Below are 57671 nucleotides of genomic sequence, written 5' to 3'. Positions count from 1 at the left end.
ACCACCGACGTGCACGTGCGCGAACGGCAGGTCGGCTTCGTGTTCCAGCACTACGCGCTGTTCCGCCACATGACGGTGTTCGAGAACGTCGCCTTCGGCCTGCGCGTGAAGCCGCGCAAGGAGCGCCCGAGCGACGCGCAGATCAGGCAGAAGGTGACCGATCTGCTCAAGCTGGTGCAGCTCGACTGGCTGGCCGACCGCTATCCTTCGCAGCTCTCGGGCGGCCAGCGGCAGCGCATCGCGTTGGCGCGTGCGCTGGCGGTGGAGCCCAAGGTGCTGCTGCTCGACGAGCCCTTCGGCGCGCTCGACGCGAAGGTGCGCAAGGAGTTGCGCCGCTGGCTGCGCCGGCTGCATGACGAACTGCACGTCACCTCCATCTTCGTCACGCACGACCAGGAAGAGGCGCTCGAGGTGGCCGACCGCGTGGTGGTCATCAACAAGGGCCGCATCGAACAGGTCGGCTCCCCGCAGGAGGTGTGGGACCAGCCCGCGAGCCCGTTCGTCTACGGCTTCCTGGGCGACGTCAACCTGTTCCATGGCCGGGCCGACAACGGCGCGGTGCAGCTGGACGGCATGCGCCTGGATTCGCCCGAACACAGCGGCGCGCGCGACGCCAAGGCGATGGCCTACGTGCGCCCGCACGACCTTACCGTGGAGCGCTACACCGCCGGCGCCACCGGCATCGTGGCCACCTTGTCGCGCGCCATCGTGGTCGGCCCGATCGCACGGCTGGAACTTGAGCCCACCGAAACGAATCCAGATAATCCGGGCTCCGGAACCATCATCGAGGCGCAACTCCCTGCGCAACAGTTCCGTGAACTGGGCCTGCAGGAGGGCGACACCGTCGTCGCCACCCCGCGCAAGGCCCGGGTGTTCGTAGAAGAAGATTGGGTTTCCCCTTGATCGATTGGTACTTCGGCGCGCCGCGCCGCGCGTATGGGCTGATCTGCCTGGCCTGCGTCCTGATGCTGGCCTTCGGGCTCTACCTGCAGCACGTGGTCGGCCTCGAGCCTTGCCCCATGTGCATCGTGCAGCGCTATGCGCTGGTGCTGGTGGCGCTGTTCACCGGCCTGGCCGGCGTGTTCAGGAGCCGTGGCCTGCAGGCAACGGGCGGTGTTCTGGCGCTGGTGTCGGCCATTGGCGGCGCCTACACGGCGGCCTCGCAAAGCTGGCTCCAGTGGAATCCGCCCGAGGTCGTGACCTGCGGGCGCGACCTCTACGGAATGATCGAGACCTTTCCGCTCAAGCGGGCGTTGCCGATGATCTTTCGCGGCGGCGGTGATTGCTCGAAGGTCGACTGGTCGCTGCTCGGCCTGACGCTGGCCAACTGGTCGTTCATTGCCTTCGTGGTGCTGGCGGTTCTGCTGCTCGTGCTGCTGCTTCGCCGGCCCGCGGCGCGCTACAACGGCAGGGTATCGAAGGCCGCATAGGCGGTCGCCAGCCAGGACTTCACGCGCTGGCGCTCCAGCAGGCCGAGCGCGTGGGCCCCCTCGCGGTCGTTCACGGCCTTCCAGAAACTGGTGTTCTGCGCATCGATCTTGCGCATGCTCGCCTCGTGCAGGCGCGGCAGGGTGATCACGCGGGCGCCGTTCGCGGTGGCCTTGGAGAGCGACTGCGACGCCAGCAGCATGCCGAAGTCGCTGCCGCGGCCGTAGTTCTGCACCACGAAGTAGTTGGGCCGGTTGCCGAAGGTGTCGATCAGCGCGCCGAGCAGGTCGGTGGAGTCCTTGCCGTCATCCAGCACATGCCAGAAGTTGACCGCCACGCCCAGCTCGTCGAACACGTCGAACAGGTCCGACTCCTTGATCCAGCGCGACAGCGGCGCCAGCGTCTGGGCCGCAAGGTCGACGATGACGCTCTGCTTCGGGTTGGTCTCGAAGCCGTTCACCACGGTGTCCAGGCCCTCGAAGCTGTCGACCACGATCGGCGAGGCAAAGCCTTCGTAGAAGCGCGTGAACGAGCTGTGCGAGCGGTCGGTGTCGAATCCCGTGAAGGGCTTGCTGTGGTCGATGAAGTACTGCGCCAGCACGCGCGCCGTGACCGACTTGCCGACACCGCCTTTTTCGCCGCCGATGAAATTGATGGAGCTCATGAATTGCTGCTGCCTCGAATGGGTGGAGGAGTGAAGGGCCGGATCATTCTAGGGGCCGCGTTTTTTCTTTTCTCCTACTTGCCGCGCCTCGCCATGCCTTGCAGCAAGGGATGTGCCTGCAAGCGCTGCTGCAGCCGTTTTTTCCACGCGGCAGGCAGCGCCGATGCATCGATCATCGCGGGCCAGTGGCTGCGCGCGAGCCGCGCCGTGTCCGCGATGGCGCGCCGCACCAGCGGCTCGTGCAGCCCGGCCGAGAAGCAGAAGGCGCGCACGCTGGCGGGCGTGAACAGGGCGGTGCGTCTGGGCGCGGCCTCGCCGGGCGCCGCAGGCAACAGGGGCAGGGCATGGCCGTCGACGCCCTGGAGCGCCGCATAGGCCACGATGTCGTAGGCGGGGGCCAGCCGCGGCGCGATGCCGTCGGGGTACAGCACGCCGAAGTTCTTCAGATGCGCGTCGGGGTTGCCGAGCAGGTCGTTCACCGCGAGGCGCCGCACGAGTTCGAGCACCGCTTCTTCGCCGAGCGACGGAAAGGCTCGCATGGCCAGCGCCATGTCGAGGTAGCTGGCGCTGTACTTGTGCATCGGGTCGACCGCGAGCACCTGCGCGAAATCCTCGAAATGGATGCGGCGCGCGCCTTCGCGGTCGAAGCGCGTCACGGCCAGAAAGTCGGGCTCGTCGGGCAGCGCATAGCTGTGCTCGGCCGCAATGGCCGAGAGCGGCGCGAGTTCGGCATGGCAGACCTCGACGCCGGCCGCGCCCGCCAGCTGAAGCGACAGCATTTCCAGCTGCGGCATGTGGGGGCGCCCGGCCACGGGCAGCTTGGCGATCACGCGCGTGCTCGCGCCGGCACGGGTGCGGGCCACGTAGCGCCCGCCCTGCCGGCGCAGGCCGAGCTTGGGCTGCACGCCCGACACCGAGATGCCTTGCGGCATGGGCAGCTCGACCACCGACATCTCGAGTGCATCCTGGTCCTGGGTGATGAGCCGCTGCAAGGTGCCGCGGTCGACCGCAACCGGCCGGGCGCTCACCGCGCCGGGCAGGTCGCCGCCGCAGGCCGCGAGCAGCTCGAAATGGTCGTTCTCGCGGCAGCCGCGCAGTTGCGCGATATGGCTGCGCAGCACGCCTTCGGGCAGCAGGTTCTGGAAGAAGCGCGGCAGCTGCCCGCCTTGCGCGTTGAAGAGCGGGTTCTTGACGTCGCTCCACAGCGCCGCCTGCGCCGAGGGATCGCTGGCCACCATCGAAAGCGAAAGCACCTCGGGCGGCGGCGCGGCCACCAGTTCCGGCTCCGCCACGAAGCGGCACAGGTCCGCGTACTGGAAGAGCTTGCCGAAGCGGCGTGTGCCGAGCGAGATCTCGAGGATCTTGACGTTCATGGCGAACGCTTCCTGGAGCGGGGCTCTGAAGCCGTTGGCGCCGCCGCATGGCCGACGGCGTTGCCGATGCGCGTGGGCACCGGGCGATAGCCGGGATCGGTGTCCGCGCGTTCGCCGAAGCCCTTGGGCGCGAGCTGCAGTTCGAGGCCCAGGGCATCCACCAGCGCCAGCAGCGAGGACATCTGCGGATTCCCCTTCAAACTGAGCGCATTGCGCACCGAGCGCTCCGTCAGGCCGGAGCGCAGCGCGATCTGCGCATTGGTGAGGCCCCCGGCGTCGCGCCGGGCCGTCAGGGCGGCAATGAGTTCCTGCTTGGTCACGGAAACATATTACCGCAAATAGCCATTTGGGAAATATGTTTCCTAAATCCTGGGCGCCCTGGGCGCCTTCTACTTGGGCACCAAGGTGAAGAAAGGCATCACCACGCCCATGACCCAGTTCTGGCCGAAATCGAGTGCCGCGCGCCGGTATTTCTCGTCGGCCTGGGCGGCCAGCAGGTCGAGCCGCGCCACCACCTTGGAGAGTTCGCGGTCGGCCACCAGGTTGCGCCCGCGCTCGCTGATCTCGGTGGCCAGCAGCAGCGGCTGGCCGTCGGGGCCGGTCTTGGAGGCAATCAGCCAGAGCGATATTTCGAAGTTGCGCGCGGCCCGGTAGCTGTTCTCGGCGTTGACGCCGTCGAGCATGGTCTGGTCCCAGGTGTCGCCATTGGCCTGCTTGAGCATCGTGGCCCAGCCGACCACCAGCGCCGCCACGCGGTCTCCCTCGTAGCCCTGCGGCCCGGTGTCGAAGGCGAGGCGGATGGCATCGATGCCGGTGGCGCCGCGCAGTTCGGGCAGCGCGGGGCCGGTCAGCACCGCATCCCAGGCGCGCTGGGCGGCCGCCTCGATGCTGGCGGCCGACTTGCGCCATTCGCGCGGATTGCGCCGGTAGAGCGTGGTCTGCACGCGCCGGATCGATTGCAGGTTGTCGCGCAGCGAAAGGTTGGCGATGCGGTTGGCGCCGGACTGCAGCCATTCCTGGTTGCCATAAGGTGCGGCGCGCTCGGTGGAACGCACGGCCGCGCAGCCGCCAAGGCCCAGCAGGGCGGCCGCGCCCGACAGCAGGCAAGCGCGGCGCGCGGCAAGGGGTGATGAAACCAGGGAATCGCTCATGCCCTGACGTTATCATCCACGGCTGGGGCGGCGGCCTGTCTCGAACGGCAGGTCCGTGCAATTTTCCTTACAAATCAACACCTTGGCATCGTGCCAAGGCAGGCCGACAAGTCGTGCGTCTCAATTCCATCAAGCTTTCGGGCTTCAAGTCGTTCGCCGAACCCACCAACTTCCTGCTGCCGGGCCAACTGGTCGGCGTCGTCGGGCCCAACGGTTGCGGCAAGTCGAACATCATGGATGCGGTGCGCTGGGTGCTGGGCGAGTCGCGCGCGTCGGAGCTGCGCGGCGAGTCGATGCAGGACGTGATCTTCAACGGCACGACCACGCGCAAGCAGGCCAGCCGTTCGAGCGTGGAACTGGTATTCGACAACGCCGACCACCGCGCAGGCGGCCAGTGGAACCAGTTCGGCGAAATTGCGGTGCGGCGCGTGCTCACGCGCGATGGCACCAGCAGCTACTACATCAACAACCAGCCGGTGCGCCGCCGCGACGTGCAGGACGTGTTCCTGGGCACGGGCCTGGGCCCGCGCGCCTACGCCATCATCGGCCAGGGCACGATCAGCCGTATCATCGAATCCAAGCCCGAGGAACTGCGCCTGTTCCTCGAAGAGGCAGCGGGCGTCTCCAAGTACAAGGAGCGCCGGCGTGAAACCGAGAGCCGCCTGGGCGACACGCGCGAGAACCTCACGCGCGTGGAAGACATCCTGCGCGAGCTCAACGCCAACCTCGAAAAGCTGGAAAAGCAGGCCGAGGTGGCCGCGCGCTACAACACGCTGCAGGGCGAGGCCACGAAGAAGCAGCACCAGCTGTGGTTCCTCAAGCGCAGTGAAAGCGATGCCGACCAGGCCAGGATCAAGGCCGATTCGGAAAAGGCCATCAACGACCTCGAATCGCGTACCGCCGACCTGCGCCGCATCGAGTCCGAACTCGAAACCGTGCGCCAGGCCCACTACGCGGCCGGCGACCAGGTCAACCAGGCCCAGGGCAAGCTCTACGAAGCCAGCGCCGAAGTGGGCCGCCTCGAAGGCGAAATCCGCTTCGTGGTCGAAGGCCGCCAGCGCGTGGAGCAGCGGCTCGTTCAACTGCGTGAGCAGATGGGCCAGTGGGGCCGCCGCCGCGAAGAGGCCGAGGCAGAGATCGAAACGCTGGCCGGCGCTGGTGTGGACGCCGAGGAGCAGGCCATCCTGCTGGCCGCGCAGCTCGAAGAACACGACGCGCGCATGCCCGAGCTCGAGGAAGCCGTGCAGCGCGCCCAGGACGAGGCCAACACGCAGCGCACGGCCGTCTCGCAGGTGCAGCAGCAGATCCAGGTGCTGGCCGCCGACCAGCGCAACATCGAAGAACAGAGCCGCCAGCTCACGCAGCGCAGCGAACGCCTGCGCGCCGACCAGAACGCGCTGGCCGCGCCCGACGAAGCGCGCCTGCAATCCCTGCAGGAAGAGCACGCGGCCGCGCAGGAGGCCGCGAGCGAGGCCGACGCCCGGCTGCACGAGCTGCAGGAATCGGTGCCGCAACTCGACGACGAACGCCGCGCCAAGCAGCAGGCCGTCAACACCGAAGGCGCGCGCCATGCCGAACTCTCGGCGCGGCTCGAGGCGCTGCGCGCGCTGCAGGAAAAGGTCAAGACGGACGGCAAGCTGGCGCCCTGGCTTGCCAAGCACGGGCTCGAAGGCATGCAGGGGTTGTGGAGCCGCATCCACATCGAGCAGGGCTGGGAAAGCGCGCTCGAAGCGGCGCTGCGCGAGCGCCTGGGCGCGCTCGAGGTCAGCCGGCTCGACATGGTGCGTGCCTTCGGCAACGATGCGCCGCCTGCCAAGCTCGCGTTCTACAGCCCGCCCGCGGCCGGGGCACCGCAGGACGGCGGCGCACTGCCGCGCCTGTCGAGCCTGCTGCGCCTGAACGATGCGGGCCTGCAGGCCTTGCTGACCGATTGGCTGCACGGCTGCTACACCGCGCAGAGTTTCGAAGAGGCGCTCGCGCAGCGCGGCACGCTGCAGCCGGGCGAAGTCATCTACGTGCAGAACGGCCACGCCGTGTTCTCGCACAGCGTGAACTTCTACGCGCCCGATTCCGAACAGGCCGGCCTCTTGGCGCGCCAGCAGGAAATGGAAAACCTGGAGCGCCAGCTGCGCGCCCAGGCGCTCATCAGCGAAGAAGCGCGCACGGCGCTGGTCCGCGCCGAGGCCGCCTATGCCGATGCCGCGCAGCGCCTCGTCACGGCGCGCCGCGAAGCCGCGGAAACGCAGTCGCGTGCGCATGAACTGCAGGTCGAGACGCTGCGCATGACGCAGCTCGCCGAGCAGACGCGCGCGCGCAGCGAACAGCTGGCCACCGACCTTGCCGAGGTCGACGCACAGCTGGAGGAGCTGCAGGAAAAGCGCATGGCCGCCGAAGGCCGCTTCGAAGAGCTCGACATGCAGCTGGCCGACAGCCAGGAGCGCCATGCGCAGCTCGACGAACGCGTGATCGACGCCGGCCGCGCGCTGGCCGCGAGCCGCGAGCAGCATCGCAGCCTCGAGCGGCAGGCGCAGGAGGCCACCTTCTCGCAGCGCACGCTCGAAGCCCGCCGCGGCGAGCTGAACCGCGCGATCGAAACCGCATCGCAGCAGGTGCTGTCGCTCACCGATGAAGACGAGCGCGCCCGCGCCGAACTCGGCCGCCTGTCCGATGCAGCGGCCCAGGCCGGCCTGCAGGACGCGCTGGCGCTCAAGCTCGAGCGCGAAGCCGCGCTGGGTGCGGCGCGCAGCCAGTACGACGATCTCACGATGAAGCTGCGTGCCAGCGACGAACGCCGGCTGCAGCTCGAGCGCGAACTCGATCCGCTGCGCCAGCGCATCACCGAATTCCAGCTCAAGGAACAGGCCGCGCGGCTGGGCGTGGAGCAATACCAGCAACTGCTCGACGACGCCGGCGCCGACCTCGAAGCCATTGCCCAGTCGATCGAAACCGACAAGGTCCGCCTCGCCGGCCTGCAAGGCGAAATCGACCGCCTGAACCGCGAAGTGGTGGCGCTGGGGGCGGTCAACCTGGCCGCGCTCGACGAGCTCGCCGTGGCCAGCGAGCGCAAGACCTTCCTCGATGCGCAGTCCGCCGACCTGAACGAAGCCATCGGCACGCTCGAAGATGCCATCCGCAAGATCGACGCCGAAACGCGCGACCTGCTGGGCGGCACCTTCAAGATCGTCAACGAGCACTTCAGCCGCATGTTCCCCGAGCTGTTCGGCGGCGGCAACGCGCGCCTGGTGATGACGGGCGACGAAATCCTCGATGCCGGCGTGCAGGTGCTGGCGCAGCCGCCGGGCAAGAAGAACCAGACCATCCACCTGCTCTCGGGCGGCGAGAAGGCGCTCACGGCCATCGCGCTGGTGTTCGCGATCTTCCAGCTCAACCCGGCGCCTTTCTGCCTGCTCGACGAAGTGGACGCGCCGCTGGACGACGCCAACACCGAACGCTATGCCAAACTCGTGACCGCCATGAGCCGCGAAACCCAGTTCCTCTTCATCAGCCACAACAAGATCGCCATGGAAATGGCCGAGCAGCTGATCGGCGTCACCATGCAGGAGCAGGGCGTCTCGCGCATCGTCGCGGTCGACATGGAAGCGGCCGCATCCATGGTCGAAGCTGCTTGAGCCGGGCAGCGCATGAGCAATCTCACTCTCGCCCTGGCCATCCTCGGCGGCCTCGTTCTCGCGGCCGTCGTTGCCTTCAACACCGTGACCTCGCGCCGCAATGCACCGCGGCAGCCCGACGTTGCGGGCAATGACTTGTCCGAAGCGGATCGGCCATCTTCCTCGTCCGACGGCGTGGAGCCGATGCTGCATGTCGATCCGCACCAGATGCCGGGCCATGAACGCCACGAGCCCCTGTTCGATCCCGACCTGCCCGCGCCCGCGGGCAGCGCGGTGCCAACGGCCGAGCGGCGCGGCGGGCTCGATCCGCTCATCGACGTGATCGCACCGGTGTCGCTGGACGGGCTCGCATCGGGCGATGCCGCCATCGCGGCCATGCCGTCCACGCGCCGCGCGGGCAGCAAGCCCGTGGCCATCGAAGGCTTGAACGAGCACACCGGCCAGTGGGAGCCGCCCGTGCCGGGCCAGCGCTACAGCGCGTTCCAGGTGGGCGTGCAGCTGGCCAATCGCACCGGGGCGCTGAACGAAATCGAGTATTCAGAATTCGTCGTCAAGGCCCAGGCCTTTGCCGATGCCGTCAACGGCGCTCTCGAATTTCCCGAGATGCTCGACGAAGTGGCGCGCGCCCGCGAACTCGACCAGTTCGCCAGCGCGCATGACGCCCAGCTGGGTTTCGTGCTGCGCGCGCTGCATGCGGCGTGGAGTCCTGGCTACGTGCAGCAGAATGCGGCGCGGCTGGGTTTCGTGGCCGGCATCATCCCGGGGCGCATGGTGCTGCCGACCAGCGAGGCGGGGCTGCCTCCGATCCTCGGACTTTCGTTCGACACCCAGGCCGCGCTGGCCGACGATCCGGCGCAATCGGCCATCCGCGAGCTCAGCCTGAGCCTGGACGTGCCGCAGGTCGACCGCGCCGAACAGCCGTTCCGCCGCATGCGCGAAGCCGCCGCCACGCTGGCGCGCGAGATGGACGGCGTGGTCACCGACAGCGACGGACAGCTGCTGCGCGAAGACACCATGGACGTGATCGGCGCCGACCTCGAGCAGCTCTACGACACGCTCGAATCGCGCGACCTGGCCGCCGGCTCGCCGCTGGCGCGCCGTCTTTTCAGCTGATCCGATCGTTCGGGAGACACCCATGACCAAGCGCGACGAAGCGGCACGCGAAGCCGCCGCACTGAGCGAACAGCTTCACAAGCACGCCCATCTCTACTACGTGCTCGACGCGCCCGAACTGCCCGACGCCGAGTACGACAGATTGTTCCAGCGGCTGCAAGCGCTGGAAGCCGAATACCCCGAACTGCGCACCCCCGATTCGCCCACGCAGCGCGTCGGCGGCAAGGTGCTCGAAGGCTTTGTGAAGGTGCGCCACAAGGTGCCGATGCTGTCGATTCGCACCGAGACCGACATCACGCCCGGCGGCGCCAGCGCCTTCGATGCCCGCGTGCGCAAGGAACTGGGCCTGGCCGAAGACGGGCCGCAGGTCGAGTACGTCTGCGAACTCAAGTTCGACGGCCTGGCCATGAACCTGCGCTACGAGAACGGCGTGCTGGTGCAGGCCGCGACGCGCGGCGACGGCGAAGTCGGCGAAGAAGTCACGCAGAACATCCGCACGGTGCGCGAGATTCCGCTGCGGCTCAACGGCAAGGCACCGCCCGTGGTCGAGGTGCGCGGCGAGATCTACATGAAGCGCGCCGACTTCGAGGCGCTCAACGAACGCCAGCGCGAAAAGATCGCGGCCGGGCAGAAGAACGAAAAGGTCTTCGTGAACCCGCGCAACGCCGCGGCCGGCGCGGTGCGCCAGCTCGATCCGGCCATTGCGGCGGCACGGCCGCTGAGCTTTTTTGCCTACGGCCTCGGCGAGGTCACGCCGGCCAGCGAAGGCGGGCCGGACTTCCCGACCCAGTTCGAATGGCTGCAGCAGTTCGATGCCTGGGGATTCCCGGTGGCCAGGCAGACTGCCCGTGCGACCGGCGCCATCGAACTGATCGCCTTCCACGAGAATATCGGGCGCCAGCGCGTTGCCTTGCCCTACGACATCGACGGCGTGGTCTACAAGGTCGACAGCATCGAGCTGCAGCGGCGGCTGGGCTTCGTCTCGCGCGAGCCGCGCTGGGCCGTGGCGCACAAGTACCCGGCGCAGGAGCAGATCACCGAAGTGCTCGGCATCGAGGTGCAGGTGGGACGCACCGGCAAGCTCACGCCGGTGGCCAAGCTCGCGCCCGTGTTCGTCGGCGGCGTGACCGTGACCAACGCCACGCTGCACAACGAGGACGAGGCACGCCGCAAGGACGTGCGCGTGGGCGACAAGGTGATCGTGCGGCGTGCCGGCGACGTGATTCCCGAAGTGGTCGGCGTGGTGCCCGAAAGCCTGGCCCGGCCCGACAGCGAGCGCGGGCCGCTGTTCACCATGCCGCACCAGTGCCCGGTGTGCGGATCGGAGGCGCTGCGCGAAGAAGGCGAAGTCGACTACCGCTGCACCGGCGGCCTGTTCTGCGCGGCCCAGCGCAAGGAGGCCATCCTGCACTTTGCGGCGCGGCGCGCGGTCGACATCGACGGGCTCGGCGACAAGCTGGTCGAGCAACTGGTCGATGCCAACCTGATCCGCACCTTGCCCGACCTCTACAGGCTCGAGTTCACCACCCTGGCGGGCCTGGACCGCATGGCCGACAAGTCGGCCAAGAACCTCGTCGATGCGCTCGAGGCCTCGAAGAAGACCACGCTGCCGCGCTTCCTGTTCGGGCTCGGCATCCGGCATGTGGGCGAGAGCACGGCCAAGGACCTGGCCAAGCATTTCGGCAAGCTCGACGCGATCATGGATGCGAGCGAGGAGCACTTGCTCGAGGTCAACGACGTCGGCCCGGTCGTCGCGCAAAGCCTGCGCACCTTCTTCGACCAGCCGCACAACCGCGAAGTGGTCGAGCAGCTGCGCGCATGCGGGCTCACGTGGGAAGAGGGCGAGCCCGCCGCCCGCGCGCCCAAGCCGTTGGCGGGACTGACCTTCGTGATCACCGGCACCCTTCCTACGCTGAGCCGTGACGAGGCGAAGGACAAACTGGAAGCAGCCGGTGCCAAGGTGGCGGGCTCCGTCAGCAAGAAGACCAGCTACCTGGTGGCCGGCGAGGAAGCCGGCAGCAAGCTCGACAAGGCGCGCGAGATCGGGGTGAACGTGATCGACGAGGCGGGTATGCTGGAGATACTCGCCAACGGCGTGCCGGATTGAAGGGGTGAAGGCCCCCGGCGGTGTTCTTACCGCCGGTTACGTGGCTTCACACCAGCGCAGTCAACAGGGCCTACAAGCTGACACGTTGAAGATAGAAGGCTGACAAGGAGTCCCTCATGCAGAAAATTCGTGTTCTCGGTATCAGTGTCGCCATTGGCGGCTTAGCGCTGCTCGGCGGCTGCGTGGCCGTCCCGGGCGACCCTTACTACAGTGGGGGCTATTCGCAGCCGTACTACTCGGATCCGGTGGTGGTGAACCCGGCGCCGGTCTATATCCAGGGCGGCGGCTACTACGACGGCGGGCGCCGCTATTACGACCGCCCCTACTACAACAACAGGCCCTATTACGGACGGCCGGGCTACCCCGCGGTGCGACCGGTGCCTGTGCCCGTGCCGGTGCCTTCACGTCCCGGCTGGGGCGGCGGCGGCGGCGGACGGCCGCCGGCCAATGCCGGCGTATCGCCGCTGCCGCAGTACCGGTCGCAGCCGCCGCGCGGCTCGGAGCGGCTGTGGACCTCACCGGATTCCAAGGGGCAAACCCCTCCATGACCGCGCGGCGGGGCCGCTCGCGATAATCCCCGCCATGGCCATCCGCGAAATCCTCAAGATGGGCGACCCCCGGCTGTTGCGCATTGCGCAGCCGGTGGCTGCCTTCGACACCGACGAACTGCACCTGCTGGTGCGCGACATGTTCGAGACCATGCTGGCAGTCAATGGCGCCGGCCTGGCCGCGCCGCAGATCGGCGTCGACCAGCAGCTCGTGATCTTCGGCACCGATGTCGTCAATCCCCGCTACCCCGACGCGCCGCCCGTGCCCCGCACCGTGCTGCTGAATCCGGTCATCACGCCGATCGGCGACGAAGAAGAAGAGGGCTGGGAAGGCTGCCTCTCGGTGCCGGGGCTGCGCGGCGTGGTGCCGCGCTTCGCGAACATCCGCTACACCGGCTTCGATCCCTACGGCGATCCGATCGACCGCATCGCAAGCGGCTTTCATGCGCGCGTGGTGCAGCATGAAGTCGACCACTTGCTGGGCAAGCTCTATCCGATGCGGGTGCGCGACTTCTCGCGCTTCGGCTACACCGAGGTCCTGTTTCCAGGTCTCGACGCCAACGATGACGATTGAAAAAAAGCCGGCTCCCGGCCGGCCGTAAGAGGTTCAGTTGTACTTGCCGCCCAAGCCGAAGCGGCCGCCGCCGAACAGGCTGATGGCAAGCGCGGAGAACAGGAACATGCCCTGCAGTTCCAGTGCCCAGCCGCCCTGGCCATTGAGCGCGCCCAGGTCCTTCTGATGCGCCAGCCAGATCGCCACCACCATGTTGATCGCGACGATCAGCGCCGCCGGCCGGGTGAACAGCCCCACGATGAGCAACACGGGCGCGATGATCTCGCCGACATAGGCCAGGTAGGCCAATGCCGCAGGCAAGCCATGGGATGCGAGCATGCCGCCGATCCCGTCGACGCCTTTGCCGACCTTCGCGATGCCGTGCAGCAGGATGAGGATGCCGAGTGCAACGCGCAGAACGAGCTTGCCGGTGTCATCGGATTTGGTCATGTGCAGATTTCCTGGTGAAGTTGTTGGAGGGCCGTATGTTAGTGAATGCAGCGGGCAAGAAAAACCCGCGGCCGGGCGCGGATGCGGCATATGCATTCAACTGTTCGTTCCTTGGCAGGGTGGCACGCAGCCTCGTACACTGCCTTTTGCTTTTTGTTGAGGAGAACACACCAATGAAGAATCGATTCCGTCCCGCGCTGGCCGTGGCCGCAGCCGTTGCCGCATTCGCCACCGCCGCTCCCGCCTTGGCGGGCAAGACGCTCGACGCGGTCAAGCAGCGCGGCACCGTGAAGTGCGGCGTGACCAATGGCGTGGCCGGCTTTTCCGCGCCGGATACGCAGGGCAACTGGTCGGGCCTGGACGTCGACACCTGCCGCGCCATTGCCGCGGCCGTGCTGGGCGATCCGAAGAAGGTCGACTTCGTGCCGCTCAATTCGCAGCAGCGCTTCTCGGCCCTGCAGGCCGGCGAGATCGACATCCTCGCGCGCAACACCACCTGGACGCTCACGCGCGACGCGTCGCTGGGCTTCAGCTTCACCACCATCACCTACTACGACGGCCAGGGCTTCCTGGTGCCCAAGAAGCTCAAGGTGACGAGCGCCAAGCAGCTCAAGAACGCCACCATCTGCACGCAGTCGGGCACCACCAACGAGAAGAACGTGTCGGACTACTTCCGCGCGCAGAACATCCCGGTCAAGACCGTGGTGTTCGAAAGCTTCGAGGCCTCGTTCAAGGCCTTCTTCTCGGGCCGCTGCCAGGCCTTCACCACCGACGCGTCGGCGCTGGCGGGCCTGCGCAACAAGGAAGCGCCGAACCCCGACGACTACGTCATCCTGCCCGAACTCATTTCCAAGGAACCGCTCGCGCCGCTGGTGCGCCGTGGCGACGACGAATGGTTCGCCATTGCCAAGTGGGTGCCCAACGCGCTCATCGAGGCCGAGGAGTTCGGCGTCACGCAGGCCAATGCCGACGAGCTCAAGGCCAACAGCAAGGACCCGGCGCAGCAGCGCCTGGTCGGCACCGGTGAAGACCTGGGCAAGCTGCTGGGCCTGGACAAGGACTGGTCGTTCCGCGCCATCAAGGCCGTGGGCAACTACGGCGAGATGTTCGAGCGCAACGTGGGCCCCAAGTCGGTCCTGAAGCTGCCGCGCGGCTCGAACAACCTCTGGAACAAGGGCGGCCTGATCTACGCACCACCCGTTCGATGAGCAGCGGGGCCTCGCGCCGCGGCGCCTGGCTGGCCTGGGTTGTGCAGGCGCTGCTGGTGCTGGCCGTGGTGGCCGGCGCCGCCTGGGTCGTGAACCATGCGCTCGAGGTCTTGCGCTCGCGCGGCGTTCGGTCGGGCTTCGACTTTCTCACCGAGCCCGCGGGCTTTTCCATCAGCGAAGGCTGGCTCGATTTCGATGCCAGCCAGCCGTTCTGGCGCGCCTTCCTGGCGGGCCTGGTCAACACGGTGCGCGCTTCGGTGCCCGCGGCGATTTTTTCGGTCGTGCTCGGCACCTTGATCGGCATCGGCCGGCTCGCGCCGCACGTGCTGCTGCGCGGCATCTGCACCGCGTATGTCGAATTGCTGCGCAACGTGCCGCTGCTCGTGCAGCTGCTGATGCTGGCCTTTGCCATCGCCAACCTGCTGCCCGATCCGACCGAGCCCGTGCGGCTGCTGCCGGGTGTGTGGCTCAGCAAGGGCGGCTTGAGCGTGCCCTGGCCGGCGTCGGGCGAGGGCGGCTGGTGGCCTGCGCACTTCGAATGGCCCGAGAAGGGCGACTTCGGCGTGAGCGGCGGCGCGGCGCTGAGCCCGGAGTACGTGACCATCGTTGCCGGCCTGTCCTTCTATTCGGCAGCGTTCGTGGCCGAGATCGTGCGCGCCGGCATCCTGTCGGTCTCGCAGGGGCAGGTGCTCGCGGGGCAGGCGATGGGCTTTTCGCCGGTGCAGCAGCTGCGCATCGTGATCCTGCCGCAGGCGCTGCGGGTGATCGTGCCTTCGCTCACCAACCAGCTGCTGAGCCTCGTCAAGAATTCATCGCTTGCGGTGGCCGTGGGCTATCCGGAATTGGTGTCGGTGGCCAACACCACCATCGGCTCGAACGGCCGGGCCTTCGAGTGCATCGCCATCATCATGGCGGTCTACCTGTTGCTGTCGCTGCTGATCTCCTTCGGCATGAACCGCTACAACGCGCGCGTCGCGCTCAGGGGCTGGCGATGAGAAACGTCGCCCAGGGTCCGATCGCCTGGCGCAGCGAACTCTGGGGGTCGCCGCTGCGGGCGCTGGCCACCGTGCTGCTGCTCGCGCTGCTGGCGTGGGGTGGCTTTCACGCGGTCGAATGGGGCGTGGTGCATGCGGTGTTCCGGCCCGACGCAGAGGCCTGCCGCGCGGTGCAGCATGGCGCCTGCTGGGGCGTGGTGGCCGAGAAATGGCGGCCGATGCTGTTCGGCCGCTTCCCCTACGAGGAGCAATGGCGGCCGGCCGTTGCGGTGGTTGTGCTGTCGGCCGTGACCGTGCTGAGCGCCTGGCCGCGCAGCTGGCGCTGGTGGCTCGCGCCGCTGTGGGCTGCGGCGCTGCTGTTGTTCGTGCTGCTGATGCGCGGCGGCGTGGCGGGCTTGGCCTTCGTGCCGACCAGCCGCTGGGGCGGACTGCCGCTCACCATCGGCCTGGCGGTGGTGGGCCTGGCGCTGGCCTTTCCGATGGCGCTGCTGCTTGCCCTGGGGCGCCGCTCGGGCTGGCCGGTGGTGCGCACGCTCAGTGCGAGCTACATCGAGCTGGTGCGCGGCGTGCCCCTGATCTCGGTGCTGTTCATGGCCTCGTTCCTGCTGCCGCTGCTGTGGCCGGCGGGCTGGCAACCCGATGTGCTGGTGCGCGTGCTGGCGGGCCTTGCGCTGTTCGTCGCGGCTTACCTGGCCGAGATCATCCGCGGCGGACTGCAGGCCGTGCCGCGCGGCCAGACCGAAGTGGCAATGGCGCTGGGCTTCGGCCGCTGGCCGGTGCAGCGGGACATCGTGCTGCCGCAGGCCCTGCGCCTCGTGGTGCCGGCGCTGACCAACAGCGTGGTCGGCACGCTGAAAGACACCTCGCTGGTCACGGTGGTCGGCCTGTTCGAGCTGACCGGCGCGCTGGGCCTGGCGCTCGGCGGCGACCCGACCTGGCGGCCGTTCTACCTCGAGGGCTACCTGTTCATCGCCGCGGTGTACTGGGTGCTGTGCTTCGGGCTTTCGCGCTACAGCGTGTGGCTGGAGCGGCGGCTGGGAGAGGGTGCGCGCTGAACGCGCCGGCCCTCAGCCCGCCAGCGCCTTGTCCACCAGCAGCTGCGCTTCCTCGAGGATGCGGCCCAGGTGCTCGGCACCGAGAAAGCTCTCGCCGTAGATCTTGTAGATGTTCTCGGTGCCCGATGGCCGCGCCGCGAACCAGCCGTTGGCGGTGACGACCTTCACGCCGCCGATGGCTGCGCCGTTGCCCGGCGCATGGCTCAGCACGGCTTCGATCTTGTCGCCCGCCAGTTCGGTCGAACTGACCTGCTGCGGCGACAGGCTCGACAGTTTCTTTTTCTGCTCGACCGTGGCTGCCGCATCCACGCGGTCGGACACCGGCTGGCCCAGCGCTTTTGTCAGCTCGGCGTAGCGTTCGCCAGGGTCGCGCCCTGTGCGCGCGGCGATCTCGGCCGAGAGCAGGGCGGGCACGATGCCGTCCTTGTCGGTGGTCCATGCCGAGCCGTCGAAGCGCAGGAAGGTCGCGCCCGCGCTTTCTTCGCCGCCGAAGCCCAGCGATCCATCCACCAGGCCATCGACGAACCACTTGAAGCCCACCGGCACCTCGTAGAGCTTGCGGCCGAGCCGGGCCGTGACGCGGTCGATCATCTGGCTGCTGACGACCGTCTTGCCGACGGCCGCTTGCGCCGGCCACTGCGGGCGGTGCGTGTACAGGTAATCGATCATCACCGCGAGGTAGCTGTTCGGCTGCATCAAGCCGGTGCTGTGCGCGACCACGCCGTGGCGGTCGTGGTCCGTGTCGCAGGCAAAGGCGATGCCGAAGCGGTCTTTCAGCGCGATCAGCTTGTGCATCGCGTCGGGCGAGGACGGGTCCATGCGGATGCGGCCGTCCCAGTCGAGCGACATGAAGCGGAAGGTGGGGTCGACCTCCTGGCTGAGCACCTCGAGGCGCTCGAGCTTGTAGCGCTCGGCGATGGCCGGCCAGTAGTGCACGCCGGCGCCGCCCAGCGGGTCGACGCCCAGGTCGATCTCCACGCCGCGGATCGCGTCCATGTCGAGCACCTGCGCGAGGTCTTCGACGTAGGTGTTCAGGTAGTCGTGGCGGTGCGTGGTCGAGGCGCGCAGCGCCTGTGCCAGCGGGATGCGCTTCACGCCTTCGAGTCCGTTCGCCAGCATCTTGTTGGCAGCTGCTTCGACCGCCGAAGTGATGTCGGTGCCCGCGGGGCCGCCGTTGGGTGGGTTGTACTTGAAGCCGCCGCTTTCGGGTGGGTTGTGCGAGGGCGTGATCACGATGCCATCGGCCAGCCCCGCCGTGCGTCCGCGGTTGTAGACCAGGATGGCGTGCGAAACCGCGGGCGTGGGCGTGTACTCGTCGTCCTTCGACAGCATCAGCTCGACGCCGTTGGCCGCCAGCACTTCCACGGCGCTGTTGAAGGCGGGCGTCGAAAGCGCATGCGTGTCGATGCCGAGGAACAGTGGACCATCGATGCCCTTCTGGCGCCGGTAGTCGGCAATGGCCTGGCTCATGGCCAGCACATGCCATTCGTTGAATGCGTTGTCGAAGGAAGAGCCGCGGTGGCCCGAGGTTCCGAAAGCCACGCGCTGCGAAGGCACCGAGGGATCGGGCCGGCCCGTGTAGTAGGCCGAGACGAGGCGCGGGACATTGACGAGCAGGTCCAGCGGTGCGGGCTGGCCTGCGAGGGGATTGGTTTTCTGGCTCATGTCGAGTGTTGCCGTTCGAGTTGAATCAAGTCGGCAACATCATGCCGCAGGATGCGCCTGCGGATGAAACAAGCGGCAAGCGTGCCTCAGTGCCTCAGGAGGCCAGCGCTTCCATCAGCTCGGTCTCGATGGCCAGCTGCGTCTTCTGGCCCTGCAGTTCCGGCCCGCTGATCAGGAAGGTGTCTTCCACGCGCTCGCCCAGCGTGGTGACCTTGGCGAGCTGCAGATTCAGGTGGTGCCGTGCGAGCACGCGCGCCACCGAATACAGCAGCCCGGCGCGGTCGCTGGCCGAGATGTTGAGCAGCCAGCGCTGCGCCTTGTCGTCGGGCAAGAGGCTGATGCGCGGCTTGATCGGAAAGCTGCGCACGCGCCGCGACACGCGGCCCATGCTGGGCGGGGGCAGGGGGCCGGCGGCGGTGAGCGTGTGCGCCAGGCCCGACTCCACCATGCTGATGAGGTCGCGGTAGTGGTCGGGCAGGAACGTGGTCACCACCTGAAACGTGTCCAGCGCGTAGCCGTTGCTCGTGGTGTGTACTTTCGCGTCGAGGATGCTGAACGACGACTGGTCGAAGTAGCCGCAGATGCGCGCGAACAGGTCGGGCTGGTCGGGTGTGTAGACCACCACCTGCAGGCCTTCGCCCACCGGCGAAAGATGCGCCCGCACGATCGGCGGCGCCTTGGGATCGACGGGCATGTTGGGCGGCGGCACGAAGCGCGAGAGCTGCTTGGCATGCCAGGCGATCTCGGTGGCGTCGTGGCGCATGAAGTAGCCGACGTCGAGCGTGGCCCACAGGGCCTTGTGGGCCTCGAAGGGCTGGGCATGCAGGGCAAGCTGCACCAGCGCCTCGCGCTTGCGCGATTCGACCTCGGCATCGGGGTCGGGCATGCGGCCGCCGAGCGCGCGCAGGGTGAAGCGGTACAGGTCTTCGAGCAGCTTGCCCTTCCAGGCATTCCACACGCGCGGCGAAGTGCCGCGGATGTCGGCCACCGTCAGCAGGTAGAGGGCCGTGAGATAGCGCTCGTTGCCCACGCGCCTGGCGAAGGCGCCGATCACCTCGGGGTCGCTCAGGTCCTGCTTCTGCGCGACCTGGCTCATCACCAGGTGCTCTGCAACCAGGAATTCGATCAGCCTGGAGTCTTCGCGCGCGATGCCGTGCTGCTTGCAGAAGCGCTGCACGTCGCGCGCGCCGAGCGTGGAATGGTCGCCGCCGCGGCCCTTGGCAATGTCGTGGAACAGTGCCGCCACGTAAAGGATCCATGGCTTGTCCCAGCCCGCCGCGAGCTGCGAGCAGAACGGGTACTCATGCGCATGCTCGGCAATGAAGAAGCGCCGCACGTTGCGCAGCACCATCAGGATGTGCTGGTCCACCGTGTACACATGGAACAGGTCGTGCTGCATCTGCCCCACGATGCTGCGGAACACCCGCAGGTAGCGCCCCAGCACCGAGGTCTGGTTCATGAGCCGGAACGCATGCGTGATGCCGTAGGGCTGCAGCAGGATGCGCATGAAGGTCTGGTGGTTGACCGGGTCGTTGCGGAACTTGCTGTCCATGACGTGGCGCGCGTTGTAGAGCGCGCGCAGCGTGCGTGCCGACAGGCCCTTCACGCCGATGGTCTTCTGGTAGAGCAGGAAGGTTTCGAGAATGGCGTGCGGCTCGCGCTCGTAGAGGTCGTCGCTCGCAATTTCGATCAGGCCCGCGCGCTCGAAGAAGCGCTCGTTGATCGGCGTGTGCTGCTCGTCCACCGGCTGCAGCCGCTCCGCGATGTTCAGCAGCAGGATCTGGTTGAGCTGCGAAACCGCCTTGGCCGCCCAGTAGTAGCGCCGCATCAGCGCCTCGCTCGACTTGCGTTGCGATTCGCTCTCGTAGCCGAAGCTTGCCGCCACAGCGGTCTGCAGGTCGAACACCAGGCGGTCCTCGCGCCGGTTGGCGATCACGTGCAGGCGCGCGCGGATCAGCGAAAGCAGCGCTTCGTTGCGCTTGATCTGCTGCGCCTCGAAGGAGGTGGCCAGGCCGTTCTTGGCGAGGTCGTCCCATCGGCTGCCGAAGCCGGCGGCCTTGGTCATCCAGAGGATGGTCTGCAGGTCGCGCAGGCCCCCCGGCGATTCCTTGCAGTTGGGCTCGAGCGCATAGGGCGTGTTGTCGAACTTCTGGTGGCGATGGCGCATTTCCTGCGACTTGGCCACGAAGAAGGCCTGCGGATCGATGGCCCGTGCGAAGCGCCTGCGAAACGCCACGAAGAGCTTCTTGTTGCCCGTGATCAACCGCGACTCGAGCAGCGAGGTCTGGACCGTGACGTCCTTCTCGGCCTCGGCCAGGCACTCGTCGACGGTGCGCACGCTGGAGCCGATTTCAAGCCCCGCGTCCCAGCAGTGGCCGATGAAGGCCTCGACGCGGGCCGGATCGATCGCGCCGGCCTCGCCCTCGGGCGGCAGCAGCAGCAGCACGTCGACATCGGAATAGGGGAACAGCTCGCCGCGGCCGAAGCCGCCCACGGCGGCCAGCGCGAGCGAGTCGCCGAAATCGGCTTCGCGCCAGAGCGCGCACAGCGTCTGGTCGGCCAGAGCCGACAGCTGCCGCAGCACCGTGTGCACGCTGCGCGTGGGCGCGCGCGCAAGGCGCAGGGTGTCAAACAGCGCCAGCTTTTTCGCGCGATAGGCTTCGCGCAAGGTGGCGACATCGATCTTGGCTGGTTCGATCACGGCGGTGTCCCTGGCCGTGCGCCGCTCGCGCGGCTCACGTCTTCGTGGAAGTGACGAACGAGGGCAGGGGCGGGCTGCCTTCCGACAGCGTGAGCACCTCGTAGCCCGTTTCGGTGACCAGCACCGTGTGTTCCCACTGCGCCGACAGCGAGTGGTCGCGCGTGACGATGGTCCAGCCGTCGTACTGGCCGCCCTTGAAGTCTTCCTTCACCTCGCGCTTGCCTGCGTTGATCATCGGCTCAATGGTGAAGATCATGCCGGGCTTGAGTTCTTCCAGCGTGCCCGGACGGCCGTAGTGCAGCACCTGCGGCTCTTCGTGGAAGCGCTGGCCCACGCCGTGGCCGCAGAACTCGCGCACCACCGAAAAGCCCTGGCCTTCGGCGAACTTCTGGATCGCATGGCCCACGTCGCCCAGGTGCGCGCCCGGGCGCACCTGCAGGATGCCGTGCCACATGGCTTCGAAGGTGATCGAGCACAGGCGCTTGGCCGCGATGGAAGCGTCGCCGATGATGTACATGCGGCTGTTGTCGCCGAACCAGCCGTCCTTGATGACGGTCACGTCGACGTTCATGATGTCGCCCTTTTTCAGCGGCTTGTCATTGGGAATGCCGTGGCAGACCACGTGGTTGACCGAGGTGCAGAGCGACTTCGGAAAAGGCACGCTGCTGGCGCCCATGTAGCCCACCGTGGCCGAGGTGGTGCCCTGCTTGACCATGTATTCGGCGGCGAGCCGGTCGACGTCGTTGGTCGTGATGCCGGGCTTGATGAGGGGCGTGAGGTAGTCCAGCACCTCGGAAGCCAGGCGGCAGGCGACGCGCATGGCTTCGATGCCTGCGGCGTCTTTGTAGGTAATGCTCATCCCGGAATTATCCCATTCACCCGGCTAAAATTCAGGGCTTACGCGGATGCCCCCAGTCAGCGGGTATCCGCCTCGTTTTCTTGATTCCCAACGTGGCCCTCGAGGCCTCCACTCGACCGTGACGCAGCCCGCACCTCAAGCCCTTCCCGTCGTAACCCTTTTCGAGGGCGGCAGCGCACTCAGCGATTTCCGCGCGCGGCAACTGCTGCCGAAGCTGCAGGCGATCGATGCGCGCATCGAGGGCATCAGCGCCCGTTTCGTGCACCTGGTGGTCACCGATGCGGCGCTCGACGCGGTCGACCATGAGCGCTTCGCCGCGCTCCTGACCTACGGCGAGCCCTTCGAGGCCCCGGCCAAGGCGGGCACCTCGGTGGTCGTCACGCCCCGCCTGGGCACCGTGTCGCCCTGGGCCTCCAAGGCTACCGACATCGCCCACAACTGCGGACTGGCGCTGCGCCGGGTCGAGCGGGTCACGCAATACCACCTGAAGCTCAAGGCCCCGCTGATCGGCAAGGCGCCCGTGCTCGAAGGCGACCTGCTCGCGGCCGTGGCTGGCCCGCTGCACGACCGCATGACCGAATCGGTGCTGGCCACGGTCGCGCAGGCCGCCAGCCTGTTCAGCGAGCTGCCGGCCCAGCCTATGGCGCTGGTCGACGTGCAGGGCGGCGGCCGCGCCGCGCTGGTGGCGGCCAACACGGGCTTCGGCCTGGCGCTGGCCGAGGACGAGATCGACTACCTGGTCGACGCCTTCACCCGGCTCGGGCGCAACCCGAGCGACGTCGAGCTGATGATGTTCGCGCAGGCCAACAGCGAGCACTGCCGCCACAAGATCTTCAATGCCAGCTTCACCATCGACGGCAAGGCCCAGCCGCAAAGCCTGTTCTCGATGATCCGCCACACCGAGAAGCAGAACCCGCAGCACACGGTGATCGCCTATGCGGACAACGCCTCGGTGATGGAAGGCACCACCGTCGAGCGCTTCGTTCCGGCTTCGGATTCGCAGAGCTATCAAAAAGATAGCACACTGAGCCATGTGCTGATGAAGGTCGAGACGCACAACCATCCGACCGCCATTTCGCCATTCCCCGGCGCCTCGACCGGCGCGGGCGGCGAGATCCGCGACGAAGGCGCCACCGGCCGCGGTTCCAGGCCCAAGGCCGGCCTGACGGGCTTCACCGTATCCAAGCTCTGGCCGGAAGAGGGCCACTATGGCAAGCCCGAGCACATCGCCAGCCCGCTGCAGATCATGACCGAGGGCCCGCTGGGCGGTGCCGCGTTCAACAACGAATTCGGCCGGCCCAACCTGCTGGGCTACTTCCGCGAATACGAGCAGACGGTGGCGAGCGACCTCGATACGGTGCAGCGCGGCTACCACAAGCCCATCATGATCGCGGGCGGCCTCGGCAGCATCGACGCCACGCAGACCAAGAAGATCCACTTTCCGGCCGGCTCGCTGCTGATTCAGCTCGGCGGCCCCGGCATGCGCATCGGCATGGGCGGCAGCGCCGCAAGCTCGATGGCCACGGGCGCCAACGCGGCCGAGCTCGATTTCGACTCGGTGCAGCGCGGCAACCCCGAGATCGAGCGCCGTGCGCAAGAGGTCATCAACCACTGCTGGCAGCAGGGCGCGGCCAACCCCATCCTCGCGATCCACGACGTGGGCGCGGGCGGCCTGAGCAATGCCTTCCCCGAGCTGACCAACGACGCCGGCCGCGGCGCGCGCTTCGACCTGCGCGCCGTGCCGCTCGAAGAGTCGGGCATGGCGCCCAAGGAAATCTGGTGCAACGAAAGCCAGGAGCGCTACGTGCTGGCCATCGCGCCCGAATCGCTCGAACAGTTCAAGGCCTTCTGCGAGCGCGAGCGCTGCCCGTTCTCGGTGGTTGGCGTGGCGACTGAAGAACGCCAACTGCTGGTGGCCGACGAAGGCGCCGCCGTGCAGCCCGTCGACATGCCGATGGACGTGCTGCTCGGCAAGCCGCCCAAGATGCACCGCGACGTGAAGACAGTCACCCGGACCTTCAAGCCGCTCGACCTCACGGGCGTGGACCTGCAGAAGGCCGCCATCGACGTGCTCGCGCATCCGACCGTGGCCTCCAAGCGCTTCCTGATCACCATCGGCGACCGCACCGTGGGCGGCCTGAGCCATCGCGACCAGATGGTCGGCCCCTGGCAGGTGCCGGTGGCCGACTGCGCCGTGACGCTGGCCGACTACAAGGGCTTCGCCGGCGAGGCGATGAGCATGGGCGAGCGCACGCCGCTGGCCGCGCTCGATGCGCCGGCCTCGGGCCGCATGGCCGTGGCCGAGGCCGTCACCAACCTGCTGGCCGCGCCGATCGAACTCTCGCGCGTCAAGCTCTCGGCCAACTGGATGGCCGCCTGCGGCGAGCCCGGCGAAGACGCCGCGCTATACGAAACGGTCAAGGCCGTGGGCCTGGAACTGTGCCCGGCGCTGGGCGTATCGATTCCGGTCGGCAAGGATTCGCTGTCGATGCGCACGCAGTGGAAGGACAACGGCGAAGCGAAAAAGGTCACCTCGCCCGTGAGCCTGATCGTGACCGCCTTCGCCACGCTGGCCGACGTGCGCGGCACGCTCACACCGCAGCTCGACGCCACCGAAGCCGACACCACGCTGGTGCTGATCGACCTGGGCCGCGGGCAGCACCGCATGGCCGGCAGCATCCTGGCGCAGACGCTCGGCCAGAGCGGCGACACCGTGCCCGACCTCGACGATCCAGAGCAACTCGTCGCGCTGGTCAATGCCGTGAATGCATTGCGCGCCGGCGGCAAGATCCTGGCCATGCACGACCGCAGCGACGGCGGTTTGTTCGCCACCGTCTGCGAAATGGCCTTTGCCGGCCACGTCGGCGTGGCGCTGAACGTCGACATGCTCGTCACCGAAGGCGACGGCATTTCCGACAGCCGCATGGAAACCGGCGACGCCAAGAACTGGGCGCAGCAGGTCAGCGCGCGGCGCGAGGAGCTCACGCTCAAGGCGCTGTTCAACGAAGAGCTCGGCATGCTGCTGCAGGTGCGCACCGAAGAGCGCAACGAGGTGATGCAGGTGCTGCGCGCCCACGGCCTCAGCGCCCACAGCCACTTCGTCGGAAAGACCCGGCCCGCCAGTTCCACGATGGATGCCGGCAAGGGCAAGCTCGAAGTCTGGCGCGACGCCAAGTCGGTGTTCAGCGCGAGCCTGCACGACCTGCACCAGGTCTGGGATTCGGTCAGCTGGAAGATCGCGCGCGAGCGCGACAATCCCGCCTGCGCCGATGCCGAGCACGCCGCCGCCGGTGAGCCTTCGGACCCCGGCATGCACGTATTCCTCCCTCTCCCTCTGGGAGAGGGCCGGGGTGAGGGCAGCGGCCTCGACGCCCCCGCCATCCTCCAGTCGCGCCCCAAGGTCGCCATCCTGCGCGAACAAGGCGTCAACTCGCATGTCGAGATGGCCTACGCTTTCACCGAAGCCGGCTTCGAGGCTTACGACGTCCACATGACCGACCTGCAGGCGGGCAGGGCGGACCTCGCCAACTTCAAGGGCGTGGTCGCCTGCGGCGGCTTCAGCTACGGCGACACGCTGGGCGCGGGCATCGGTTGGGCGCGCAGCATCACCTTCAACCCGAAGCTCGCCGAGCAGTTCAAGGCCTTCTTCGGCCGCGAAGACACCTTCGGCCTGGGCGTGTGCAACGGCTGCCAGATGTTCGCCGAACTGGCCGACATCATTCCGGGCGCCGAAGCGTGGCCGCGCTTCACCACCAACCAGAGCGAGCGCTTCGAGGCCCGGCTGTCGATGGTCGAAGTGCTCGAATCGCCGAGCCTCTTCTTTGCGGGCATGGCCGGCACGCGCCTGCCGATCGCGGTGGCGCATGGCGAGGGTTATGCCAACTTCAAGCACCGCGGCGACGCCGCCAAGGCCATTGCGGCCATGCGCTTCGTCGACAACCACGGCCAGCCCACCGAGCAGTACCCGTTCAACCCCAACGGCAGCGCGGGCGGCCTGACCTCGGTGACCACGCCCGACGGCCGCTTCACGGCCGTGATGCCGCACCCCGAGCGCGTGTTCCGCAACATCCAGATGAGCTGGACGCCGGGCGACCGCAGCGAACTGAGCCCGTGGATGCGCATCTGGCGCAACGCGCGCCGCTGGGTCGGCTGATCGAAAGGGCCCGGAACGAAAAAGCGGCCCGCGGGCCGCTTTTTTTTTGGCGAAAGGAACGCCCGGGCGCTACTCCGACCTTTGCCTTCGCGCGCAGCTCTTCCTGGTACTTCTGCAGGCGCTGCTGCTGCAGCTGCTGCGTGATCTGCGGCTGCACTTCTTCCAGCTTCGGCAGTTGCGCCTGGCGGATGTCGTCGACGCGGATGATGTGGTAGCCGAACTGCGTCTTGATCGGCGCAGGGGTCGTTTCCCCCTTCTTGAGCTTGATCATCGCTTCCGAGAACTCGGGCACGAAGCTCGCCGGATTGGCCCAGTCGAGATCGCCGCCGTTGGCGCCCGATCCCGGGTCCTTGCTCTGCTTCTTGGCGATGTCCTCGAACTTGGCACCCTTTTTCAGGTCGGCCATGATCTTCTTGGCCTGGTCTTCGGTTTCGACCAGGATGTGGCGCGCCTTGAATTCCTTGCCGCCGTTGGCCGCCACGAACTTGTCGTACTCGGCCTTCACGTCGGCGTCCGAGACGGGGCTGGTCTTGCGGTAGTTCTCGAACAGCGCGCGGATCAGGATGGCCTGGCGGGCGAGTTCGAGCTGGTTCTTGTAGTCGTCGGTGGCGTCCAGGCCCTGCTTCTGCGCTTCCTGCATGAACACTTCGCGCGCGACGATTTCCTCGCGCAGCTGGCCCTGCATTTCCGGCGTGACCGGCCGGCCGGCTGCCGCCAGCTGCTGGGCCAGCACGTCCATGCGCGCCTTGGGCACGGGCTTGCCGTTGACGATGGCTGCGTTCTGCGCCATGGCCGCCAGGGGGATCGCACCGAGCAGCGCTGCGGCCGCAACGGCCTGCAAGAGTTGTTTTTTCATGGAATGAATATCAGGCTGGGGGGAAATGCGCGTGTAGGAAAAGCGCGTGGAAAAAAGCGGAGGAGAGGAGGAGCGAGAAGAAATGGGGCCGGGCCGCCCTGGCCGCATCGGCGGCGTGCCGGCAATCGACGGATTCAGAGCACCTCGATGGCGATGGCGTGCAGACCCTGCGCGATAAAAACCTGGAGGGCATCATACACAAGGCGATGGCGCGCCACGCGGGGCTTCCCTTCGAACAGTGGGGAAGCAATGCGAACCCGGAAATGGCTGCCGCGGCCCTCGGCGTTGGCGCCCGCATGGCCGGCGTGGGCGCCGCTTTCGTCGATCACCTCGAGCGTGGTGGGCTGGAGCGCTTCGCGCAGCGCCGCCTCGAGGTCGCGTGCGGTCGGCAGGGGGAGGGGGTGGCTCACGGCTGCGCTCATGCCGCGGGCTTGTCGTCGCCCTTGAGGTGCGGCGAGATGTAGAGGCCCTGCGCCACCAGGAACACGATCGGGAACACGTAGCCCCAGAGCTTGAAGTTGACCCAGGCCTCGGTGGTGAAGTACGCCGCCACGTAGCCGTTGATGACCGCCATGAAGAGGCAATAGCCGATCCACGCCACGTTCAGGCGGCCCCAGATGCGGTCCGGCAGCTGGAGCTGTGAGCCCAGCAGCATCTTGAGGAAGTTCTTCTTCAGCGCCCAGAGCGCCACCGCCAGCGCAATGGCCATGGCGCCGTAGAGCACCGTGGGCTTCCACTTGATGAAGCGGTCGTCGTGCAGCACCAGGGTGAGCGTGCCGAACAGCAGAATGAGCACCAGGGTGGCCTTCTGCATGGCCTGCAGCTTGCGCTCCATGGCGTAGATGATGCCCATCTGCAGCACGGTGGCGGCCATCAGCACGCCGGTGGCGGTGTAGATGTCGGCCAGCTTGTAGGCGCCGAAGAACAGCAGGATCGGAAAGAAGTCGAGGATCAGTTTCATTTTTTCTTGAAGTCGAGCGAGGCCGAGTTCATGCAGTAGCGCAGGCCGGTTTCGGTGGGGCCGTCGGGGAACACGTGGCCCAGGTGGGCGCCGCAATTGGCGCAGACGTTCTCGGTGCGCACCATGCCGTGCGAACGGTCGACGATGTTCCGGATGGCGCCCGGCACGGCTTCTTCGGAGAAGCTGGGCCAGCCGCAGCCCGCGTCGAACTTGGCGGTCGATTCGAACAGCTTGGCGCCGCAGCAGATGCAGTGGTAGGTGCCGTCATCCCAAACCGCCTCGTACTTGCCCGTGAAGGGCCGTTCGGTGGCCGCATGGCGCGTGACCTCGAAGGCCGCGGGCTCGGCGCCTTTTTCGGCGAGCAGGGCTTTCCATTCGGCGTCGGTTTTCTGTACGGGGGTGGTCATGATGAGCAGCTGATTTCGATCGTGGAGGCCCAATCGGGCGGGAACCCGGCATAGGCATCGGCGCCGGGATGTTCTTCAAATGGGGTTTCGAGCAGGGCCAACAAGGTTGCCACACCCGAGAAGTCCTTCTGGCTTGCCGCTTCGATGGCTTGCTGCCCCAGGTGGTTCCGCAACACGTACTTCGGATTCGATTTGAGCATCAGGGCTGCGGCTTCCGGACGCGGCAGTTCCGCATGGCGCTCTGAAAAGGATAGCAGCCAGGCATCGAAGCCCGCGCGGTCCAGGAACAGGTCGCGTACCGGCTCGGCAGGGCCGCCGGCCATGTGCTGCGAAAGGCGGCGCCAGAAGATCGTGTAGTCGACCCTTTCGGCGGCCAGCAGCTTCAGCACACCCTCGATGAGCGCGCGATCGCCTTCGGCCGGCTCCGCGAGTCCGAGCTTGGCGCGCATGCGGGCTTCGAATTCCCTCGGGAACACGGTCTTGTACGACTCCAGCGCGGCGACCGCGATGTCCTGGTCGCCGATCAGCGGCAGCAGGGCCTGCGCCAGGCAGAACAGGTTCCAGTAGGCCACGTTGGGCTGCTGGTTGAAGGCATAGCGGCCGCTGGTGTCGCTGTGGTTGCAGATGTGGCGCGGATCGAAGCCGTCCAGGAACTGGAACGGCCCGTAGTCGATGGTGAGCCCGAGGATGCTCATGTTGTCGGTGTTCATCACGCCATGGCAGAAGCCCACGGCCTGCCACTGCGCCAGCAGGGCGGCGGTGCGCTCGCTCACGGCTTCCAGGAAGGCCGCGTAGGCGTTGCCGTTGAAGCGATCGGTGGTGCGGCAGGCCGGGTAGTAGCGGTCGATGACGTAGTCGGCCAGCGCGCGCAGTTCGGCGTCGCGCTGGTTGGCCGCAAAGTGCTCGAAGTGGCCGAAGCGGATGAAGCTGGGCGCCACACGGGTCACGACGGCGGCGGATTCGGGCACTTCGCGGTACACGCGGGCGTCGGAGCCCGTGACGCAGAGCGCGCGGGTGGTCGGAATGCCCAGGCCATGCATGGCCTCGCTGCAAAGGAATTCGCGGATGCTGGAGCGCAGCACGGCGCGGCCGTCGGCACCGCGCGAGTAGGGCGTGCGGCCCGCGCCCTTGAGCTGCACTTCGAGGCCGCCCTCGGTTTCGCCGAGCATGATCGCGCGGCCGTCGCCGAGCTGGCCGGCCCAGACGCCGAACTGGTGGCCGCTGTACACCGTGGCGAAGGGCTGCGTGCCGGCGACGGGGAGGTTGCCCGTGAGGGCGGACAGCGTGCTGTCCGATTGCCGCCAATCGGCCGGCAGGCCGAGCATGCGCGCCGCCGCCTCGCTGTGGCCCACCCAGTAGGGATCGGGCAGGGGTGTCGGCCGCAGTTGGGTGAGAAAGGCGGGGCCCAGCGCCCCGAAACCGGGTTTCCAGCGCAATCCCAGGTCCGCGGCGGCGGTGTCTTCGGCAAGCAAGCTCATGCCCGGATTGTCCGGCAGAGCGCGAGACCCCTTGCGGCGCGGGCCATCGGGGATTCGAACCCTCTCAGTGGGCGAGCGCCGGCGTGTCCCAGATCCGCGCCCGGTATTGGGCGGGCGGCAACCCGAACCAGCGCTTGCAGGCGCGGAAGAAGTTGCTGCTGTCGACGAAACCGAGCATGTCGGCCACGTCGGTGAGCGTGTGCCGGTCTTGCGCCAGGTACTGCTGCGCCAGTTCGCGGCGGGTGCGGTCGAGCAGCGACTGGAACGACACCGACTCCTCCTGCAGCCGCCGCTGCAGCGTGCGCTCCGCGAGGCCGAGACCGGCGGCCACGTCCTGCCGGCGCGGTTCCCCGTGCGGCAGCCGCCGTGCGATCTCGGCGCACACCAGGGTGCTGGTGGTGGTCTGGCCCAGCAGGTTCAGCTGGTCGTCCAGCAGATGCTCCTGCATCTCGCCGAGCGCCGGATGGTGGGTGGGCAGCGGCATGGCCATGTCGGCCGCCGACAGCAGCAGGCGGTTGGCCGGCGCGTTGTAGCGGATGGCGCAGCCGAAGGCCTCGCGGTGCAGCCGGTCGTGGGCCGGCGGCGGGTAGATGAACTCCAGGGCCAGCGGCTGCAGCTCGCGCCGCGTGAGCCACTGGCATTGCATGAAGACGGTCAGCAGGGCGTATTCGACGCGCCGGCGCGGAATCGGGAGGCTGCCGCCGGTGTGCTCCATCACCATCCAGCAGCCGCGCGCCTCGGGCTGCATCGAGAAGGCGGTCGCGTCCGAGATCACCGCCATGTAGCGCGTGAGCCGGGTGAGCGCCGCGCCCAGGTCTGCACTGCAGGCCATGGCGTGGCCGACCGTGCCCAGCTTGCTGTGCGTGGCGGCCAGGTCGCGGGCGAGGCCCAGCGTGGGCTTGCCGGCGCGCGCCACCGCGAGTTGCCAGAGCACCGAGACCTCGTCGACCGGCACGCGCGCGTTCTGGCGGTGCAGCGAGTCGGGGTCGAAACCGGCGTCGCGCAGCAGCGAAGGCACGTCGAGCCCTTCGGCCTCGAACATGGAGAGCACGCCTTCGAGCCAGGCGGCCGAGCTGGTCCGAAGCTCCGGCTGCTGCGCGCAGCCGGGCCGGCGTTGCGGTCGGCGCGGGGCGTGCGGCATGGAGGCTCCTGAAGTCATTGATTTGGCGCGCTTGCGATAGCGACGGAAACGGCGTGCGTTCCTAGAATTTTTTACGGGTTCGGCGGGCCGGAGTATGGCCACTGGACACGGAGGCAGGAATTCCGATTAACCCGGTGTGGAGACAAAAAATGAATACGGCACTGAGAGCAGCGGTACAGGCACGGCCAGAGAACCAGGGTGCGGCAAGAACGGCAGCAGCAACGCGGGCGCTGGCCGCGGCGGCCTGCATGGCACTCGTGGCCTGCGGCGGCGGCTCTTCGGGCTCGTCGTTTTCGTTCCTGCCGATCACTCCAACCGCGCCGCCACCACCGGCCCCGCCGCCCCCAGCTGCCGATGGCCCCATGGTGCGCGACACCGTGGCCGGCAAGATCGAAGGCGTGGACGACAGCGCCAACACGGGCACATGGTTCTGGAAGGGCGTTCCTTTCGCCCAGCCGCCGGTCGGCGCGTTGCGCTGGCGCGCTCCGGTGGCGCCCGAGGCGTGGAGCGGCATCCGCCCGGCCATGAAGTTCGGCAATGCCTGCCTGCAGATCGGTCGCCTCTTCGGCCCCGGCGCCAACAACACCTACGACGCCAGCATCGGCGCCATGCTGGGCAAGCCGGTCGGCAGCGAGGACTGCCTGTTCGTCAACATCTGGCGCCCGGCCACGAGCGAGCAGAACCTGCCGGTGCTGCTGTTCGTGCACGGCGGCAGCAATATTTCGGGCTACACGGCCGATCCGCTCTACGACGGCGCCCGGCTGGCGAAGGCCGCCAACGCGGTGGTCATCACCGCCAGCTACCGCCTGGGCATCCTGGGCTTCCTGAACGTGCCGCAGCTGCGCCCGGGCGGCACCGCGGGCGACGACTCGGGCAACTTCGCGCTGCTCGACAACATGGCGGCGCTGCGCTTCATCCGGAACAACGTCGCCAACTTCGGCGGGGATCCGGGCAACGTCACGCTTTCGGGCGAATCGGCCGGCGCCACCAACCTGCTGGCGGTGATGACCTCGCCGATGGCCAGGGGCCTCTTTCACAAGGCCTTCGAGATGAGCGGCGGGATTTCGCTTGCGAGCAACCTGCCGCCGGGGACGCTGCCTACGCTGGTTCCTGCATCGATCTCGCACGCGCAGGGCCAGTCGATCCTGGAGAAACTGCTCGTGGCCGATGGCACCACCGCCGACCCAGCCGCCGCCAAGGCCTATATCGGCACGCGCACGCCGGCGCAGATCGCCGAATACCTGCGCGCCCAGGAGGGTGGCGCGATGCTGGCCACGGTGGTCGCCAACGGCCTGGGCAGCGTTGCGCCCATTCCCGACGGCACGGTGCTGCCTGTCGATCCGATCGGCGCGATCGCCGCCGACAACTACGTCAAGGTGCCGATGCTCGCGGGCAACACGCGCGACGAGGGCAAGCTCTTCGCGTCGCTGCTGGGAACCATCGGCTTCCCGAAGCCGGGCTGGATCGTCACTGATGCCCAGCGCTTCTCGATGATGTTCGACTTCGATCCGGACGCACCTCCCACGCTCACGGCGGCCGACATCATCGATCCGTTCTACCTTCCGGTAGACACGCCCGGCACGGGCTACAACGCGGCGACCGCCGTCATCACGAAGGGGCTCTTCGAGGCCAACCGCGACAACCTGCTCAACACCATGAAGACGCGCCAGCCGAACATCTGGCACTACCGCCTCGACTGGGCGCAGGAGCCCTCGCCGTGGAACGACGTGTACGGGGCTTCGCATGCGTTCGACCTGCCGTTCGTGTTCGGCAACTTCGGCGGCTCGCTGCTCAGCAACGTGATGGGCGGCAAGGCCAACCAGCCGGGCCGGCTCGCCCTGTCCAACGCCGTCATGGCCAGCATCGGCGCCTTCATGCGCAAGGGCGACCCGAACACGCCCGAACTCGGTGCAACCTGGGCGACATGGCCGTCGCAGCTGCGGCTCGACGCCACGCCCTCGGCGGCCGTGGTCACGCCGGTGCAGGCCGTGCCTTGATCAGGTGCACCACTGAGCCGCTCCGTTCAATCCGGCAGTGCGGGTTTGTGTCATTGTGGAAGTTGCCGAAGCTTGCGTGAATCCGTTGTTCGCAAGCTTTCATGAAGTCATTTCTTTGAGGAGTCCATAGATGCTGGGTTTGATGCAAGACCAACCGCTTTTGATCTCGTCGCTGATCGATTTCGCCGAGCGCCACAACGGCGACGGCGAGATCGTCTCGCGCCGGGTCGAGGGCGATATCCACCGCACGACCTGGGGCGGTATTGCATCGCGTGCCCGGCAGGTGGCCAATGCACTGGACGGCGAGCAGCTGCTGTTCAGCGACCGCATCGCCACGCTGGCCTGGAACGGCTATCGGCACCTGGAGCTGTACTACGGCGTGAGCGGCAGCGGCCGCGTGCTGCACACCATCAATCCGCGCCTGCACCCCGACCAGATCGCCTGGATCGCCAACCATGCCGAAGACCAGATCCTGTGCTTCGACCTGAGCTTCCTGCCGCTGGTGCAGGCGGTGCATGCCAAGTGCCCCACGGTCCGGAAATGGATTGCGCTGTGCGATGCCGACAAGCTGCCGGCGGACAGCGGCGTGCCCGGTCTCGTGAGCTACGAAGGCTGGATCGGCGGGCAGCCCACCAGCTACGACTGGCCCACCTTCGACGAGAACTCGGCCTCGAGCATGTGCTACACGAGCGGCACCACGGGCAACCCGAAGGCCGCGCTCTACAGCCACCGCTCGACCATGCTGCATGCCTATGCCGCGGCCCTGCCCGACGTCATGCACCTCTCGGCGCGCGACTCGGTGCTGCCGGTGGTGCCGATGTTCCACGTCAACGCCTGGGGCATTCCGTACTCGGCCGCGCTGGTGGGCTGCAAGATCGTGTTTCCCGGCCCGGCGCTCGACGGCAAGTCGGTGTACGAGCTGATCGAAGCCGAAGGCGTCACCTTCGCGGCCGGCGTGCCCACCGTGTGGCAGATGATGCTCGGCCACATGCAGGCCAACGGCCTGAAGTTCAGCAAGCTGAACCGCACGGTGATCGGCGGCTCGGCCTGCCCGCCGGCCATGATCACGGCGTTCCAGCAGAACTACAACGTCGAGGTGCTGCACGCCTGGGGCATGACCGAGATGAGTCCGCTGGGCACGCTGTGCACGCTCAAGAACAAGCACCTGTCGCTGCCTGCCGATGCGCAGCTGCAGATCCGCATGAAACAGGGCCGCGCCATCTTCGGCGTCGACATGAAGATCGTCGACGGCAACGGCAAGGAACTGCCCTGGGACGGCAAGGCCTACGGCGACCTGCTGGTCAAGGGCCCGTGGATCGTGAAGGAATACTTCAAGGGCGAGGGCGGCGATCCGCTCATCCCCGACGAGCAGGGCCGCGTCTGGTTCCCCACCGGCGACGTCGCCACCATCGACCCCGAGGGCTACCTGCAGATCACCGACCGCAGCAAGGACGTGATCAAGTCCGGCGGCGAGTGGATCAGCTCGATCGAGATCGAGAACATTGCCGTCGCGCACCCGGCCGTCGCCATGGCCGCCTGCATCGGCGTGTACCACCCCAAGTGGGACGAGCGGCCGATCATCGCAGTGGTGAAGAAGCCCAACGCGGAAGTCGCGCGCGAAGAGCTGCTGAAGTTCTACGAGGGCAAGACGGCCAAGTGGCAGATTCCCGACGACGTGGTGTTCGTCGAAGCGATTCCGATCGGCGCCACCGGCAAGATCCTCAAGACCAGGCTGCGCGAACTGCTCAAGGACTACAAGCTGCCCACGTGCTGACGCAGCGCCAAGGCCCCATCGCACTGTCGCGCATGCGATAGGAAGGGCGCTTCGGCGGGCTTTCTTCCGGGCAATCCCTGTGCGGTGGAGAAAAGGCCGCTTGTACGCTGGCATCCCGCCTTTCACTCCGGAGATTCTTCATGCAATTTGCCATCAAGTCAGCAGCCGCCTGTGCCATGTGGGTCGGCATGGCGGCCGCACTCGCCCAGAAGGGCGAGACCGTCAAAGTGGCCTGGCTCGATCCGCTGTCGGGCCTGATGGCGGCGGTAGGAACCAACCAGCTCAAGACCACGCAGTTCCTGGCTGAAGAGTTCAACAAGAAGAATGCCTCGGGCGTGAAGTTCGAGATCATCGCCATCGACAACAAGCTCAGCCCGCAGGAAACCACCGCCGCGCTGCGCTCCGCGCAGGACCAGGGCGCGCGCTACATCCTGCAGGGCAACGGCTCCGGCCCCGCGCTCGCGATCATCGACGCCGTCGAGAAGAACAACGCGCGCAATCCGGGCAAGGAGCTGCTGTACATGAACTACGCGGCCGTCGATCCGGACCTCACCAACAGCAAGTGCAGCTACTGGCATTTCCGCCTCGACGCCGACACCTCCATGAAGATGGAGGCGCTGACCACCTGGATGAAGGACCAGCCCGACATCAAGAAGGTCTACATCCTGGGCCAGAACTACGCGCACGGCGTGCAGGTGTCCAAGTTCGCGAAGGAAGACCTGAAGGCCAAGCGCCCCGACATCCAGATCGTCGGCGACGACCTGCATCCGCTCGCGCAGGTGCGCGACTTCTCGCCCTACGTCGCCAAGATCAAGGCCTCGGGCGCCGACACCGTCATCACCGGCAACTGGGGCTCCGACCTGTCGCTGCTCATCAAGGCGGCCAACGACTCGGGCCTGAACGTCAAGTTCCTGACCTACTATGCGCCGGGCGCCGGCACGCCCACCGCCATGGGCGCCACCTCCGAGGGCAAGGTCTACACCGTGGCCTATGCCCACTACAACATGGGCGGCGAGATCCAGCGGCTTCTCGCCGGCTACAAGAAGAAGATGAACGACGACCTGACGCAGGCCTCCATCTATCACGCGTTCGCGCTGCTCGATACCGCCTTCGCGCAGACCAGGTCGACCGACCCGGTCAAGGTGGCCGCGGCGCTCGAAGGCATGAAGATCAAGAGCTTCAACGGCGAGGTCGAGGTGCGCAAGGCCGACCACCAGCTGCAGCAGGGCCTGTACATCGCGCGCTGGGAAAAGGCCAGCGCCAAGTACCCCTACGACGCCGAGAACACCGGCTACACGAATGTCCCCGTGAAGTACTACGAGTCGTATGTGGCGAGCACGCCCACCACCTGCCAGATGAAGCGCCCCTGAGCATCCATGTGAGCGCGTTTCCTACCCGCCGGTAGCAGCTGCCTACCGGCCGGTAGCAGCTTGGAGAAATGCAGTGTCGCCTGCGCGATAGAAACGGGCCTTTGCGGCCGTCCCCTCCGGGCATTCCCTGAGGGGTGGGCCTGCAAACGCTTGTACTCTCGTGCGGCATTTGAACCGGTTTGACCAGGAGAAATAGATCGTGAAGTTCGCTCTGAAAATCGCTACCGCATCCATCCTTGCAGCGAGCGCCGCCGGCGCCCTGGCCCAGAAGGGCGAAACCGTGAAGATCGCCTGGCTCGATCCGCTGTCGGGCCTGATGGCCGCCGTCGGCACCAACCAGCTCAAGACCTTCCAGTTCCTGGCCGAAGAGTTCAACAAGAAGAACGCGGCCGGCGTGAAGTTCGAGGTCATCGCCATCGACAACAAGTTGAGCCCGCAGGAAACCACCAGCGCGCTGCGCTCGGCCATGGACCAGGGCGCGCGCTACGTGGTGCAGGGCAACGGCTCCGGCCCGGCACTGGCCATCATCGATGCGCTCGAGAAGCACAACGCCCGCAACCCCGGCAAGGAAGTGCTCTACATCAACTACGCGGCCGTGGACCCCGACCTGACCAACAGCAAGTGCAGCTACTGGCACTTCCGGCTCGACGCGGACACCTCCATGAAGATGGAAGCGCTGACGGCCTTCATGAAGGACCAGCCGGAAATCAAGAAGGTCTACCTGCTCAACCAGAACTACTCGCATGGCCAGCAGGTGTCCAAGTTCGCCAAGCAGAACCTCAAGGACAAGCGCCCCGACATCGAGATCGTCGGCGACGACTTGCATCCGCTCGCGCAGGTGCGCGACTTCTCGCCCTACATCGCCAAGATCAAGGCCTCGGGCGCCGATTCGGTCATCACCGGCAACTGGGGCTCCGACCTCGCGCTGCTCATCAAGTCGGCCAACGACTCGGGCCTGAACGTCAAGTTCTACACCTACTACGCCGTGACCAACGGCACGCCCACCGCCATGGGTGCGGCCTCGGACGGCAAGGTGTACCAGGTGGGCTACAGCCACTACAACGCGCCCGGCCCGGTGCAGCCGCTGATGAACGAGTTCAAGAAGAAGTTCAACGACGACATGTACACCACCGACATCTACACGGTGTATGCCATGCTCAGCGAAGCCTTCGTGCGCACCAAGTCGACCGAGCCCGTCAAGGTGGCGGCCGCCATGGAAGGCATGAAGTTCAAAAGCTTCAACGGCGATGTCGAGATGCGCAAGTCGGACCACCAGCTGCAGCAGGGCCTGTGGATCACGCGCTGGCAGAAGGCTGATGCCAAGAACCCCTACAGCCCGGAGAACACCGGCTACACGCTGGCGCCCGTCAAGTTCTACGAGGCCTACGTTGCGAGCACGCCCACGTCGTGCCAGATGAAGCGGCCCAACAATTCGTGATCGCCTGATCGCGCGCCGAGCGGTCCAGGCCCGACTTCAACACTCGGGCCTTTTTTCTTTTTTTACCTGACACGAAAGACCGATGAACGTCGAATTCTTCGTCATCTCGCTGCTCAACGGCGTCAGCTACGGGCTGCTGCTGTTCATGCTGAGCTCCGGCCTCACGCTGATCTTCAGCATGATGGGCGTGCTCAACTTCGCGCATGCCAGCTTCTACATGCTGGGTGCCTACATCGCCTACACGCTCTCGGGCATCATCGGCTTCTGGCCCGCGCTTTTCATTGCGCCGCTGCTGGTGGGCCTCCTGGGCGCGGCCTTCGAGCGCTACAGCCTGCGCCGGGTCCACAAGTTCGGCCACGTGCCCGAACTGCTGGTGACCTTCGGCCTTTCGTACCTGATTCTCGAACTGGTGCAGCTCGCCTGGGGGCGCTCGACCGTGCCCTACGGCCTGCCGCCGCAATTGCAAGGCCCGCTGTTCTCGCTGTACGGCACGCAGTTTCCCAAGTCGCGCTCGTTCATCATGCTGGTGGCGGTGCTGATGCTCATCTCGGTGTGGCTGCTGCTCACGCGCACGCGCATCGGCCTGGTGATCCAGGCGGCGCTCAAGCACCCCGACATGGTCGAGGCGCTGGGGCACAACGTGCCGCGCATCTTCATGCTGGTGTTCGGTGGCGGTGCCGCGCTCGCGGGCCTTGCGGGCGTGGTGGGCGGCAACACCTATGTCACCGAACCCGCCATGGCGGCCTCGGTGGGCTCGATCATCTTCGTGGTGGTGGTGGTCGGCGGCATGGGCTCGCTGGCCGGCGCGTTCCTGGCGTCGCTGCTGATCGGCATCATCCAGACCTTTGCGGTGGCCATGGACCAGTCGTTTGCCGGCGGCCTGCAGATGCTGGGCGTCACGGTGACCGACCAGACCTTCGGCTACGAGCTGCTCAAGCTCACGATCTCGCAGGTCGCGCCGATCCTGCCGTACCTGTTCCTGGTGCTGATCCTCATCTTCAGGCCCAAGGGCCTGCTCGGCACCCGGGAGGACTGAAGCCATGACAACAGCCACAACAACCACGCAGTACTACCGCTTCAAGCCCTGGAACATCGGACGCTTCTTGATCTGGTCGCTGTTCGCGATTGCGCTGATCGTCTCGCCGCTGCTGTTCAAGAGCAGCCTGGCGCTCACCATGCTCTCGCAGATGGGCTACCTGATCATCATCTGCCTGAGCTACAACATCCTGCTGGGGCAGGGCGGCATGCTGAGCTTCGGCCATGCCGTGTATGTCGGGCTCGGCTCGTTCCTTGCCATCCACGCGATGAACATGGGCGCCAAGGGCGGGCTGCAGATTCCGCTGGTGGCCATTCCCCTGGTGGGCGGCCTGGCCGGCATGTTCTTTGCCATCCTGCTGGGCTTTGTCACGACGAAGAAATCGGGCACCACCTTCGCGATGATCACCATGGGCATCGGCGAACTGGTGGCCTCGATGGCGCTGATGTTCCCGAGCTTCTTCGGGGGCGAGGGCGGCATCACCACCGACCGCGTGTACGGCCCGACCTTCTTCGGCTTCAACTTCGGCTCGCAGATCCAGGTGTACTACCTGATCGCCGCCTACTGCTTCGTCTGCACCGCGCTCATGTATGCCTTCACCGGCACGCCGCTCGGCCGCATGCTGAACGCGGTGCGCGACAACCCGGAGCGCGTGGAGTTCATCGGCTACAACACGCAGCGCGTGCGCTATTTCGCGTTCATCATTGCGGGCTTCTTCGCCGGCATTGGCGGCGGGTTGGCGTCGATCAACTTCGAGATCGTGAACGCGGCCGACAGCCTGAGCGCCATCCGCTCGGGCGGCTACCTGCTGTTCACCTTCCTGGGCGGGGCGGTGTTCTTCTTCGGGCCGATCATCGGCGCGGTGCTGCTGGTGTTCGCCTCGATCCTGCTGTCCGAACTCTCCAAGGCCTGGCAGCTCTATTTCGGCCTGGTGTTCGTGTTCATGGTGATGTTCGCGCCCGGCGGCATCGCCAGCCTGGTGATGATGAACCTGCGGGTTGCCAAGTTCGGCAAGTTCGACCGCTTCTGGCTGCTGTACATCGCGCTGGCTGTGGCGCTGGTGCCGGTGGTGGTGGGCGCGGCCGCGCTGATCGAGATGATCTATCACATCCAGCTCAACTCGGCGCTCGGGCCCAACCTGAACTTCTTCGGCGTGACGCTCGACACCTCGGGCACGGCAAGCTGGCTCGGCGCCGCCGCCATCCTGGCCGTGGGCGTGGCTGCACTCGAGGTAGCGCGGCGCCGCTTCGTGCGTGTCTGGGGCCAGGCGCAGGAAGAGATCGAAGCAGAAATCAAGCGCCGGGAGGCTGCGTAATGAGCGCGCAATACGCATTGGAAATGAAGGCGCTGCGCAAGAATTTCGGCAAGACCGAGATCATCCGCGGCGTGGACCTGGCCGTGAAGGCCGGGGAGCGCGTGGCGATCATCGGCCCCAACGGGGCGGGCAAGTCGACGCTGTTCAACCTGATCAGCGGGCGGCTCGCACCCACCAGCGGCGAGGTGCTGCTGAACGGCCAGCGCATCGACGGCAAGAAGCCCTACGAGATCAACCGGCTGGGCCTGTCGCGCAGTTTCCAGATCACCAACATCTTCCCGAAGCTCAGCGTGTTCGAGAACCTGCGCTGCGGCGTGCTGTGGAGCCTGGGCTACCGCTACACCTTCCTGCGCTTTCTCTCGAACCTGGACGACGCCAACGCGCGCACCGAAGAGCTCATCAAGCAGATCGGCCTGCAGCGCAAGCGCGACGTGCACGCGGTGAACCTCACCTATGCGGAGCAGCGTGCGCTGGAGATCGGCGTGACCATTGCCGGCGGTGCGGGCGTCATTCTTCTGGACGAGCCCACGGCGGGCATGAGCAAGACCGAGACGGCGCACTTCATCTCGCTCATCAAACACGTCACGGTCGGCAAGACGCTGCTGACAGTCGAGCACGACATGGGCGTGGTCTTCGGGCTGGCCGACAAGATCGCGGTGGTGGTGTATGGCGAGGTCATCGCCTTCGACACGCCGGCGGCGGTTCGCGCCAATGCGCGGGTGCAGGAGGCCTATCTGGGGTCTTCGGTCGCAGACGCGCAGGGGGCGGGGCACTGATGACAATCTGCTTTTCTTTGCGCCGCGTTGTGGGTCATTCAGGGCGCGCTCCCGCCGACGGGGTACCTTGCTCCGCGAATGTCCCCCGGCCTGCGGCCTCCTCCTTGATTTCGCTGCGCAAGGCACCCCATCAGCGGGATCGTTATGCAGAGCGGTCGTTGATCGGCTGTACACCAGCAGCGTGCCCAGGTGCACAGGGCATCGGGTGCTCCCCGCAGCGAAATCAAGGAGGAGCCGAAGGCGGGGGACATTCGCGGAGGGGAGTACCCGGTGGCCTGTGCACGCGCCCTGAACAAGAGCGCCCGAACACAAGCAACCCGCAACAACAACGCGCCGCGAAACAACTGACATGCTGAAGCTTCACGACATCCACGCCTACTACGGCAAGAGCCATGTGCTGCATGGCGTTTCCTTCAACGTCGGCGCGGGCGAAATCGTCGCGCTGCTGGGCCGCAATGGCTCGGGGCGCTCGACCACCGCCAAGGCCATCATGGGCCTGGTGCATGCCGAGGGCACGCTGCGCTGGAAGGACCAGGACATCCTGCGCCGGAAGGCCTACGAGATCGCGCACCTGGGCATCGGCTACGTGCCCGAGAACCGCGACATCTTTCCCAAGCTCACGGTGCACCAGAACCTGCTGCTGGGCCAGAAAGGCTCGGGCAAGGGAAGCCGCTGGCAGTTCGACGACATGTACGCCATGTTCCCGCGCCTGAAGGAACGCCAGCACACCGAGGCCGGCGTGCTCTCGGGCGGCGAGCAGCAGATGCTCACGCTGTGCCGCACCCTCATGGGCGACCCCGACCTGATCATGATCGACGAGCCGACCGAAGGCCTCGCGCCCAAGATCGTCGAACTGGTGGGGCAGTACCTGAAGACGCTCAAGGACAAGGGCATCTCGGTGCTGCTGATCGAGCAGAAGCTGACCATCGCGATGCAGATCTCCGACCGCGCGCTCGTCATGGGCCATGGCAGCATCGTGTTCGATGGCACCCCCGACAGCCTGCGCGCCGACGCCGCCACCCGCAAAGAGTGGCTAGAGGTCTGAAGAAGCCCTCCAGGGATTCGGGCCGCGCCCCGGATCCTCTTGTCCCGACAGCGACTGCGTGCCATTGTTGCGCCGCGCCAAACGCCTAGAATCCCTCGAAAAAGAACACTCGTGCTTTTTCTTCTTTTTCTTCACACACCAAGGAACGCAGCATGACGGCTGAATACAAAGTGCTCGGCGATGTCGCCGTGATCACACTGGCCAACCCTCCGGTCAACGGCCTCGGTTTCTCGACCCGCATCGGCATCACCGATGGGCTCGCAAAGGCCAATGCCGATGATGCCGTCAAGGCCATCGTCATCACCGGCGCCGGCAAGGCGTTCTCGGGCGGCGCGGACATCAAGGAATTCGGCACGCCCAAGGCGCTGCAGGAGCCCAACCTGCTGAGCGTGATCCTCGCGCTCGAGGCTTCGCCGAAGCCGATCGTCGCGGCGATCCATTCGGTGTGCATGGGCGGCGGCCTCGAGCTGGCGCTCGGTTGCCACTACCGCGTGGCGGCTCCCGGCACCAGCATTGCGCTGCCCGAGGTCAAGCTGGGCCTGATTCCCGGCGCCGGCGGCACGCAGCGCCTGCCGCGCGTGCTGGGCGTGGAAACCGCGCTCAACATGATCGTGAGCGGCGAGCCCGTCAAGAGCGAACTGCTGGCCGGCCTGCCGGGCCAGAAGCTGTTCGACCAGCTCGCGGCTTCGCCCGAATCGGTGTTCGAGGAAGCCGTTGCATTCGCCAAGAGCGTCGCGGGCAAGAGCGGCGACGCATTGCCGCTGGTGCGCAACCTGCCCTGCAAGCACCCGCAGGGCGATGCCTACTTCCAGTTCGCGAGGAACATGGTGGGCGGCATGTCGAAGAACTATCCGGCGCCGCTCAAGTGCGTCGATGCGGTGCAGGCTGCCACGCGGATGAAGTTCGATGAAGGCATGGCCGAAGAGCGCCGGATCTTCACCGCGCTGATGTTCACGCCCGAATCGCTGGCGCTGCGCCACCTGTTCATGGCCGAGCGCGCGGCCTCGAAGATTCCCGACGTGCCCGACGACACGCCCAAGCGCGAGATCAAGTCGGTGGGCGTGATCGGCGCCGGTACCATGGGCGGCGGCATCTCGATGAACTTCCTGAATGCGGGCATCCCCGTGAAGATTCTCGAGATGAAGCAGGAAGCGCTCGACCGCGGCATTGCCACCATCAAGAAGAACTACGAATCCCAGGTCAAGAAGGGCAAGCTCAAGCAAGACAAGTACGAGCAGCGCATGGCGCTCCTGAGCACCACGCTGAGCTACGACGACCTGAAGGACGCCGACCTGATCATCGAAGCCGTGTTCGAGGAACTCGGCGTCAAGGAAAAGGTGTTCAAGGAACTCGACCGCGTGGCAAAGAAGGGCGCGATCCTGGCTTCCAACACCTCGACGCTCGACGTCGACAAGATCGCCTCGTTCACCGACCGCCCGCAGGACGTGGTCGGCATGCACTTCTTCAGCCCGGCCAACGTGATGAAGCTGCTCGAAGTGGTGCGCGGCAAAGCAACAGCCAAGGACGTTCTGGCCACGGTCATGGACATTGGCAAGAAGATCAAGAAGACGGCCGTGGTCTCGGGCGTGTGCGACGGCTTCATCGGCAACCGCATGATCGAGCAGTACTCGCGCCAGGCGGGCTTTTTGCTCGACGAGGGCGCCACGCCGCAGCAGGTCGACAGGGCGATCGAGAAGTTCGGCTTTGCCATGGGCCCGTTCCGCATGGGCGACCTGGCCGGCAACGACATCGGCTGGGCGATCCGCAAGCGGCGCGCCATCGAGCATCCCAACATGAAGTACAGCCGCACGGCCGACAAGCTCTGCGAACTGGGCCGCTTCGGCCAGAAGACCGGGGCAGGGTGGTACGACTACCAGGCTGGCAAGCGCGACGCGATTCCATCGGAACTCGTCAACAAGATGATCGAGGACCATCGCAAGGAACTGGGCATCACGCCGCGCAAGATTTCCGACGAAGAGATCGTGCAGCGCCTGGTGTACGCCCTGGTGAACGAAGGCGCGCACATCCTGGAGGACGGCATTGCCTCGAAGTCGGGCGACATCGACATGGTGTACCTCACCGGCTATGGCTTCCCGATCTGGCGCGGCGGCCCGATGCACTACGCATCGCAGGTCGGCCTGTACAACGTGGCCGAAACCATGAAGCGCTTTGCACGCAACCCGCGCGACGATGCCGAGTTCTGGCAGCCCGCGCCGCTGATCCAGAAGCTGGTGGCAGAAGGCAAGCAGTTCAGCTGATCGCGAAGGGACTCCGGCCGCCCATGTTGAAACGCATCTTTCTCGGGCTGCTGCTGGTGCTTGTGGCACTGGTGGCGGCCGTGGCGGCCAAGACCTGGACCACGCCATCGCAGCAGCTGGCAGTGGCGCCCGCACCCAAGCTGGACATCGACCTGCAGGCGGCCGCGAAGCGGCTGTCCACGGCGATCACGTTCCGCACGGTGTCGGCCCTGGACGATCCGGCCGCCAACGCGGCCGAGTTCGACAAGCTGCATGCCTACCTCGAACAGCAGTACCCGAAGGTCCACGCCATCCTCAAGAAGGAAGTCGTGGGCAACAAGGCGCTGCTCTACACATGGGCCGGCAGCGATCCTTCCGCCAAGCCTGTCGCGCTGATGGCGCACCAGGACATGGTGCCGATCGCCCCGGGCACCGAAAAGGCCTGGACAGTCGATCCCTTCGCAGGCGAGATCAAGGACGGCTTCGTCTGGGGCCGCGGCACGCTCGACAACAAGAGCAACCTGTTCGCGCAGATGGAAGCCGTCGAGCGGCTGGTCGCGAGCGGCTTCCAGCCGAGGCAGACCGTCTACCTCGTGATGGGCGACGACGAAGAGGTGAGCGGCCTGCGCGGTGCGCTGCCCATTGCCGAACTGCTCAAGTCGCGCAATGTGCGCCTCGACTGGGTGCTCGACGAAGGCCTGCTGGTGCTCGACGGCGTGCTGCCCGGCCTGTCGAAGCCCGCGGCGCTGATCGGCCTGGCCGAGAAGGGCTACGGCACCTTCTTTCTTTCGCTCGACACCGCCCCCGGCCATTCGTCGATGCCGCCGCAACACAGCGCCATCGGCAGCATGAGCGCGGCGCTTGCGCGGCTCGAAGCCACGCCGATGCCCGGTGGCATCCGCGGCGTGGCCGCGCAGATGTTCGGCGCGCTCGCGCCCGAGATGAGCGGGGTGAACCGCGTGATGCTCTCCAACCTGTGGCTCACCGAACCGCTGGTGCGCGGCCAACTCGAAAAAAGCCCGAGCAGCAACGCGATGCTGCGTACGACCACGGCGCTCACCATCGTGCGCGCCGGCAACAAGGACAACGTGCTGCCCGGCCGCGCCGAGGCTGCGGTCAACTTCCGCATCCTGCCGGGTGACACCATTGACGGCGTGGAAGCGCACCTGCGCAAGAGCCTTGGCAACGACGAGATCAAGATCAAGCGCTATCCCGGCAACTCGGAGCCGTCGCCCGTGTCGCCGACCGACAGCACGGGCTATCGCGCGATCCAGCAGGCGGTGCGCCAGTCGTTCCCCGACGTGGTTGTCGCGCCCGGCCTCATGACGGCTGCCACCGATTCGCGCCACTTCAGCCTCGTGAGCGACGCGGTCTACCGCTTCTCGCCGCTGCGCATGAAGGGCGAGGACCTTGCGCGCTTCCATGGCAACAACGAGCGCGTCTCCATCGCCAACTACGGCGAGATGATCGGCTTCTATCACCAGCTCCTGCGCAACGGCAACGCTGCGCCGGCGCAATGACGACCACAACCCTCTTTCCCTTCCATCTTCAAAGGACCTCACCATGACCAGCGCCGTCATCGTTTCCACCGCCCGCACGCCGCTCGCGAAGAGCTGGAAGGGTGCCTTCAACATGACGCACGGCGCCACGCTCGGCGGCCACGCGGTGCAGCACGCCATCTCGCGCGCCGGCATCGAAGCCGCCGAAGTCGACGACGTCATCATGGGCTGCGCCACGCCCGAAGGCGCCACCGGCTCCAACATCGCGCGCCAGATCGCACTGCGCGCCGGCTGTCCCGTCACCACCTCGGGCATGACGATCAACCGCTTCTGCTCCTCGGGCCTGCAGACCATTGCCACCGCCGCGCAGCGCATCATTGCGGGCGAGGGCGAGGTCTACGTGGCCGGCGGCGTCGAGAGCATCTCGTGTGTGCAGAACGAAGCCAACAAGCACATGCTGGCCGACCCCTGGCTCGTGAAGCACAAGCCCGAGATCTACTGGAACATGCTGCAGACGGCCGAGCAGGTGGCCAAGCGCTACAACATCGGCCGCGACGCCATGGACGAATACGGCGCCGCCAGCCAGCAGAAGGCCACCGCCGCGTTGGAAGCCGGCCGCTTCAAGGAAGAGATCGCACCGATCACCGTGCTGGCCGGCGTGGCCGACCCGGTGATGGGCCTGCGCACCAAGGAAGTCACGGTCGAGAACGACGAGGGCATCCGTGCCGGCACCACCAAGGAAGGCATCAGCGGCATCCGCCCGGCACTGCCCGGCGGCCTCATTTCGGCCGGCAATGCCAGCCAGTTCTCCGACGGCGGCGGCGCGTGCGTGGTGGTCGACGAGAAATACGCGCAGCAGAAGGGCCTGAAGCCGCTCGGCCGCTTCCTCGGCTTTGCCGTGGCCGGCTGCGAGCCCGACGAAATGGGCATCGGCCCGGTCTTCGCGATTCCGAAGGTGCTCAAGCGCCTGGGCCTCACGGTCAACGACATCGACCTGTGGGAACTGAACGAAGCCTTTGCCGTGCAGGTGATCTACTGCCGCGACAAGCTCGGCATTCCGGGCGACCGCCTGAACGTGGACGGCGGCGCCATCGCCGTGGGCCACCCCTACGGCGTGAGCGGCCAGCGCCTGACGGGTCACGCGCTCATCGAAGGCAAGCGCCGCGGCGCGAAGAAGGTGCTGGTCACGATGTGCATTGGCGGCGGCATGGGTGCTGCGGGCGTGTTCGAGGTACTTTGACTCTCCCCCAGTCTGCGGCGCACTGCCACACTGCGTATTGCCTCCGCCAATCCCCTTCCGGGGGCAACACCGGCGGCCCGGCAAAGCCGGTTCCGCGGTGTTTCACGAACGGGCCTGGCTTCGCCGGCCGACGAGCGCGACCGGTCGAAGTCGGTAGCCTCAACATCAAGATCCGATCATGAGCCTGCGTCCCACCCTCGACTTCCTGCTTTACGACTGGCTCGACGCCGAATCGCTCAACCAGCGCGAGCGCTTCGCCGACCATTCGCGCGAAACCTTCGATGCGGTGCTCGACACCTGCGAGCGCATTGCGCGCGAAAAATACGCGCCGGCCAATCGCATCGTCGACACGCAGGAGCCGCATTTCGACGGCGAGAAGGTTGTGCTGCCGCAGGCCACGCATGACGCGCACAAAGCATTCGTCGAATCGGGAATGATGTGTGCGGCGCAGGACTACGAGATCGGCGGCATGCAGCTGCCCTACACGCTGCAGGCCGCGGCCAACAGCTTCTTCGCGATGGCCTCGGTGAGCATCGGCTCGAACATGCTCACCAGCGGCAACGCCAACCTGCTGATGGTGCACGGCACCCAGATGCAGAAAGAGGTGTTCGCCAAGAACGAGTTCTCGGGCCGCTGGGCGGGCACCATGTGCCTGTCCGAGCCGCAGGCCGGCTCCTCGCTGAGCGATGTGGCCACGCGCGCCGTGCCCGATGGCGCCGACTACCAGAGCGATCCGCTCGGGCCGCGCTATCGGCTCACTGGCAACAAGATGTGGATCTCGGCGGGCGACCATGAGCTGACCGAGAACATCGTGCACATCGTGCTCGCGAAGATTCCGGACGAGAACGGCAAGCTGGTGCCGGGCACGCGCGGCATCTCGCTGTTCATCGTGCCGAAGTGGCTGGTGAATGTGGAGAACCCTCACTCCGGCCCTTTCCCGCAAGCGGGAGAGGGGGAGGTCGGCAGTGTGAAGGTCACGCTGGGCAGCAGGAACGACGTGGCGCTCGCGGGCCTCAACCACAAGCTGGGCTGGCGCGGCACCACCAACACGCTCTTGAACTTCGGCGAGGGCAAGTACCCGGTCGGCGGCAAGGCAGGGGCGGTGGGCTACCTGGTCGGCGAGCCTGGCAAGGGGCTGCACTGCATGTTCCACATGATGAACGAGGCGCGCATCGGCGTGGGCACGGCGGCCACCATGCTGGGCATGGCCGGCTACCACGCCTCGCTCGAGTATGCGAAGACCCGGCCGCAGGGCCGGCTCGTGAAGAAGCCGCAGACGGCCGGCACGGCGGGCGTGAAGGACTCGGCCAGCCCGCAGGTGCGCATCATCGAGCACGCCGACGTGCGCCGCATGCTGCTGGCGCAGAAGGCGTACTGCGAGGGCGCGCTGGCGCTGGAGCTGTACTGCGCCCGGCTGGTCGACGAGCAGAAGACCGGCGACGCAGAGGCCGCCGACGACGCGCGCCTGCTGCTGGAGGTGCTCACGCCCGTTGCCAAGAGCTGGCCGAGCGAGTGGTGCCTGGAGGCCAATTCGCTGGCCATCCAGGTGCACGGCGGCTACGGCTACACGCGCGATTTTCCGGTGGAGCAGTACTGGCGCGACAACCGCCTGAACATGATCCACGAGGGCACGCACGGCATCCAGGCGGCCGATCTGCTGGGCCGCAAGGTGCTGATGGAAAAGGGCCGCGGCCTGCAGCTGCTGGGCGGGCGCATCGCCGAAACCATCGGCCACGCCGCCCGGGTGCCCGCGCTCGCGGCGCATGCCAGGGTGCTGGAGGCCGCATTGCAGCGCATCGGCAGTGCCACCGAAGCCGCCTGGTCCACCGGCGACCCGGTCGACGCGCTGGCCAACGCCGTGCCCTACATGCAGGCCTTCGGCCACACCGTGCTGGCCTGGATCTGGCTGGACGTGGCGCGGCGCGCGCTTGAGATCGATGCGGACAAGGCGAGGGCGGTAACAGCTGGCAAGATAGGCGCCACGGACTACTTCTTCCACTACGAGCTGCCGAAAATCGGTGCCTGGCTCAACGTGGTCGAGAGCCGCGACCCCACCTGTACAGCATTGCCCGAGGACGCTTTTTGACAATGGCCAACGCCGCCCCCAACAACCCGCCCAACCCCGTCAAGCCGCCGAAGCCGCATGCGCGGCTCGAGAAGTGGATCTGGATCCTGATCTATGGCGGCCTGTTTCTCGTGATTCTCGGCATTGCCACGGGCCGCACCGAGCCGGCGCTCGGCTGGTCGATGGCCGTGCCCGGCGGCGTGGTCGCCCTCGTGGGCTTCGTGCTCATCTACGTGCGCTCGCGTCTCGACGACAAATAACAGGGAAAGGCAGACCATGCTCAAGCACATCGTGATGTGGAAGTTCAAGGAACACGCCGAGGGCGCCGACAAGGCGACCAACCTGCTGAAGGCCAAGGCCCTGCTCGATGCCTGCGCCAAACTGTCGCCCGGCACGCTGCGTTTCGAGGTGGCCATTGCCCAACCCGGGCTCGAAGCCACCTACGACCTGGTCCTGTATTCGGAATTCACCGACGCGGCCGCGCTCGCGGCCTATGCGGAGCATCCGCAGCACGTGGCGCTGAAACCTTTCATCGGCGCGGTGCGCGAAGCGCGCCAGTGCATGGACTACATCGCCTGAACATCCAACCAGAACAACAACGGAGACATCCCATGACCGCCCGCACCATCCAAAAGCTGTTCGATCTCACGGGCAAGACCGCCCTCATCACCGGCGGCTCGCGCGGGCTGGGCCTGCAGATGGCGCATGCGCTCGGCGAGGCCGGCGCGAAGATCATGCTGAGTTCGCGCAAGGCCGAAGACCTGGAGCAGGCCGCAGCCGAGCTGCAGTCCGCCGGCATCGACGCACGCTGGATCGCGGCCGACTGCTCGAAGGAAGAAGACACGCGCCGCCTGGCCGACGAGACGCTGCAGCGCATGGGCGCAATCGACATCCTGGTCAACAACGCGGGCGCCAGCTGGGGCGCGCCGGCCGAGAGCCATCCGGTCGAGGCCTGGGACAAGGTGATGAACCTCAACGTGCGCGGCTACTTCATCCTGTCGCAGCATGTCGCCAACGGCTACATGATTCCGAAGAAGACGGGCCGCATCATCAACATCGCCTCGATCGCGGGCCTCAACGGCAATCCGCCCGAAATGCAGACGCTGGCCTACAACACCTCGAAGACGGCGGTGATCGGCTTCACGCGCACGCTGGCTGCCGAATGGGGCAAGTACAACATCAACGTGAACGCGATCTGCCCGGGCTTCTTCATGACCAAGATGGCGGCCGGGCTGATCAAGTCGCTGGGCGAGGAAAAGATGGCCTCGCATGCGCCGCTCGGGCGCCTGGGCGACGAGGAAGACCTGAAGGGGCTCACGCTGCTGTACGCGAGCGATGCCGGCAAGCACATCACCGGCCAGTGGCTGGCGGTGGACGGCGGTGTGAGCGTGGTGCTTGGGGCCTGAATGAGGCCTTGCGTTTTGATTCGTCGCATCGTATTTGACGTGCGCTATTCAGGGCGCGATCCCGCCGACGGGGTACCTTGCTCCGCGAATGTCCTCCGGCCTGCGGCCTCCCCCTTGATTTCGCTGCGCAAGGCACCCCATCAGCGGGATCGTTATGCAGAGCGGTCGTTGATCAGCTGTGCACCCAGAGCGTGCCCTGGTGCACAGGGCATCGGGTGCTCCCCGCAGCGAAATCAAGGAGGAGGCCGAAGGCCGGGGGACATTCGCGGAGGGGAGTACCCGGTGGCCTGTGCACACGCCCTGAACAACGGCGCCCTGAACAAAAGTGCCTCGAACAAGAAGCACCCCGGACAAAAGCACCTCAAATAGCAGCATCCCGAAACACAGAACGCAGAGAAAAACTGAGATGTCTTCTACCGATTCCAACGACATCAACATCCGCTCGTACACGAGCCAGATTCCGTTCGCGCGCCACCTGGGCTTCGAGCTCACGAAGTTCGAGGGCGGCGAGTCCGAAATCATCTACACCGCCAAGCCCGAACACCTCAACACCTTCGACGTGACGCACGGCGGCGCCTGCATGACGCTGCTCGACATCGCCATGGCGGCTGCCGCGCGCAGCGTGGCGCCCGAGACGGGCGTGGTCACCATCGAGATGAAGACCAGCTTCATGCAGCCTTCGGTCGGACCGCTGCATGCGCGCGGCACGCTGATCCACCGCACCGCGACGCTGGCTTTCACCGAAGCCAGGATCTACGACGAACAGGAGCGCGTGTGCGCGCATGCCACCGGCACCTTCAAGTACGTGAAGCGCCGGCTGCCTACAGGGCCCGCCAGCGCCAATGCGATGCGGCCGCCCTCTACAGACTGACCGACCGACCCAATTCCCAGGAGCTCCACATGCCCATCAACAAACAGATCCATCTCGACAACCGCCCCGATGGCGAAGCCGTTGCCGGCAACTTCAAGCTCGTGACCGCCGAGACGCCCGCGCTCAAGGACAACCAGGTGCTGGTGCGCCACCACTACATGAGCCTTGACCCCTACATGCGCGGACGCATGAACGATTCCAAGAGCTACGCCCAGCCGCAGCCCCTGGGCCAGGTCATGCAGGGCGGCACGGCCGGCGAAGTGGTGGAAAGCAAGCATCCCAAGTACGCCGTCGGCGACAAGGTGGTGGGCTTCGGCGGCTGGCAGGAATACAGCGTGGTCGATGCCTCGCAGCCCGGCGCGCTCAAGAAGGTCGACACCACGCAGGTGCCGCTGTCGCACTACCTCGGCGCGGTCGGCATGCCGGGCGTCACGGCCTGGTACGGGCTGGTGAAGATCATTGCGCCGAAGGCCGGCGAGACGATGGTCGTCACGGCCGCCAGCGGCGCCGTCGGCAGCGCCTTTGGTGCACTGGCCAAGGCGCGCGGCTGCCGCGTGGTCGGCATTGCGGGCGGGCCGGACAAGTGCAGGTACGTGACCGACGAGCTTGGCTTCGACGCCTGCATCGACTACCGCCAGCACCCCGACGTCAAGAGCATGAACGCCGCGCTCAAGGAAGCCTGCCCTAACGGCATCGACGGCTACTTCGAGAACGTGGGCGGCTACATCTTCGACGCCGTGCTGCTGCGCGCCAATGCCTTTGCGCGCGTGGCCTTGTGCGGAATGATCGCGGGCTACGACGGGCAGCCGCTGCCGCTTGCGAATCCGGCGCTGATCCTCATCAACCGCATGAAGATCGAAGGCTTCATCGTGAGCGAGCACATGGAAGTGTGGCCCGAGGCGCTGGCCGAGCTCGGTGCGCTGGTGGCCACCGGCAAGCTCAGGCCGCGCGAGTCGGTGGCGCAAGGCATCGAGGCTGCCCCTGAGGCCTTCCTGGGTTTGCTCAAGGGCAGGAATTTTGGCAAGCAACTCGTCAAACTGATCTAGGCTTAAGCTCGCCTCTGGAACTGGTTCATCGGAGGTCCTGTATGAAGAATGCTGGAACGCACGAGGTGTTCAACCAGCCCGAGCCGCTGGTGGACTACAACCTGTTCGAAACCAACCGGCCCTTGCGCGATGCGTTGAAGTTCAATGCGCCTCAGCTCCAGGTGGCGCAGCTGCAAGAGCTGGGGGTCACCATCGGCTCGGCCGAGATGCAGGCGCATGCGCGGCTCGCCAACGTCCACCCGCCTGAACTGCACACGCACGACCGCTTCGGGCGGCGCACCGACGAGGTGGAGTTTCATCCGAGCTACCACATCCTCATGGCCGCCGCGGTAGGTGCGGGCCTGCACGGCACGCCCTGGACCGGTACCTCGGCCTCGCCGCATGTGCTGCGCGCGGCCGGCTTCATGCTCTTCACCGAGTTGGAGCCGTCGATCCTTTGCCCGGTCTCGATGACCTACGCGGCCACTCCTGCGCTGCGCGGCAATGCCGCCGTGTACGCCGACTGGGGCCCGAAGCTCGGCAGCCTCTGGTACGACCCGGCGCTTGCGTTGTTCAAGGACAAGCCCGGCGTGACCATGGGCATGGGCATGACCGAGAAGCAGGGCGGCTCCGACGTGCGCGCCAACACCACCAAGGCCGTGCGCGACGGCAGCGACGCCTGGGGCGAGCGCTACGCGATCACCGGTCACAAGTGGTTCTTCTCGGCACCGATGTGCGATGCCTTCCTCGTGCTGGCCCAGGCGCCGGCCGGGCTCAGCTGCTTCTTCCTGCCGCGCGTATTGCCCGACGGCACCCGCAACGCCATCCACATCCAGCGCCTGAAGGACAAGCTCGGCAACAAGGCCAACGCGAGCTCCGAGGTCGAGTTCCATGGCGCCAGCGCATGGCTCGTGGGCGAAGAGGGGCGCGGCATTCCGCAGATCCTCGAGATGGGCACCATGACCCGGCTCGACTGCGCGCTGGGCACCAGCGGCCTGATGCGGCAGGCATTGAGCATCGCGCTCAATCATGCGGCACAGCGCAAGGCCTTCGGCAAGCCGCTGATCGAGCAGCCGCTCATGAAGAACGTGCTGGCCGACCTCGCGCTCGAAAGCGAAGCCTCCACCGCGCTGGCCATCCGCCTCGCGCGCGCCTTCGACCATCAGGCCGACGAACACGAGCGCCTGATGGCGCGCCTGCTCACGCCGGTCGCCAAGTTCTGGATCTGCAAGCGCGGCAGCCACTTCGCGCAGGAAGCCATGGAATGCCTCGGCGGCAACGGCTATGTGGAAGAGGGCGGCGAAGGCATCATGGCCCGCATCTACCGCGAGATGCCGCTCAACTCCATCTGGGAAGGCGCCGGCAACATCATGGCGCTCGACCTGCTGCGCGGCCTGCGCAAGGGCGATGCGGTGGCGGCGCTCGCAAAAGAGCTGGCACCGGCGCGCGGCCAGCATGCGGCGCTCGACCGCCTGGCCGATGCGCTGCCGGCACGCATCGAGGCCATGGCCTCCGAGGCCGAGGCGCGCCGCCTGGCGCAGGACGTGGCCCTGGCGGTGCAGGCTGCATTGCTCGCGCAGACCGCGCCGCCGGCCGTCGCCGACGCCTTCTGCGCATCGCGCCTTGGCGGCGACTGGGGCAACGTGTTCGGCACACTGGGCGCGCGCACCGGTTTCGATTCGATCATCGAGCGCGCGCAGCCGCTCTGAACGCAACAGTCAAGCAAGCACTCCACGGGAAAACAGCACATGGCCGAACTCATCCTGCACCACTACAACACTTCGCCGTTCTCCGAGAAGGTGCGGCTCATCCTCGGCGCCAAGAAGCTGTCGTGGAAGTCCGTGCTCATCCCGGCCATCATGCCCAAGCCCGACGTGGAGATGCTCACCGGCGGCTACCGCAAGACGCCGTTCCTGCAGATCGGCGCCGACATGTACTGCGACAGTGCGCTGATCGCCGACGTGCTCGAGCACCTGGAGCCCGAAGCCACGCTCTACCCCGAGCCCGAGAAGGGCATGTCGCGCATCCTCGCGCAGTGGGCCGACACCACCTTGTTCTGGGCCGCCATGGCCTGGAGCATGCAGCCCCGGGGCGCGGCCGAACTGTTCGCCAAGGCGCCGCCCGAGGCCGCCAAGGCCTTCGGCGAAGACCGCGCGAAGATGAGCACGGGCAACATGACGCGGCTGCGGCCTGCCGACGCCACCAGCGCCTACAAGTCGTACCTGCGCCGCCTGTCCGACATGCTCGACGACAAGCCCTACCTGCTGGGCGAGGCGCCGTGCATTGCCGACTTTTCGGCCTACCACCCGCTCTGGTACACGCGCCGCATCGACTCGGTGCGCGGCATCCTCGACCTCACGCCCGCGGTGGTCGACTGGATGGACCGCATGGCTGCCATCGGCCATGGCACGACCGAGAAATTCAGCGCCGAGGAAGCCATTGCCATTGCCAAGGCCGCCACGCCGCACACGCTGCTGACCGACAGCACCTTCCAGGACGACCATGGCATTGCGCTGGGCAGCGCGGTCACGGTGCGTGCCGAGAGCTTCGGCCTCGAGGAAACGCCCGGCACGCTGGTGGCTGCCACACGCACGCACTACACGTTGGAGCGCAGCCACGAGCGCGTGGGCACGGTGCACGTGCACTTCCCGCGCATCGGCTACGTGTTGAAGAAAGCGGAGGCCTGAAGAAACGCGCCGGGGCGGGGCACCTTCGTGACTGCGCTGCAGCGCGTTCCGTATTTCAATGGTGCCTTCAACGTCAGAGACATTCAACGCAAGAAGGACACCGGCAAATGATTCAGGACTTCAAGGGCAAGACGGCCGTACTCACCGGCGCAGGCTCGGGCTTCGGCCTCGAGTGCGCGCGCATCGGCGCTGCGCGCGGCATGAACCTCGTGCTGGTCGACGTGCAGCAGGACGCGCTCGACAAGGCCCGCGCCGAGATGGAAGCCGCCGGCGTGCAGGTGCTGGCCCGCAAGGTTGACGTGTCGGACGCCGCCCAGATGGAGGCCCTGGCCGCCGCCGTGAAGGAACGCTTCGGCGCGCCGCACTTCGTGTTCAACAACGCCGGCGTGGGCGCGGGCGGCCTGGTGTGGGAAAACACCGTGGCCGACTGGGAATGGGTGCTCGGCGTCGACCTGTGGGGCGTGATCCATGGCGTGCGCCTGTTCACGCCGATGATGCTCGAGGCCGCCGCGAAGGACCCGGCCTATCGCGGCCACATCACCAACACCGCCAGCATGGCCGGGCTGCTCACGCCGCCCAACATGGGCATCTACAACGCCGCCAAGGCCGCGGTGGTGAGCCTGACGGAAACCCTTTACCAGGACCTCAACCTCGTCACCGACCAGATCGGCGCGAGCCTCCTGTGCCCGTACTTCGTGCCCACCGGCATCACCAGCAGCGAGCGCAACCGGCCGAATGCGCCCAAGGAAACCGAGCTCACCAAGAGCCAGCTCATTGGCCAGGCCATGAGCAACAAGGCGGTGAGCAGCGGCAAGATCACTGCGGCCGAGGTGGCGGCGAAGGTGTTCGATGCCATCAGCGACAACCAGTTCTACGTGTTCAGCCATCCGAAGGCGCTGGGCAATGTGCGTAGCCGCATGGAGAACATCGTGGCGGTCAAGAATCCGGCCGATCCGTTCCTCGAGCGGCCTGAGATCGGGCAGAAATTGCGGGAGCAGTTGCGCGCGGGCTGAGCTTTGTTCTTGGCGCTCTTGTTCAGGCGCGTGCACAGGCCACCGGGTACTCCCCTCCGCGAATGTCCCCCGGCCTTCGGCCTCCTCCTTGATTTCGCTGCGGGGAGCACCCGATGCCCTGTGCACCAGGGCACGCTGCTGGTGTATCGCTGATCAACGACTGCTCTGAAAATGATCTCGCTGATGGGGTGCCTTGCGCAGCGAAATAAAGGAGGAGCCGAAGGCGGGGGACATTCGCGGAGCAAGGTACCCCGTCGGCGGGATCGCGCCCTGAACAACAGCCGCCGGTCGGAAGCATTCGATCCAATGGGCAGGTTTCAGGCCTGCGCAGCCTGCGACTCAACCCACTCCCACACAGCACGCACGGCCGGCTCGCCTTCATGTCCGGCGGCCACCGCGAGAAAGTAGCTGCCCGTGTCGAGCGCCGGCCCGAAGGGCTGCACCAGCGCGCCGCTGCGCAGTTCCTCGGCTGCGAGCGTGAGGCTCAGGAGCGCCACGCCGTGGCCCGCGAGCGCGGCGAGGATGGCGTGGGTCTCGTCCGAGAACGACAGGCCCGCGGCCTTCATCGACCGGCCACGCGGCGGCGCAATGCCGGCTTGCTTGAACCAGCGCGGCCACAGCGCGGGCGCGGCGGCGCCGGGCTGCCAGTCGCAATGGATCAGCTGGTGCTTCGGCAGATCGCCCGCGCGCTTCAGGCCCAGCATCGGGCTGCACAGCGGCGCGTAGCGCTCGGGCATCAGCTCGCGCGATACCAGGCCCGGCCAGTTGCCGCTGCCCGACCGCACGGCAATGTCGGCGCCGCCGCGCGCCAGGTCGACCAGCGTGTCGCTGGCATGCAGCCGCAGCTCGATGCCCGGGCAGGCCTTGCGAAAGGCCGCCATCCGCGGCAATACCCAGCGGGCCGCGAAGGCGGTGTTGGTGGTGAGCGTGACGGCCTGCGAGGCCGGCGGCTGGCGCAGCCTTTCGACGCCGGCCTCGAGCGCGTCGAAGCCCGCGCGGAGGTCGTCGAACAGCCGCTCTCCGGCAGGCGTCAGCGCGAGCTGCCGCGTGAGCCGGCGAAACAGCGGCCGGCCCAGCGTGTCTTCGAGCGCGCGGACCTGATGGCTGATGGCCGAGGGCGTGACCGACAGTTCGAGCGCCGCGCGCTGGAAGCTCAGGTGTGCGGCCGCGGCTTCGAAGGCCCGCAGCGAGAGCAGGGGCGGCAGGCGCCGGGGGCGCCGCACGGATGAGCCAATCTCGTTCATCGATGGAGAAATGATCGTTTGTCGAAGGTTGCGTGTGTATCTAGATTCAAGACCTGCGCCGCCATTGTGGCAGTGCAAGACAGAACAGGACATTTCATCCATGAACACAATGAACCTTCTTCACATCGACGCCAGTGCCCGCCCGGGCCGCTCCGGCATCGATGCCCATGGCTCGCACACGCGCCGGCTGTCCGCGCGCTTCGTCGAGCGCTGGCGCGAGGCGCGGCCGAACGACCGCGTCGACTATCTCGACGTGGGCCAGCATCCGCCCGCGCATGTCGATGCCCGCTGGATCCATGCGGCCTTCACCATGCCCGCCGAGCGCGAACCCTGGATGGCCGACGCGCTGGCCGAGAGCGACCGGCTGGTCGACCAGCTTGTTGCCGCCGACCTGATCGTGGTGGGCCTGCCGATGTACAACTTCAGCGTGCCCGCGCAGTTCAAGGCCTGGATCGACAACATCGTGCGCGTGGGCCGAACCTTCGGCTTCGACCGTGCGCGCGGCGCGGTGCCGTACTGGCCGATGCTTGCCGATGCGGGCAAGCGCATGGTGCTGCTGGGCGCGCGCGGCGACCACGGCTACGATCCCGGCGGGCGCATCGCGCACCTGAACCATGCCGAGCGCACGGTGCGCTCGGTGTTCGGCTACATCGGCATCACCGAGGTGTTCGAGGCCGCGGTGGAATGCGACGAGTTCGGCGGCGAGCAGCTCGCAGAGTCGCTGCGGCAGGCGGAGCAGAAGGTCGACCGGCTGGCCGACCAGCTCGCCGCCGAGCCGCGGTCAGCTCACACCGCCACCGGGCTGCGTTCGGCGAACTGACCGTTCCAGTACGGGTAGTAAGGGTAGGGCGGCGTCACCGCGCTGGCCGCGTCGAGCCGCTGGATCTGGTCTGCGCCGAGCTGCCAGCCGAGCGCGCCGAGGTTCTGCCTGAGCTGCTCCTCGTTGCGCGCGCCGATCAGCACGCTCGACACGGTGGGCCGCTGCAGCAGCCAGTTGAGCGCGATCTGCGGCAGCGTCTTGCCGGTTTCCTCGGCCACCTGGTCCATCGCATCGATCACGCGGTACAGGCGCTCGTCCTCCACCGGCGGCGCGAAGCCGGCGGTTTCGTGCAGGCGGCTTCCGGCGGGCAGCGGCTGG

At 66.8% G+C, this 57671-nt stretch carries 47 protein-coding genes and 1 pseudogene (2 of these 48 only partly in view); 32 read left to right on the top strand and 16 right to left on the bottom strand.

The genetic code is table 11. The features are described 5' to 3' along the window. Positions 1–903: the 3' portion of a sulfate/molybdate ABC transporter ATP-binding protein gene (locus QFZ47_RS26730; RefSeq protein ID WP_047783468.1), read on the top strand. It extends 195 nt beyond the left edge of the window; 903 of the gene's 1098 nt are visible here — the last part of the coding sequence; its start codon lies beyond the left edge, outside the window; the stop codon is at positions 901–903. Further along, entirely contained in the window at positions 900–1430 is a 531-nt protein-coding gene (locus tag QFZ47_RS26725; protein WP_307658512.1) for a disulfide bond formation protein B, read from the top strand. The genes QFZ47_RS26730 and QFZ47_RS26725 overlap by 4 nt, the downstream gene beginning before the upstream one ends. Here QFZ47_RS26725 and QFZ47_RS26720 read toward each other — a convergent pair. From QFZ47_RS26720 to QFZ47_RS26705, 4 genes are all read right to left on the bottom strand, one after another. Further along, the gene (locus QFZ47_RS26720) at positions 1400–2092 is read right to left on the bottom strand and encodes a P-loop NTPase family protein (RefSeq protein ID WP_307658511.1); all 693 of its coding nucleotides are present in this window, start codon (positions 2090–2092) and stop codon (positions 1400–1402) included. The two genes, QFZ47_RS26725 and QFZ47_RS26720, sit on opposite strands and share 31 nt — an antisense overlap. Before the next feature lie 74 nt (positions 2093–2166). Then, entirely contained in the window at positions 2167–3465 is a 1299-nt protein-coding gene (locus tag QFZ47_RS26715; RefSeq protein WP_307658510.1) for a type II toxin-antitoxin system HipA family toxin, read from the bottom strand. After that, complete coding sequence (locus QFZ47_RS26710) at positions 3462–3785, bottom strand: helix-turn-helix domain-containing protein (RefSeq protein WP_307658509.1); 324 nt, start codon at positions 3783–3785, stop codon at positions 3462–3464. Before QFZ47_RS26710 ends, QFZ47_RS26715 begins: the two co-directional genes overlap by 4 nt. A 69-nt stretch (positions 3786–3854) precedes the next feature. Continuing rightward, a complete protein-coding gene (locus QFZ47_RS26705; RefSeq protein WP_307658508.1) occupies positions 3855–4616 on the bottom strand; it encodes a hypothetical protein in 762 nt (253 codons plus the stop codon). 113 nt (positions 4617–4729) lie between these two features. Here QFZ47_RS26705 and smc point away from each other — a divergent pair, with 113 nt between their 5' ends. The 5 genes from smc to def all read left to right on the top strand — a co-directional run bounded on the left by smc (position 4730) and on the right by def (position 12587). Next, positions 4730–8245: a chromosome segregation protein SMC gene (gene smc / locus QFZ47_RS26700; protein ID WP_307658507.1), complete on the top strand. Its 3516-nt coding sequence runs from the start codon at positions 4730–4732 to the stop codon at positions 8243–8245. 12 nt (positions 8246–8257) lie between these two features. Continuing rightward, complete coding sequence (locus tag QFZ47_RS26695) at positions 8258–9358, top strand: cell division protein ZipA C-terminal FtsZ-binding domain-containing protein (protein ID WP_307658506.1); 1101 nt, start codon at positions 8258–8260, stop codon at positions 9356–9358. Between the two features lie 22 nt (positions 9359–9380). Next, a complete protein-coding gene (ligA, locus tag QFZ47_RS26690; RefSeq protein ID WP_307658505.1) occupies positions 9381–11465 on the top strand; it encodes an NAD-dependent DNA ligase LigA in 2085 nt (694 codons plus the stop codon). A 116-nt stretch (positions 11466–11581) separates the two neighbouring features. Further along, entirely contained in the window at positions 11582–12013 is a 432-nt protein-coding gene (locus tag QFZ47_RS26685; protein WP_307658504.1) for a hypothetical protein, read from the top strand. A gap of 34 nt (positions 12014–12047) precedes the next feature. Beyond that, positions 12048–12587: a peptide deformylase gene (gene def, locus QFZ47_RS26680; protein ID WP_307658503.1), complete on the top strand. Its 540-nt coding sequence runs from the start codon at positions 12048–12050 to the stop codon at positions 12585–12587. A gap of 33 nt (positions 12588–12620) precedes the next feature. Here def and QFZ47_RS26675 read toward each other — a convergent pair whose 3' ends face one another. Beyond that, entirely contained in the window at positions 12621–13016 is a 396-nt protein-coding gene (locus QFZ47_RS26675) for a DoxX family protein (RefSeq protein WP_307658502.1), read from the bottom strand. A gap of 173 nt (positions 13017–13189) precedes the next feature. Here QFZ47_RS26675 and QFZ47_RS26670 point away from each other — a divergent pair, with 173 nt between their 5' ends. The 3 genes from QFZ47_RS26670 to QFZ47_RS26660 are packed head-to-tail and all read left to right on the top strand — an operon-like array spanning position 13190 to position 16274. Then, a complete protein-coding gene (locus QFZ47_RS26670) occupies positions 13190–14224 on the top strand; it encodes an amino acid ABC transporter substrate-binding protein (protein ID WP_307658501.1) in 1035 nt (344 codons plus the stop codon). After that, positions 14221–15219, top strand: a complete 999-nt coding sequence (locus QFZ47_RS26665) for an ABC transporter permease subunit (protein ID WP_307658500.1) — start codon at positions 14221–14223, stop codon at positions 15217–15219. The genes QFZ47_RS26670 and QFZ47_RS26665 overlap by 4 nt, the downstream gene beginning before the upstream one ends. After that, positions 15216–16274, top strand: coding sequence for an amino acid ABC transporter permease (locus tag QFZ47_RS26660; RefSeq protein WP_307658499.1), 1059 nt, complete (start codon positions 15216–15218; stop codon positions 16272–16274). The genes QFZ47_RS26665 and QFZ47_RS26660 overlap by 4 nt, the downstream gene beginning before the upstream one ends. A gap of 12 nt (positions 16275–16286) precedes the next feature. On the opposite strand, the gene pgm is transcribed toward QFZ47_RS26660, so the two are convergent. The 3 genes from pgm to map form a co-directional block, all read right to left on the bottom strand. Continuing rightward, the gene (gene pgm / locus QFZ47_RS26655) at positions 16287–17939 is read right to left on the bottom strand and encodes a phosphoglucomutase (alpha-D-glucose-1,6-bisphosphate-dependent) (protein WP_307658498.1); all 1653 of its coding nucleotides are present in this window, start codon (positions 17937–17939) and stop codon (positions 16287–16289) included. A 94-nt stretch (positions 17940–18033) separates the two neighbouring features. Beyond that, positions 18034–20640, bottom strand: coding sequence for a [protein-PII] uridylyltransferase (locus QFZ47_RS26650; RefSeq protein WP_307658497.1), 2607 nt, complete (start codon positions 20638–20640; stop codon positions 18034–18036). A 34-nt stretch (positions 20641–20674) separates the two neighbouring features. Further along, a complete protein-coding gene (gene map / locus QFZ47_RS26645; protein ID WP_124957859.1) occupies positions 20675–21499 on the bottom strand; it encodes a type I methionyl aminopeptidase in 825 nt (274 codons plus the stop codon). Positions 21500–21617: 118 nt separating this feature from the next. Between map and purL the strand changes: the two genes are divergently transcribed. Next, complete coding sequence (purL, locus tag QFZ47_RS26640; protein WP_307658496.1) at positions 21618–25652, top strand: phosphoribosylformylglycinamidine synthase; 4035 nt, start codon at positions 21618–21620, stop codon at positions 25650–25652. Between the two features lie 76 nt (positions 25653–25728). On the opposite strand, the pseudogene QFZ47_RS26635 reads toward purL, so the two are convergent. From QFZ47_RS26635 to QFZ47_RS26610, 6 genes and pseudogenes are all read right to left on the bottom strand, one after another. Further along, positions 25729–26508: pseudogene (locus QFZ47_RS26635) on the bottom strand (peptidylprolyl isomerase); the annotation flags it as partial. A gap of 134 nt (positions 26509–26642) precedes the next feature. Continuing rightward, positions 26643–26930, bottom strand: a complete 288-nt coding sequence (locus QFZ47_RS26630; RefSeq protein ID WP_307658495.1) for a BolA family protein — start codon at positions 26928–26930, stop codon at positions 26643–26645. Next, on the bottom strand, positions 26927–27469 hold the full coding sequence (locus QFZ47_RS26625) for a septation protein A (RefSeq protein ID WP_307658494.1): 543 nt from the start codon (positions 27467–27469) through the stop codon (positions 26927–26929). The genes QFZ47_RS26630 and QFZ47_RS26625 overlap by 4 nt, the downstream gene beginning before the upstream one ends. Next, positions 27466–27876 carry a peptide-methionine (R)-S-oxide reductase MsrB gene (gene msrB, locus QFZ47_RS26620; RefSeq protein WP_307658493.1) on the bottom strand — a complete coding sequence of 137 codons (411 nt, stop codon included), beginning with the start codon at positions 27874–27876 and terminating at the stop codon, positions 27466–27468. Before msrB ends, QFZ47_RS26625 begins: the two co-directional genes overlap by 4 nt. Beyond that, positions 27873–29354, bottom strand: coding sequence for a protein adenylyltransferase SelO (locus QFZ47_RS26615; RefSeq protein ID WP_307658492.1), 1482 nt, complete (start codon positions 29352–29354; stop codon positions 27873–27875). Before QFZ47_RS26615 ends, msrB begins: the two co-directional genes overlap by 4 nt. A 64-nt stretch (positions 29355–29418) precedes the next feature. Next, positions 29419–30495 carry an AraC family transcriptional regulator gene (locus tag QFZ47_RS26610; protein WP_307658491.1) on the bottom strand — a complete coding sequence of 359 codons (1077 nt, stop codon included), beginning with the start codon at positions 30493–30495 and terminating at the stop codon, positions 29419–29421. Positions 30496–30644: 149 nt separating this feature from the next. Between QFZ47_RS26610 and QFZ47_RS26605 the strand changes: the two genes are divergently transcribed. From QFZ47_RS26605 to QFZ47_RS26510, 20 genes are all read left to right on the top strand, one after another. Beyond that, a complete protein-coding gene (locus tag QFZ47_RS26605) occupies positions 30645–32492 on the top strand; it encodes a carboxylesterase/lipase family protein (RefSeq protein ID WP_307658490.1) in 1848 nt (615 codons plus the stop codon). A gap of 130 nt (positions 32493–32622) precedes the next feature. Continuing rightward, positions 32623–34266, top strand: a complete 1644-nt coding sequence (locus tag QFZ47_RS26600) for a 3-(methylthio)propionyl-CoA ligase (protein ID WP_307658489.1) — start codon at positions 32623–32625, stop codon at positions 34264–34266. 140 nt (positions 34267–34406) lie between these two features. After that, the gene (locus QFZ47_RS26595; RefSeq protein ID WP_307658488.1) at positions 34407–35636 is read left to right on the top strand and encodes a branched-chain amino acid ABC transporter substrate-binding protein; all 1230 of its coding nucleotides are present in this window, start codon (positions 34407–34409) and stop codon (positions 35634–35636) included. A 199-nt stretch (positions 35637–35835) separates the two neighbouring features. Beyond that, positions 35836–37074 (top strand): branched-chain amino acid ABC transporter substrate-binding protein, encoded by a 1239-nt coding sequence (locus QFZ47_RS26590; RefSeq protein WP_307658487.1) that lies wholly within the window; start codon positions 35836–35838, stop codon positions 37072–37074. Between the two features lie 82 nt (positions 37075–37156). Continuing rightward, the gene (locus QFZ47_RS26585) at positions 37157–38110 is read left to right on the top strand and encodes a branched-chain amino acid ABC transporter permease (RefSeq protein ID WP_307658486.1); all 954 of its coding nucleotides are present in this window, start codon (positions 37157–37159) and stop codon (positions 38108–38110) included. Between the two features lie 4 nt (positions 38111–38114). After that, positions 38115–39425 carry a branched-chain amino acid ABC transporter permease gene (locus QFZ47_RS26580; protein ID WP_307658485.1) on the top strand — a complete coding sequence of 437 codons (1311 nt, stop codon included), beginning with the start codon at positions 38115–38117 and terminating at the stop codon, positions 39423–39425. Continuing rightward, positions 39425–40201, top strand: a complete 777-nt coding sequence (locus QFZ47_RS26575) for an ABC transporter ATP-binding protein (protein WP_307658484.1) — start codon at positions 39425–39427, stop codon at positions 40199–40201. Before QFZ47_RS26580 ends, QFZ47_RS26575 begins: the two co-directional genes overlap by 1 nt. Positions 40202–40550: 349 nt before the next feature. Further along, positions 40551–41246 (top strand): ABC transporter ATP-binding protein, encoded by a 696-nt coding sequence (locus QFZ47_RS26570; RefSeq protein WP_307658483.1) that lies wholly within the window; start codon positions 40551–40553, stop codon positions 41244–41246. A 152-nt stretch (positions 41247–41398) separates the two neighbouring features. Next, positions 41399–43504, top strand: a complete 2106-nt coding sequence (locus tag QFZ47_RS26565; protein WP_307658482.1) for a 3-hydroxyacyl-CoA dehydrogenase NAD-binding domain-containing protein — start codon at positions 41399–41401, stop codon at positions 43502–43504. 23 nt (positions 43505–43527) lie between these two features. Next, positions 43528–45003 (top strand): M20 family peptidase, encoded by a 1476-nt coding sequence (locus tag QFZ47_RS26560; RefSeq protein ID WP_307658481.1) that lies wholly within the window; start codon positions 43528–43530, stop codon positions 45001–45003. Positions 45004–45046: 43 nt separating this feature from the next. After that, positions 45047–46222 carry an acetyl-CoA C-acyltransferase gene (locus QFZ47_RS26555; RefSeq protein WP_307658480.1) on the top strand — a complete coding sequence of 392 codons (1176 nt, stop codon included), beginning with the start codon at positions 45047–45049 and terminating at the stop codon, positions 46220–46222. 178 nt (positions 46223–46400) lie between these two features. Further along, complete coding sequence (locus tag QFZ47_RS26550; RefSeq protein ID WP_307658479.1) at positions 46401–48308, top strand: acyl-CoA dehydrogenase; 1908 nt, start codon at positions 46401–46403, stop codon at positions 48306–48308. Between the two features lie 2 nt (positions 48309–48310). After that, complete coding sequence (locus QFZ47_RS26545; RefSeq protein ID WP_307658478.1) at positions 48311–48547, top strand: hypothetical protein; 237 nt, start codon at positions 48311–48313, stop codon at positions 48545–48547. Between the two features lie 16 nt (positions 48548–48563). After that, complete coding sequence (locus QFZ47_RS26540; protein ID WP_307658477.1) at positions 48564–48866, top strand: Dabb family protein; 303 nt, start codon at positions 48564–48566, stop codon at positions 48864–48866. Positions 48867–48898: 32 nt separating this feature from the next. Continuing rightward, a complete protein-coding gene (locus QFZ47_RS26535) occupies positions 48899–49693 on the top strand; it encodes an SDR family oxidoreductase (protein ID WP_307658476.1) in 795 nt (264 codons plus the stop codon). Positions 49694–50099: 406 nt separating this feature from the next. Beyond that, positions 50100–50564, top strand: a complete 465-nt coding sequence (locus tag QFZ47_RS26530) for a PaaI family thioesterase (protein ID WP_307658475.1) — start codon at positions 50100–50102, stop codon at positions 50562–50564. 29 nt (positions 50565–50593) lie between these two features. Next, positions 50594–51610 carry an NADP-dependent oxidoreductase gene (locus tag QFZ47_RS26525; protein ID WP_307658474.1) on the top strand — a complete coding sequence of 339 codons (1017 nt, stop codon included), beginning with the start codon at positions 50594–50596 and terminating at the stop codon, positions 51608–51610. A 41-nt stretch (positions 51611–51651) separates the two neighbouring features. Next, positions 51652–53298, top strand: a complete 1647-nt coding sequence (locus QFZ47_RS26520) for an isovaleryl-CoA dehydrogenase (protein WP_307658473.1) — start codon at positions 51652–51654, stop codon at positions 53296–53298. 39 nt (positions 53299–53337) lie between these two features. Next, complete coding sequence (locus QFZ47_RS26515) at positions 53338–54276, top strand: glutathione S-transferase family protein (RefSeq protein ID WP_307658472.1); 939 nt, start codon at positions 53338–53340, stop codon at positions 54274–54276. 107 nt (positions 54277–54383) lie between these two features. Continuing rightward, positions 54384–55289, top strand: coding sequence for an SDR family oxidoreductase (locus tag QFZ47_RS26510; protein WP_307658471.1), 906 nt, complete (start codon positions 54384–54386; stop codon positions 55287–55289). 317 nt (positions 55290–55606) lie between these two features. Here QFZ47_RS26510 and QFZ47_RS26505 read toward each other — a convergent pair whose 3' ends face one another. Beyond that, entirely contained in the window at positions 55607–56533 is a 927-nt protein-coding gene (locus QFZ47_RS26505) for a LysR substrate-binding domain-containing protein (protein WP_307658469.1), read from the bottom strand. Positions 56534–56633: 100 nt separating this feature from the next. Here QFZ47_RS26505 and QFZ47_RS26500 point away from each other — a divergent pair, with 100 nt between their 5' ends. Next, positions 56634–57353: an FMN-dependent NADH-azoreductase gene (locus tag QFZ47_RS26500; protein WP_307658468.1), complete on the top strand. Its 720-nt coding sequence runs from the start codon at positions 56634–56636 to the stop codon at positions 57351–57353. Here QFZ47_RS26500 and QFZ47_RS26495 read toward each other — a convergent pair. Continuing rightward, positions 57320–57671, bottom strand: partial view of an aldo/keto reductase gene (locus QFZ47_RS26495; RefSeq protein WP_307658467.1) — the 3' portion only. The gene runs 680 nt beyond the window's last position; only the last 352 of its 1032 coding nucleotides appear in the window; its start codon lies off the right edge, out of view; its stop codon occupies positions 57320–57322. The two genes, QFZ47_RS26500 and QFZ47_RS26495, sit on opposite strands and share 34 nt — an antisense overlap.

It is taken from the genome of Variovorax paradoxus (assembly GCF_030815975.1).
GTDB classification, from domain to species: domain Bacteria; phylum Pseudomonadota; class Gammaproteobacteria; order Burkholderiales; family Burkholderiaceae_C; genus Variovorax; species Variovorax paradoxus_N.
Note: the sequence above shows the minus strand (reverse complement) of the source record. Positions and strands in the feature narration are given on the sequence as shown.

Excerpts from the sequence above, each read along its gene's own strand:
- QFZ47_RS26720 (WP_307658511.1), bottom strand. The coding sequence starts at position 2,092 with ATGAGCTCCATCAATTTCATCGGCGGCGAAAAAGGCGGTGTCGGCAAG.
- QFZ47_RS26715 (WP_307658510.1), bottom strand. The coding sequence starts at position 3,465 with ATGAACGTCAAGATCCTCGAGATCTCGCTCGGCACACGCCGCTTCGGC.
- QFZ47_RS26705 (WP_307658508.1), bottom strand. The coding sequence starts at position 4,616 with ATGAGCGATTCCCTGGTTTCATCACCCCTTGCCGCGCGCCGCGCTTGC.
- QFZ47_RS26695 (WP_307658506.1), top strand. The coding sequence starts at position 8,258 with ATGAGCAATCTCACTCTCGCCCTGGCCATCCTCGGCGGCCTCGTTCTC.
- ligA (WP_307658505.1), top strand. The coding sequence starts at position 9,381 with ATGACCAAGCGCGACGAAGCGGCACGCGAAGCCGCCGCACTGAGCGAA.
- QFZ47_RS26685 (WP_307658504.1), top strand. The coding sequence starts at position 11,582 with ATGCAGAAAATTCGTGTTCTCGGTATCAGTGTCGCCATTGGCGGCTTA.
- def (WP_307658503.1), top strand. The coding sequence starts at position 12,048 with ATGGCCATCCGCGAAATCCTCAAGATGGGCGACCCCCGGCTGTTGCGC.
- QFZ47_RS26675 (WP_307658502.1), bottom strand. The coding sequence starts at position 13,016 with ATGACCAAATCCGATGACACCGGCAAGCTCGTTCTGCGCGTTGCACTC.
- QFZ47_RS26670 (WP_307658501.1), top strand. The coding sequence starts at position 13,190 with ATGAAGAATCGATTCCGTCCCGCGCTGGCCGTGGCCGCAGCCGTTGCC.
- QFZ47_RS26665 (WP_307658500.1), top strand. The coding sequence starts at position 14,221 with ATGAGCAGCGGGGCCTCGCGCCGCGGCGCCTGGCTGGCCTGGGTTGTG.
- QFZ47_RS26660 (WP_307658499.1), top strand. The coding sequence starts at position 15,216 with ATGAGAAACGTCGCCCAGGGTCCGATCGCCTGGCGCAGCGAACTCTGG.
- pgm (WP_307658498.1), bottom strand. The coding sequence starts at position 17,939 with ATGAGCCAGAAAACCAATCCCCTCGCAGGCCAGCCCGCACCGCTGGAC.
- map (WP_124957859.1), bottom strand. The coding sequence starts at position 21,499 with ATGAGCATTACCTACAAAGACGCCGCAGGCATCGAAGCCATGCGCGTC.
- QFZ47_RS26630 (WP_307658495.1), bottom strand. The coding sequence starts at position 26,930 with ATGAGCGCAGCCGTGAGCCACCCCCTCCCCCTGCCGACCGCACGCGAC.
- QFZ47_RS26625 (WP_307658494.1), bottom strand. The coding sequence starts at position 27,469 with ATGAAACTGATCCTCGACTTCTTTCCGATCCTGCTGTTCTTCGGCGCC.
- msrB (WP_307658493.1), bottom strand. The coding sequence starts at position 27,876 with ATGACCACCCCCGTACAGAAAACCGACGCCGAATGGAAAGCCCTGCTC.
- QFZ47_RS26615 (WP_307658492.1), bottom strand. The coding sequence starts at position 29,354 with ATGAGCTTGCTTGCCGAAGACACCGCCGCCGCGGACCTGGGATTGCGC.
- QFZ47_RS26610 (WP_307658491.1), bottom strand. The coding sequence starts at position 30,495 with ATGCCGCACGCCCCGCGCCGACCGCAACGCCGGCCCGGCTGCGCGCAG.
- QFZ47_RS26605 (WP_307658490.1), top strand. The coding sequence starts at position 30,645 with ATGAATACGGCACTGAGAGCAGCGGTACAGGCACGGCCAGAGAACCAG.
- QFZ47_RS26600 (WP_307658489.1), top strand. The coding sequence starts at position 32,623 with ATGCTGGGTTTGATGCAAGACCAACCGCTTTTGATCTCGTCGCTGATC.
- QFZ47_RS26595 (WP_307658488.1), top strand. The coding sequence starts at position 34,407 with ATGCAATTTGCCATCAAGTCAGCAGCCGCCTGTGCCATGTGGGTCGGC.
- QFZ47_RS26585 (WP_307658486.1), top strand. The coding sequence starts at position 37,157 with ATGAACGTCGAATTCTTCGTCATCTCGCTGCTCAACGGCGTCAGCTAC.
- QFZ47_RS26580 (WP_307658485.1), top strand. The coding sequence starts at position 38,115 with ATGACAACAGCCACAACAACCACGCAGTACTACCGCTTCAAGCCCTGG.
- QFZ47_RS26575 (WP_307658484.1), top strand. The coding sequence starts at position 39,425 with ATGAGCGCGCAATACGCATTGGAAATGAAGGCGCTGCGCAAGAATTTC.
- QFZ47_RS26570 (WP_307658483.1), top strand. The coding sequence starts at position 40,551 with ATGCTGAAGCTTCACGACATCCACGCCTACTACGGCAAGAGCCATGTG.
- QFZ47_RS26565 (WP_307658482.1), top strand. The coding sequence starts at position 41,399 with ATGACGGCTGAATACAAAGTGCTCGGCGATGTCGCCGTGATCACACTG.
- QFZ47_RS26560 (WP_307658481.1), top strand. The coding sequence starts at position 43,528 with ATGTTGAAACGCATCTTTCTCGGGCTGCTGCTGGTGCTTGTGGCACTG.
- QFZ47_RS26555 (WP_307658480.1), top strand. The coding sequence starts at position 45,047 with ATGACCAGCGCCGTCATCGTTTCCACCGCCCGCACGCCGCTCGCGAAG.
- QFZ47_RS26550 (WP_307658479.1), top strand. The coding sequence starts at position 46,401 with ATGAGCCTGCGTCCCACCCTCGACTTCCTGCTTTACGACTGGCTCGAC.
- QFZ47_RS26545 (WP_307658478.1), top strand. The coding sequence starts at position 48,311 with ATGGCCAACGCCGCCCCCAACAACCCGCCCAACCCCGTCAAGCCGCCG.
- QFZ47_RS26540 (WP_307658477.1), top strand. The coding sequence starts at position 48,564 with ATGCTCAAGCACATCGTGATGTGGAAGTTCAAGGAACACGCCGAGGGC.
- QFZ47_RS26535 (WP_307658476.1), top strand. The coding sequence starts at position 48,899 with ATGACCGCCCGCACCATCCAAAAGCTGTTCGATCTCACGGGCAAGACC.
- QFZ47_RS26530 (WP_307658475.1), top strand. The coding sequence starts at position 50,100 with ATGTCTTCTACCGATTCCAACGACATCAACATCCGCTCGTACACGAGC.
- QFZ47_RS26525 (WP_307658474.1), top strand. The coding sequence starts at position 50,594 with ATGCCCATCAACAAACAGATCCATCTCGACAACCGCCCCGATGGCGAA.
- QFZ47_RS26520 (WP_307658473.1), top strand. The coding sequence starts at position 51,652 with ATGAAGAATGCTGGAACGCACGAGGTGTTCAACCAGCCCGAGCCGCTG.
- QFZ47_RS26515 (WP_307658472.1), top strand. The coding sequence starts at position 53,338 with ATGGCCGAACTCATCCTGCACCACTACAACACTTCGCCGTTCTCCGAG.
- QFZ47_RS26510 (WP_307658471.1), top strand. The coding sequence starts at position 54,384 with ATGATTCAGGACTTCAAGGGCAAGACGGCCGTACTCACCGGCGCAGGC.
- QFZ47_RS26505 (WP_307658469.1), bottom strand. The coding sequence starts at position 56,533 with ATGAACGAGATTGGCTCATCCGTGCGGCGCCCCCGGCGCCTGCCGCCC.
- QFZ47_RS26500 (WP_307658468.1), top strand. The coding sequence starts at position 56,634 with ATGAACACAATGAACCTTCTTCACATCGACGCCAGTGCCCGCCCGGGC.